Origin of the sequence: Streptomyces sp. NPDC101219 (assembly GCF_044767675.1) — a bacterium.
In the GTDB taxonomy this organism is placed as follows: domain Bacteria; phylum Actinomycetota; class Actinomycetes; order Streptomycetales; family Streptomycetaceae; genus Streptomyces.
This window is the reverse complement of record NZ_JBIWOK010000017.1, coordinates 1-55,630: the sequence shown is the minus strand read 5'-3', so window position 1 is coordinate 55,630 and position 55,630 is coordinate 1. Positions and strand designations below refer to the sequence as shown.

The following is a 55,630-nucleotide window of genomic DNA, read 5'->3' as shown; positions in this document are numbered from 1 at the left end:
CGCCTGGAACACCGGCGCCCTGGAGGACAACCGCGGTTACAAGGTCCGCTACAAGGGCGGCTACTTCCCCGTCCCGCCGGTCGACCACTTCGCCGACCTGCGCGCCGAGATCTCCCTGGAGCTGGCCAAGGCCGGACTGAAGGTCGAGCGCCAGCACCACGAGGTGGGCACCGCCGGCCAGGCCGAGATCAACTACAAGTTCAACACCCTGCTCGCCGCCGCCGACGACCTGCAGCTCTTCAAGTACATCGTGAAGAACGTCGCCTGGCGCAACGGCAAGACCGCCACCTTCATGCCCAAGCCGATCTTCGGTGACAACGGCTCCGGCATGCACGTCCACCAGTCCCTGTGGGCGGGCGGCGAGCCGCTCTTCTACGACGAGCAGGGCTACGCCGGCCTCTCCGACACCGCCCGCTACTACATCGGCGGCATCCTCCGGCACGCCCCGTCGCTGCTGGCGTTCACCAACCCGACGGTGAACTCGTACCACCGTCTGGTGCCGGGCTTCGAGGCCCCGGTCAACCTGGTGTACTCGCAGCGCAACCGCTCCGCCGCGATGCGCATCCCGATCACCGGTTCCAACCCGAAGGCCAAGCGCGTCGAGTTCCGCGCCCCGGACGCCTCCGGCAACCCGTACCTGGCGTTCTCCGCGCTGCTGCTGGCGGGCCTGGACGGCATCAAGAACAAGATCGAGCCGGCCGAGCCGATCGACAAGGACCTCTACGAGCTGGCCCCCGAGGAGCACGCCAACGTGGCGCAGGTCCCGACCTCCCTCGGCGCCGTGCTGGACCACCTCGAGGCCGACCACGAGTTCCTCCTCCAGGGCGACGTCTTCACGTCCGACCTGATCGAGACCTGGATCGACCTCAAGCGCACCAGCGAGATCGCCCCGCTCCAGCTCCGCCCGCACCCGCACGAGTTCGAGCTGTACTTCGACGTGTGATCGTTCCCTGACCTCGGTCAGGGACGAACGGCGAGGGCCGCTCCCCCATGCTGGGGAGCGGCCCTCGCCGTTGTTCCGGGGGCTGTGTCGTGCATCACATCCGACCCGTGTCACATCCGGGCCGCCTGCTCCCATCTGGTGGGCGTCAGCAAGCGAGCCGAGGAGGACGGAACGATGGACGCACAGCAGGAGACCGGCACGGCGACCGCGCACCGCGTGGTGATCCTGGGGGCGGGATACGCGGGCATGGCCGCGGCCGTCCAGCTCGCGGCCCGGGTGAAGCGGCGCGAGGACGTCCAGGTGACCCTGGTGAACGCGCAGGATCGGTTCACCGAGCGTATGCGCCTGCACATGGCGGCGACCGGGCAGCAGCTCGCCGAGCTGAGCATCCCTCAGCTGCTGGAGGGGACGGGCGCGCGGTTCGTGCGCGGCTGGGTGACGGCGGTGGACGCGGACGCTCGGACCGTGCGGATCGACGACGACCGGGTGCTGCCCTACGACACGCTGGTGTACGGGCTGGGCGGCGTCGCCGACACCTCGGCGGTCCCGGGGGCCGAGGACCACGCGTACACCCTGAGCAGCGCCCAGGACGCCGAGCTGCTGGCCGACCGGCTGGCGCGGCTCGGCAGCGGCACGGTGGTGGTCGCCGGCAGCGGACTGACCGGCGTCGAGTCGGCCGCGGAGATCGCCGAGAGGTACCCGGAGTGGAACGTGGTGCTGCTGGGCAGGCAGGAGCCCGGTGCGGCCCTGACCCCGAAGGCCAAGGCGTATCTGCACGCCGCGCTCGGCCGGCTGGGCGTCCGGGTACGCGCCGGCGTCGAGGTGGTGAAGGTGCTGCCCGACGCGGTGGAACTGGCAGGCGGGGAGAGCATCGCGGCCGACGCGGTCCTGTGGACGAGCGGCACGCGGGTGACGCCGCTGGCGGCCGCCGCCGGGCTGGCCGTCGACGGGCACGGACGCGTCATCACCGACGCCGCGCTGCGGTCGGTGTCCCACCCCGAGGTGTACGCGATCGGCGACGCGGCCGCGATCCGCCAGGGCTACGGCGTCATGCACGGCACCTGTCAGGGCGGCATGCCGACCGGGGTGCACGCCGCGCTGTCGATCGACCGGGTGCTCAGGGGCAGGCAGCCCAAGCCGTTCCGCTTCGGCTACTACCACACGCCGGTGAGCCTGGGACGCGGTGATGCCGTGGTGCAGTTCACCCGGCCCGATGACAGCCCGCGCCGGATCTGCCTGACCGGCCGCCTGGCCGTCCGGTACAAGGAGACGGTGACCGCCTCGCCCTGGCCGACCTACGGCCGTATGAAGAAGATGCCCGCCTCGGGCGCGTTCTGGCCCCGCGGGGGCCGCTTCACCCGCATCCGGGGGGCCAAGTGACCGACCTGCCCGGCCACCCCGGCCTCGACCCCGACCAGGAGGTCTTCCACGAGCACCGGCGGCTGCTGTTCTCCGTGGCCTACCGCCTCCTCGGCAGCGCGGCCGATGCCGAGGACGCGGTCCAGGACGCCTGGATCAAGTGGTCTGCCGCGGGCCGCTCGCAGGTGGCCGACCCCAAGGCGTACCTGACCCGGATCGTCTCGAACCTGGCGCTGGAACGGCTGCGCTCCACCCGGCACAAGCGGGAGACGTACGTGGGGCCGTGGCTGCCGGAGCCCGTCCTCACCGGAGGGGATGCCTCCGAGGTCGTCACGGACGCCGAGTCGGTGTCGATGGCCATGCTGGTGGTGCTGGAGACGCTGAGCCCGCTGGAGCGCGCGGTGTTCGTGCTGAAGGAGGTCTTCGACTTCACCTACGCCGAGATCGCCGAGGCGGTGGAGCGTTCCGAGGCCGCGGTGCGGCAGGCCGCGCACCGGGCCCGCGAGCACGTACGGGCCCGGCGGCCGCGCTTCGCCGCCGACCGGTCGCGGCAGCGCGAGGTCACCGAGCGGTTCTTCGCCGCCGCGACCGGCGGTGACGTCAACGCCCTGATGGAGCTGCTCTCCCCGGACGTCACCCTGTGGACCGACGGCGGCGGCAAGGTCCGGCAGGCCCTGCGCCCGGTGGTGGGCGCGGCCACGGTGGCCGCCTGGTTCGCGGCCATCGGCACCGTCACCTACCAGGGCGTCGAGCCTGCCGACATGCGCGCCGAACTCGTCGGGATCAACGGTGGGCCGGGCATCGTGTTCAGCGGGCCGGGACACGTGATCGCCACCGTCACCTTCGACTTCGACGCCGACGGCCGTATCACCGCCATCCACAACGTGACCAACCCGGACAAACTCCAGGCCGTCGCCGACGGCACCGCTCACGACCTCGGAACGCAGTGAGCGTCGTCACCGTATGCCGCCACCGGGCGCGAGCAGGCTGATGAGCGCGGCGATGGCCCCGGAGGACGGCCTGAAGAAGCGACGGACGTTCTCCGGCTTCTGCCGTCGCTGAGGGCCGGCCCGGTCGGCGGTGGCGGACGCAGCGGGCGGGAGCCGGGGGGCCTTGGTTCAGGCGGCCGCTACCCGTGCAGCGTCGCCTCGCCCGTCACGCACACGGCGGTCTCCTCGCCGGGGCCCACCGGGAGGGGGCCCGTGATGCGGACGTCGACCGGGGTGTCGAGGCCGGGGACGGCGACGGTCACCCGGGCGTCGTGTCCGTAGAAGCAGACGTCGGTGACGGTGCCGCGGACCGCGCCCTCGGTGCCGGCGTCGGTCAGGCGGAGCTGTTCGGGGCGCAGGATCACCGTGCCGGTGCGGCGGCCTTCGGGGGGCTCGGCGAGGGTCACCGTGCCGATGGGGGTGGTGGCGGTGGAGGTGCCGGTGCGGACGGTGCCGGGGAGGAGTACGGCGTCGCCGACGAAGCCGGCGACCCAGGGGTCGGCCGGGTGCCGGTAGACCTCCTGCGGGGTGTCGCACTGGGCGACGCGGCCCTGCCGGACGACGGCGACGAGGTCCGCGGTGGAGAGGGCCTCCTGCTGGTCGTGGGTGACCAGCAGGGCCGTGGCCCCGGTGGCCCGCAGTGCGGTCCGTACGTCGGCGCGGACTCCGGCGCGCAGGGCGCTGTCGAGGGCGTTGAAGGGTTCGTCGAGCAGGACGAGGGCGGGGCGGGGGGCGAGGGCCCTGGCGAGGGCGACGCGTTGCTGCTGGCCGCCGGAGAGTTCGTGCGGCATGCGGGTGCCGTAGCCGGCCAGGCCGACGAGGTCGAGCATCTCCTCCGTGCGGCGGCGGCGCTCGGTGCGGGCGGTGCCGGTCAGGCCGAAGGCGACGTTGCGGGCCACGCTGAGGTGGGGGAAGAGGGCACCCTCCTGGGGCACGATGCCGATGCGGCGGCCCTCGGGCGGGACCTGGGCGCCGGGGCCCGTCAGGGTGCGGCCGCCGACGGCGACGGTGCCCGCGTCGGCGCGCAGGAACCCGGCGACGATGCGCAGCAGGGTGGTCTTGCCGCAGCCGGAGGGGCCGAGCAGGGCGGCCAGGGCGCCGGCCGGGACCGTGAGGTCCACTCCCCGCAGGACGGGGGCCTCGGGGCCGTAGGACTTGGTGAGTCCCTCGATGCGGAGGTCGTTGGCGTGGTCGGTCATGTGCGGTGCCTGCCCAGGAGGTAGGAGGGGACGGCGGCGAGCAGGATGAGGGCCGCGGCGTAGGGGGCCGCGGCGGCGAAGGAGCCGGCGCCGGTCTCGGTCCACAGCCGGGTGGCCAGGGTGTCCATGCCGGTGGGGCGCAGCAGGAGCGTCGCGGGCAGTTCCTTCATGCAGACAACGAACGTGAGGGCGGCGCCGGCCGCGACGCCGGGTGCGGCCAGCGGCACGGTCACCTCGCGCAGCACCCGCAGCGGCGAGCGGCCCAGGGAGCGGGCGACGTCCTCCAGGACGGGCGGTGCCTGCAGGACGGCGGCGCGGGTGGCACCCACCACGAGCGGCAGGAAGAGGACGGCGTACGCGCAGAGCAGCAGCGGGAGCTGCTGGTAGAGCGGGTAGACGTAGCGCACCGCGAAGAAGACCAGGGAGAGGGCGACGGTGATGCCGGGCAGCGCGTGTCCGGCGTAGGCGGCCTGCTCCAGCAGCCGGACCCCGCGTCCCCGGTGGCGTGCGGCGAGCACCCCGACGGGCAGCGCCAGCAGAGTGGTGAGCGCGGCTCCGGCGGCGGCGACACCGAGCGTGGCCCACGCGGTGCGGGCGAGGGCGCCGGGGTCCCAGGTCGCGGAGGTGCCGACGGCCAGCCAGTAGCCGAGGGTGGCGAGCGGGAAGACGACGGCGGCGGCCGTCACCGTCGCGCACCAGGCGAGGGCGGGGGCCCGCCAGCGGCCCAGCGGGAGCCGTACGGCCGGCCGGGCGGTGCCGGCACCGGTCCTGGCGTGGCCGGCGCGGCCCCGCGTGCGGGTCTCGGCGGCGACCAGTGCCACCGTCATCACCACCAGAACGACGCTGAGTGCGGCGGCCGGGGTGCGGTCGAAGGAGGCGCTGTAGGAGGTGTGGATGGCCCGGGTGAACGTGTCGTACCGCAGCAGGGAGACCGCGCCGAAGTCGGAGAGCACGTACAGCGCGACCAGCAGCCCGCCGCCCGCCGCGGCCGGCCGGAGCTGGGGAAGCGTGACGCGCAGGAAGGTGCGCAGGGGGCCGTGGGCGAGGGAGCGGGCGGCCTCCTCCTGGGCCGGGTCGATGCCGCGCAGGGCGGCGGCGACCGGCAGGTGGACGTAGGGGAAGCAGACGAGGGTGAGGGCGAGCGCGGCGCCGGTGAAGCCCGCGATCTCCGGCACGGCGGCCAGCCAGACGAAGGCGGCGACGTAGCTGGGCACGGCGAGCGGCAGGGTGGCCAGCACCGACCAGGCGCGCGCGCCGGGCAGGTCGGTGCGCACGGTGAGCCAGGCCAGGGAGACGCCGAGCACGAGGCAGGCCGCCACCACGACGGCCGTCAGGCCGAGGCTGCGGCCGAGGAGGTGGAGGGTGCGTTCGGCGGCGACGACGTCCCAGGCGTACCCGGGTCCGCGTTCGAGGGCGCGGACGGCGAGGTAGCCGAGCGGCAGCAGGGCGAACGCGGCGGCGACGCCGGCGGGGACGAGCAGGACGAGCGGCGGTCTGCGACCGGACGGCCGGGCACCGCGAACCCCGCGGGCCCCGCCGGCGCGCTCGCGCCCGGCGGAGCCGAGGGCTCCGGCCGGGCGCGGGGTGACGTCGGGTGTGCGCACGGGGGGTCAGACCAGTCCGACGTCCTGGAGCATGGCCAGCGTCTCCTGGAGCGACTCCAGCTTGCCCAGGTCGATGTCCGGGGCCTGAAGGGAGTCCAGCGGCGGCAGGTCCTGGACCGAGCTGGTGACCCCGGCGGCCAACGGGTACTCCTTGGTGGTGTCGGCGAAGTAGGTCTGCGCCTCCTTGGACAGCAGGTGGTCGACGGCCTTGCGGGCGCTCTCCGTCTGACCGCTGTCCTGGAGCATGCCGACACCGGCCACGTTGATCAGTGCGCCGGGGTCCCCGCCGGGCAGGAAGCGGAGCTTGCTGCCCACCTTGTCCGCGCCCTTCTCGGCGACCTGCTCGTACCAGTAGTAGTGGTTGATCAGCCCGAGGGAGACGTCGCCGGACTCGACGGCGTCGAGGGTGGCCAGGTTGTTGGCGTAGGTCTTGCCGTTGGCCTTCAGGCCCTTGAGCCACTCGCGGGTGGTGTCCTCGCCCTCCAGCACGCGCATGCCGGTGACGAACGCCTGGAAGGAGGCGTTGGTGGGCGCGAAGCCGACCTTGCCCTTCCACTCCGGCTTCACCACGTCGTGGATGCTGTCCGGGACCTTGTCCTCGCCGACCTGGTCGGGGTTGTAGGCGATGACGCGCACGCGTCCGGACACTCCCACCCAGTCGCCCGCGCTGCCGCGGTGGGCCGGGTCCACCTTGTCGAGGCTGGACTGCGGCAGCTTCGCCAGCCTGCCCTCCTTGGACAGGGCGCCGAGCGCGCCCGCGTCCTGCGAGAAGAACAGCCCGGCCTTGGTGCGGTCGCCCTCCTCCAGGATCTGCGCGGCCAGTTCGGCGCTGTCGCCGTAGCGCACCTCGACCTCGGCGCCGATGGCCTTCTCCAGCTCGTCGAGGATCGGCTTGACCAGCTTCTCGTTGCGCCCGGAGTAGATGACGAGGGTGGAGTCGCCGCCCTCGGCCGAGGCGGCCTTGCTGTCGTCGGCACCGCAGGCGGCCAGGGCGGGGACGAGCAGGCCCGCCACCACGAGGGTGGTGATCCGGCCGGCGAGGGGGCGTGGCATGGGGTGCCTTCCTGCATGGCTCGCCCCGGTGCGTCGCGGGTCGCGTCGTCGTCGGCAAGCGGCGTGCATGGCTTTCGCCAGGAAAAACGTCGTTATTAGTAAGGTAAACCTTGCCTAAATTGTCAAGGCGGCAGGTCTCCTTGCGAACGCCGCCCGGCGAAAGGTTGCGCATCCGTGATCTCGCGGCCCGCGCCGCTCGTCGTCCGGAACACTTTCCTCTGGGCGGGCGACGCGGGATCATTGGGTCTGACACTGTTGTTCGAGAGAGGTCACGGGGATGTCCGAGAAGGACGAAGAGGAGCGGGAGTTCGACATCAGGTGGGCGGACGACGCCCCGCACAAGGAGCCCTCGGCCCGTGCGCGGATGCTCGCCGCCCGCTGGAAGGACAACCCTCCGGGCCCTGTCCCCTTCCGCGGCGAACCGGAGCACCGCGGCTCGGCCGGCCGGTCCTCCTGGGTGTCGACGGTCGTGGTCCTCGGCTGCGTCGTCGGGGTGATCCTGCTGCTCGGGTACCTCAACTTCCAGCCGTACTGAGACTCCGGCACTCCGGCACTCCGGCGACAGCCGGTCGCCGCCCCGGCCCCGGGGAACGGGGCGACCCCGGGGCGGGCGCGCTGCCCAGGACGATCCGGCCCCCGGGGCGGGTGCCCCGGGGGCCGGGAGGGCGGGCTCGCCGGACGCCGGGCGACGACTGGGTCAGCGGTTGTAGCGCATGAAGGCGCGGACCATGTGGCACGTGGTGTCGGACGGCGGGTGCACACCGATCAGCTCCGCGGCGCTGCGGATCGTCTCGTTGCGTGCCTGGTCGGGCAGGTAGACGCCGGAGTCGAGCAGGGCGATGGCGAGGCGCATCGCCTTCAGCCGGCGGTTGTGCGTGACGTACCAGTGGCGGGGACGGCCGGGCGGCAGCGGGCGCTTCTCCACCGGCGCGCAGGGCAGCTCCAGCAGGACGGGACGCTTCGCGGTGGACTGGGTGGGCAGGGGCTTCGGTTTCAGGGCGGCAGCGGGCACAGGCATCCTCCTGTCGCGGTCGGGGCACCCTCCGGGGTCCACGGCGACCCCGGCGATTCCCTCGAACACTGGTTCCAGTGTACTGCCCGGCACTGACATTCCGAGGCCCGGAGAGCCGGTCAAACCAGCAGGTCAGTAAGGGAATTGGCGCCCTGTCACGGCAGGTTCGCAAGGGGCGCGGGAGGCGGCCCGAATTCGAACAGAGGGGTTCGGCGGTCCGGCGGTGATCCGGGGCGGGGCGGGCGTACGGTGGGGGCATGGAGATCTGGATCAATCCGGCCTGTTCCAAGTGCCGCAGCGCCATCAGCCTGCTCGACGCCGAGGGGGCCGAGTACACGGTTCGGCGTTACCTCGAGGACGTACCGAGCGAGGACGAGATCCGCGAGGTGCTCGGGCGGCTCGGTCTGGAACCGTGGGACATCACGCGCACCCAGGAGAGTGCCGCCAAGGAGCTCGGGCTCAAGGAGTGGCCGCGGGACGCCGGTGCGCGGGACCGGTGGATCACGGCGCTCGCGGAGCACCCCAAGCTGATCCAGCGGCCCATCATCACGGCGGACGACGGCACCGCGGTGGTCGGCCGCAGCGAGGAGGCGGTGCGGGACGCGCTGTCCCGGTAGCGCGGTCCGCCCCAACGCGGGTGTGACGCAGGTTACTTCACGGACTTGGGCCGACCGCTGAGTAACTCCGTTCGGTATCTCGTACATAGCGGCGTACGCTCCCCCACCTCTCTTCAGGAGGCGCGCATGTCGCGTAGGAGAACTCTCGGTCCCAAGAAGAAGCTGGCGCTGTTGCTGAGCGCGGCGACGGTGGCGGGAGGCGGCGCCTTCGTCATGGCGACGACGTCGAACGCCGCCCAGACGCCGACCGTCAAGTCGGCCGCGGACTCGACCGTGTGTCAGGGTCTGGCCACCGCGCTCGGCAACAACCAGAAGTTCATCGAGGGCCAGCGGGCCGCCCCCGACGCCCAGTCGGAGGCCCGGATCGCCAACCGTGAGGCGGTCATCGAGGAGATCAAGCGCAAGCAGGAGGCGTCCGGGTGCGCGGTGGGGGAGTCGGCTCAGGACTCCCAGGCCGGCCAGCCCGCGGCGCCGTCCCAGCCCGCGCAGGACGAGCAGGCGGGTGGCGGCGGCGACGCCGCGCAGAACCCGGGCGGCGACGGTGCGGCGGCCGCCGGCGAGCAGGTGTGCAACGGTTCGACGGTCACCCTCTCCGGTGAGGCAGGCGCCCCGGCCGCGTCCAGCAACCAGTTCCCGGCCGGCACCAAGCTGAAGGTCACCAACCTGGACAACAACAAGTCCACGACGGTGGAGGTCACTTCGGTCTCCGGAAGCTGCGTGCTGCTCAACGACGCCGCCTTCGAGCAGGTCCGGGAGCCCGGCAAGTTCCTGATCCGCCGGGCCGTGATCGAGAAGGTGGGGTGACGCCCGGGCCGTCAGGAATTCCCCGGCGGTGGTCCTCTTCGGGGGCGAGGCGTGATTCGGCCACGCCTCGGCTCAGGACCACCGTCCCGGGGGGGGCCCCCCCCCCCCCCCCCGGGGGGGGCCCCCCCCCCCCGGGCCGGGCGCGCCGGGGCCCTCGCCCGTCACGGGGCGGACGCCGCGCCCGACGGGCCGCACCATATGCGGCGCGGGGGCGGGCACACGCGGTGCCCACGGCGCTCGGCGGTCGACGCTCGGTGATCGGCGCTCGGCGGTCGGCGCTCGGTGATCGGCGCTCGGCGGTCGACGCTCGGTGATCGGCGCTCGGCGCTCGGCGCTCGGTGATCGGCGCTCGGTGATCGGCGCTCGGTGATCGGCGCTCGGCGGTAACAGCGGTAACACGGCATTCACATGCGGGCAATGGACGGGAAATCGCTCGTTGTCAGGCTTCGGAGCATCAGCGTGGCGCCCCCGGGCGCGGCGCGGCAGCACCCGCACAAGCGCCCAGACCACCCCGAAGGATGTGGACCGTGAGCTTCAAGGCCGAGTACATCTGGATCGACGGCACCATGCCGACCGCCAAGCTGCGTTCCAAGACGAAGATCCTGGGCGACGGCGACAAGGGCGCAGACCTGCCGGTCTGGGGCTTCGACGGGTCGTCCACCAACCAGGCCGAGGGCCACGCCTCGGACCGCGTCCTGAAGCCGGTGTTCGTCTGTCCGGACCCGATCCGCGGCGGCGACGACGTCCTGGTGCTGTGCGAGGTGCTGCACACCGACATGACGCCGCACGAGTCCAACACCCGGGCCGCCCTGGCCGAGGTGGCCGAGCGGTTCGCCGCGCAGGAGCCGGTCTTCGGCATCGAGCAGGAGTACACCTTCTTCCAGGACGGCCACCCGCTCGGCTTCCCCAAGGGCGGCTTCCCCGCCCCGCAGGGCGGCTACTACTGCGGTGTCGGCTCCGACGAGATCTTCGGCCGGGACGTCGTCGAGGCGCACCTGGACAACTGCCTGAAGGCGGGGCTCGGCATCAGCGGCATCAACGCCGAGGTCATGCCCGGTCAGTGGGAGTTCCAGGTCGGCCCGCTGGCCCCGCTGGAGGTCGCCGACCAGCTCTGGGTGGCCCGCTGGCTGCTGTACCGCACCGCCGAGGACTTCGGCGTCGCCGCCACCCTGGACCCCAAGCCGGTCAAGGGCGACTGGAACGGCGCGGGCGCCCACACCAACTTCTCCACCAAGGCCATGCGCGAGGGCTACGAAGCCATCGTCACGGCCTGCGAGTCGCTGGGCGAGGGTTCCAAGCCGCTGGACCACGTCAAGAACTACGGCTCCGGCATCGACGACCGCCTCACCGGGCTGCACGAGACGGCCCCGTGGGACCAGTACTCCTACGGTGTGTCCGACCGCGGCGCCTCGGTGCGCATCCCGTGGCAGGTCGAGAAGGACGGCAAGGGCTACATCGAGGACCGCCGGCCCAACGCCAACGTCGACCCGTACGTGGTGACGCGGCTGCTGGTCGACACCTGCTGCACCGCGCTGGAGAAGGCCGGCCAGGTCTGATCCGTGCCGTCCGCCGTCCGTGAGGGGGCGTCCGCCGTACCGGCGGGCGTCCCCTCGCGGCGTCGCGGGCCGGGCGGGTGTCCGAGCTGTGGGAACGGGCTCCTGCGGGCGGGCCGGGTCTGCTTCAATGGGGGCATGGCCAGCCACCGGAAGTCCGTCGCGACGGGTCGCCACGACCTCGAGCCCTTCTGGCCCTCCCGGCAGCACCACGACTTCGACCGGGTGTGTTGTCGCGCGTCGCACGCGCCGGCCCGGTAGAGCACACACCACCCCGGTCTCCCGGCGCGAACCGCGTACGTCCTCGACGGTCCGCCGCTCATCGCGCGGCCGTCGTCCCTCCCGACGCACGTCGCACTCCTCGCGCGAAAGAGCTGATCCCTCATGGCGACCTCCCGTTCCCTGCCCTCCGTCACCGCCTCCCGCTCCGTCTCCCCCGCCACGCGCACCGCCGCGGCGCCGACCGCCCGCCCCCGGCACCGGCTGCGCGCCGTCGACCGGGACGAGGTGGTCACCGTGGCGGACCTGCTGCCGCCGGGGGCCACCTGGCTGCCCGCGCCGCAGCACACCCTGCCCGTCCTGCCCGGGCAGCCGCCGATGGTCGGCTACCTGGTGCTGGTCCCCGCCGACCAGCAGCCGCCGTTCCCGGTGCCCGTGCCGGGCGGGGCGGACCCGACGGACCGGGAGGGTGCCGACGGCGCGGACGGCGCCGTTCCCGGCGGGGGCAGCGACCTGATCCGCATCGACGCCGCCCGGCGCACCGCCTCCGTGGACGGCCGGGAACTCGACCTCACCTACCTGGAGTTCGAGCTGCTCGCCCATCTCGTCGGCCACCCCCACCGGGTGCACACCCGCGACCAGCTGGTCGGCACGGTGTGGGGCTACGGCCACGTGGGCGACGGCCGCACCGTCGACGTCCACGTCGCCCGGCTGCGCCGCAAGCTGGGGCCGGAGCACCGCGCCACCATCCGCACGGTGCGCCGCGTGGGCTACCAGTACGTGCCGCCGGCCGGACACTGACCCCGGGCACGCCGAAGGCCCCGCGAGGCGCCCGCCGTCTGCCGTCGCCGTCTGCCGTCTGCTGTCGGCAGAGTGCCGTTCGTCCCGGCCGCCCGGCCGGGCAGAGTCACCGGCATGAGACTTCTGATGCTGGGCGGTACGGAGTTCGTCGGGCGGAGCGTGGTGAAGGCAGCCCTCGGCCGCGGCTGGGAGGTGACCGTCCTCAACCGGGGGCGGCAGGAGGCGCCGCCGGGCGTGCGGTCCCTGCGAGGCGACCGCACCGCCCCGGACGGGCTCGCCGCACTGGAGGAGGCGCCCGGTGACTGGGACGTCGTCGTCGACACCTGGTCCACCGCGCCGCGGGCCGTGCGGGACACGGCACGACTGCTGCGCGACCGCGCGGCCCGGTACGTGTACGTGTCGAGCTGCTCGGTGTACGCGTGGGCGCCGCCCGCCGGGTACACCGAGCGGGCCCCGGTGGTGGACGGCGCCCGTGCCGACGCGGACCGCACCGACTACGCGCGCGACAAGCGGGGCGGGGAGCTGGCCGCCGTGGACGCCTTCGGCGCGGACCGGTCGGTGCTGGTGCGGGCCGAGCTGATTCTCGGGCCGTACGAGAACGTGGGGCGGCTGCCGTGGTGGCTGACCCGCATGGCGCGCGGCGGCCCGGTCCTCGCCCCGGGCCCGCGGGAGTTGCCGTTGCAGTACGTCGACGCCCGCGATCTGGCCGCCTGGATCCTCGGGGCCGCCGAGCAAGGGCTGAGCGGGCCGTACAACCTGTCGTCCCCGCAGGGCCACGCGACGACGGAGCAGCTGCTGCGGGCCTGTGCCGGGGTGACCGGCGGGGCGGCCGAACTGCGCTGGACCGACCCGGAGGTGATCCTCGCGGCGGGCATCGAGCCGTGGACCGGGCTGCCGGTGTGGGTGCCGCCGCGCAGCGAGGGGTACGACGCCCTCCACGGGGCGGACGTGTCCCGGGCCGTCGCCGACACCTGGCGGTGGCTGCGGGGCCTCGGCGGCACGGTCCCCCGGCACCCGGAGCGGACCTACGCCTGGCTGGACCCGGAGGTGGAGGCGAAGGTGCTCGCACGGACCGGCCGGGCGTAGGCGCCCGGCCGCACGCCGGGAGGCACATCCTCCGCGAACCGGGACGGGTCTCCCGGACAGCGACAACCGGCGTGCGGGGGCCGTTGTCCCGTTATTCACCCGTGGGGTCCGCCATCACCGGCCGTGGACGGTGATGCCGGCCCCTGTCCCCCACTCCGGGTGGATGATTCACAACTCCCGGTATTACAGGGGCCGTTGAAACCCCTGGTCCGTACGAAGTTGTCGACGATTTCCGGGACGGGTGAACACCCCCGAGGCGGCTCCCGTATTCAAGGGCGCCGCTTCACTCCTGTCGGGCGCCTCGATGCCCCGCAATGGGATGCCCCGCAAGGAAGTCAGAGGAGTTCCATGGGACGCAACACAAGAAAACGCCGTACGCCGCTGGCCACCAAGGCCATAGCCGCATCGGCGGCCCTAGCGCTCGGTGGGGGCGGGCTGATCTGGGCGAACTTCTACGCTTCGGCGCACGAGAAGGCGCCGGACAACCGGACGAAACGGAACGTGTCGCAGGTCGTCACGATCTACTGTCCGGACGTGGGCCAGCAGCTGCGCAACGTGCCGGACCGGGCGCGTGGCGAGGTCGACGGCGAACTGGCCTCGATGGACCAGCAGATCACCGACGCCTACCAGCGCCTGGTCACCACGCGCCGCGCGCAGGCCGGGGACGCGAACTTCGTCCAGAACTCCATTCTGGGTCCGCTCAAGGACCGGCGGAAGGTGCTGCTCGACCGCATCAAGCTGCAGATCAACCGGGCCGGCGGCAAGGCTCCCGGCGACCTGGACCGGCTGGCCGGGTGCACCGGCCGCCCGGCCGGCGGCCAGAACGGCGGAGACCAGAACGGCGGAGGCCAGAACGACGGCCAGAACGGCGGCGGTCAGAACGACGGCGGCCAGAACGGCGGTCAGCCGGACGACAACGGCAACGGTGTCGCCGGGCCGGTCGCGGACGACTTCATCAAGATCGAGGACGTCCAGCCCAACTCCCGCAACCTGCCGAACGGGCTGCCCGCCAACGGCGACAGCGGCTCCACCGGCACGTTCACCACGGACTGCGGGACCAACGAGAACAACCTGTTCAACAGCGACAACCTGATCGCGGCCCCGGGTGTCGACAACGGCGCGCACCACGTGCACGACTACGTCGGCAACCAGGACAACGACGCCTTCTCCAGCGACCAGGACCTCGCCAACGCGGACACCTCCTGCCAGAACCAGGGCGACAAGTCGACCTACTACTGGCCGGTGCTGCGTCTCCAGGACGGCACCGAGGAGTTCGACGCCAACGACCAGGGCGGCGGCGCCGAGGGCAACATCGGCAAGATCCTCAAGCCGGCTCAGGCGGAGCTGAAGTTCGTCGGCAACAAGCAGGGCGACGTCGTCGCGATGCCGAAGTTCCTGCGCATCATCACCGGTGACGCCAAGTCCTTCGTCAACGGCACCGCGAACGCCAACACCTCCTGGAGCTGCACCGGCTTCGAGGACCGGCAGTCGACGGACAAGTACCCGCTGTGCCCCGAGGGCAGCCAGGTGGTCCGGACGTCCAACTTCCAGAGCTGCTGGGACGGCCAGAACATCGACAGCGCCAACCACCGGGACCACATGGCCTTCGTCCAGGCCGACGGCAGCTGCCCGAACGGCTTCCAGGCCATTCCGCAGCTCCAGGTCAAGCTGGTGTACGACATCCCCACCCCGACCATCGAGAACGGTCAGGTGCAGAACCCGTACGCCGTGGACAGCTTCCCGGAGCAGCTGCACAAGCCCATCACCGACCACAACGACTTCATCAACGTCATGGACGAGCAGCTGATGAACGAGGTGGTGGAGTGCATCAACACCGGTAGGGACTGCACGTAGCACGCGGTTCCCACCGCCTCGCCGCACAGGCGGGAGGGCCGGTGGCGGGATCTCCCGCCACCGGCCCTCCGGTGTTCTCCCCCGCCGCGTGCGGCGAACGGCTCAGCCGCCGTGCCCGGCATGGCCGGAGGCGTGCTTGCCGTGCCCGCCCTTCTGGTCGCCGCCGTCACCGCCGCCGTGGTCCATGTTGCTGTGATCGATGCCCTCCTCGACGTCACCGCCGAGCCGGCCCTGCAGGTCCTCCAACACCTTCTCGTGGCCCACGACGACCCACTTGCGGCCGACGAGGTAGAGACCGCCGTAGTCCTTGGCCGTGTCGATCCACTCGCGCTGACCGCGGTCGGTGGCGAAGGTGGCGAGGATGTACTTCTCCTTGCCCTTCTTGCAGATCGCCTGGCGGATCGTGTCCGCGTCGGTCTGCATGTCCGGGTCGCACTTCGCCTCGGCGGCCAGGTGCTCCAGGCTGCCGGTGGCGGTGGGCGGAAGGTCCCACTCCCCGTCGTCGCCGGCCCCGCAGCCCGCCAGCGCCAGTGCCGCCACCACGCCGGTCAGCGCGAGCATCGGTCGGGTCAGCCTCATGATGTTCCTCCGGTCCTTCCGGCGACATGCCGCACGGAGCCCCGGCGAGGGGCTCTCCGCCTCCGATACGGCTGAAACGGCCCGAGCACTCAATCCCGGGTGCCGCGGACGCCCGGTCCGTGCGAGGGTTGCCCCGATGGACACCGACTGGGAAGACCGTGTGGCGGCACACGATCGGGTGACCATCGACGGGTTCGCTCGTTCTGCGATACGTGCAGTCACAGGATGTCGCCCAGCGCCCCGCAGCCTCCGCGTCCGCCGGTCCGGTCGTCGACGTCGAGCAGGCCGAGGCCGCCCTCGTCGAGCACTACCCGCGGCTGGTCCGGCTCGCCCACCTGGTGCTGCCGCCCGGGTGGGGCCGGAGCAGGAGGGTGCTGGCGGCGCACGCCCTGACCCAGCGCGCGCTGCCCCGCAGCCGCACGGCCGCGCCCGTCATCCCCGCCCAGTCCACCGGCCGTGACGGCGACCCCGGGTACGCGCTGGTCCGGCTGAAGGTGCTGCGCACCGCCCTGGAGGCCGGCCGCCCGCTGCGGCTGCGGTCCTGGCCGAAGCGCGCCCAGTTGCCCGCGCTGCTGCCCCAGGTGTGGGGGCTGCGGCTGTTCCCGCGGCCGGGCGGTGCCGACGAACTCGCCCTGGACCAGCGCCTCGGCGAGCTGTCCGGGGCGGCACGCGCCGCGTACGTGCTGCGCGGCCTGGAGCGGCTCCCGGACTCCGAGGTGCGCTCGGTGCTCACCGCGGCGGGCGTCGCCGACGCGGACGCCGCACTGCGCGAGGCCGACCGGGTGCCCGCGGAGTACCGGCTGCTCGGCTCCCCCGAGTTCGACCCGTGCCGGCTCCAGGCGCGGCCGACGGATCTGCTGCGCCGCCGCCAGCACCTGAAGGCGGCGCTGGTCGCCGGGGCGGCGCTGGTGGTGTGCGGTGCGCTGCTCGGGCTGCCCGGTGACGGCTGGGGCCCCGACGGTGCCGCGGCGCCGCCGTACGCGCAGAACCCGGCCGCCGAGGCCGCCCTCGACCCCGGCAGGCTCGCCCGGGTCTCCCCCACCGCGTGGAAGACGTCCCCGCGTACCGACTTCTCGGTGTGGCCGGCCCGCGGCGGCCTCACCGACGACGAGGCGCTGCTGCGCCGCGCCCTGGCGGTGTGGGCCCGGCCCGGCGAGCGGGTCCAGGTGTCGGCGACCCCCGGCACCCCCTCCGGAGGGCCGGCCGGACCGCCGCAGCTGCTGTACGCGGGCGAGGTGGACAACGCGCGCGTGGTGATCCTCCACGACGGTCTGCGCATCGCCCGCTACGCCGAGCCCAAGGAGGGGGCCGAGGGTGCCGCGCTGGACTTCGCCCGGGTCGACGGTGCCGGGCGGGCGGAGGCGAGCGCGGTGGTGCTGGGCCGGGCCGACGGCAACGTGCGCTATCTGACGGCGCCGTGGGTACGGTCGGCGGGCGAGCGGGACCTGCGCGATCCGGACGCCGGCGCGATGGACCTCACCCTGACCGACGGGGTGACCTCACCGCTGGCCAGCCCGGCCCTGCGGCCGGGGGCGTGCACGTCGTGGAACGTGCTCCAGCTGACCGACGGCACGGGCACCCGGCTGGTGACCGACCTCGGCGAGGTGGTCCCGGCGCACCTGACCGCCGGGCGGCCCGGAGCGCCCCGCGAGGCGTCCGGGGCCGAGGCGTTGCGCACCTGGGCCCCGTACGCCTGCTCGCTCACCGCGATGCGGTCGGCGGGGGTGCGCAGCGTCAACGCGTGGGCGTTCGCGGAGCAGCCGCTGCCGGGGGCGCCCGGGGTGAGCGCGCCGGGCGGCGGGGCCGCCGTCGTCCCGGAAGGTGCGGAGGGCGCGGCGGGGACGGCGGCGTGGGTGTGCACCCGGGCCGAGACCTGGCGGGGCGAGGGGGCGAGGGTGCTGGCGCAGTTCCGCACCCCGGGCGGACCGTTCGGTGCCGTCGCGGCGAAGGCCGAGGACGTGCCGGCGTGCGGGGCGCGCGCGCCGCACGTGCTGGCCGGGGTGCTGTGGAAGTCGGAGGCGGGCACCTGGTACCTCCTGGCCGCCGGCAGCCGTGACGTCACCTCGCTGGAGGCGACGGGCGGGGTCCGCGGTTCCGCGCAGGGCAACCTGCTGACCGTGGAGGCCGAACAGGGGGCCCGCGCCGACCTGAAGGGCGTGCTGAAGGGCGGGAAGCCGGTCAAGGGACTCGGCTGACCGGCCCCTGAACACCGGCGCTCGGTCCGGACCGTTCGCGGCTGGAATCGATCGGTATGGTGTTCGCATGACAACCGGGGTACGCCGCAGAATGGGAGTCGAGGAGCGGCGGCAGCAGTTGATCGGCGTCGCCCTCGAACTGTTCAGCCGCCGCTCGCCCGACGAGGTCTCCATCGACGAGATAGCGTCGGCCGCGGGCATCTCGCGCCCACTGGTGTACCACTACTTCCCCGGCAAACTCAGCCTGTACGAGGCCGCGTTGCAGCGGGCCGCGGACGACCTCGCGTCCCGGTTCGTGGAGCCGCACGAGGGTCCGCTGGGGGCGCGCCTGCGGCGCGTGATGGGCCGCTACTTCGACTTCGTCGACGAGCACGGCCCGGGTTTCTCCGCCCTGATGCGCGGCGGCCCGACGGTCGGTTCCTCGGCCACCAACGCGCTGATCGACGCCGTCCGGCAGGCGGCCTATGACCAGATGCTGTCGCACCTGGGCGTGGTGGGTCCGGCCCCGGCGCGTCTGGAACTGGTGGTCCGGTCCTGGATCTCGCTCGCCGAGTCCACCGCGCTGATCTGGCTGGACGGGCGGAAGATACCCCGCGCCGAGCTGGAGACGCAGCTGGTGCACGACTTCGCGGCGCTGGCCGCGGTGGCGGCCGCCGCCGACGAGGAACTGGCCACGCTGCTGCGGGGACTGCTGAAGCACGAGCCGGGCGACGGCCCGTTCACCGATCTGGCCACCCGGCTGATCCACCTGGCCTCCGGGTGAGCGGGGCGACCGTATGGGGCCTGGTCGTGGAGACGACCGTGGGCACCGGGCAGCGCAAGCACACCGAGGCGCAGGTGGTGGCCCATGTCACCGGCTCCCGGGCGGAGGCGCTGGAGGAGCTGGAGCGGCGGGCCCATGCCTACCAGCCGTGGCACCCGACGAGCCCGAAGCGCCGCCGGCTGCTGCGGGTGGACGACGGCTTCCTGCTCGTCGTCGACGGGGCGTACCAGTCGTTCGGCACCCGGTTCACGGTGGCGGAGCTGCTGGCGGACTCGGACGCGCCCGCCGCCCCGGACCGCGGCCCCGAGGGGACCCGGGAACCCGCGCCTGCCGCCCCCGCGCCCGATCCCGCCCCGGCACCGCAGGACCCGCCGGCCGCGCACCGGCCCTCCCCGGACGAGCCGTCCCCGGGCGGTCCGGACGCCGTCGGCGAGCTGGACGAGGACGGCGTCCCCGTCCGCCCGTCGTGGCTGGGCCGACCGGACCTCTGAGGGCACGGGCCCGCCGGGGACGCCCGGTTACTCGCTCTCGTACTTCCGGTACGACGGGTCCAGTTCGCGCACCTCGGCGGAGGCGTGCAGGGCCACTCCCCCGCCGGGCTTCACGAACTGCCGCAGCAGGTCAAGCACGGCCTCGGTGAGCCGTGCCTTGGTCTCCTCGGTGCGGCCCGCGAGCAGCCCGAGGGTGACGTGGACGACGGCGTGGCCCGCGGTGTCGGGCCCGACGACGGTGTCCTCGGTCCGGCGGAACTGGGTCTTGCACGCCGGGGGCCTGGCGGCGGCGATCTCGACCACGGCGGTGTGCAGGGCCCGCGCGAAGCCGGGCCGGTCGAAGCCGTCCGCCAGGCTGTCGGAGTAGTCGACGGTGATCTGCGGCATGAGCCCTCCTGCGATGGTTCCAGGAGGGCTCAGCCTACGTCGTGTCCGTGATGCCCGGCGGGTCAGCCCGCCGCGGTGAACACGGCGACCGTGCGGGCCGGGACGGTGAACGTGCCGGTGCTGCGCTCGTAGGACGCCGTCCTGACCACCGGGTCCCCGCCCTTCGCCTGCACGGGGTGCAGCCGGTGGCCGGTCCCGGCGAGGGCGGTGACGCGCTGGTCCTGCGCCTCGGGCGTGGCGTTGAAGACCACGACCAGGTCACCGAGGCGCATGGTGATCACCCCGGGGGTCTCGTCCTTCCCGGACAGCGGGAAGGAGAGCCGGGACTGCACCCGGTCCGCGGTGCCGAGGGAGAAGACCTTCTCCGTCGTGCGGATCCTCAGCAGGTCCCGGTAGGCGGCCGAGGCGCCCTCGATCTGCGGGCAGCCGACCTTCACCGTGCCCAGCAGGGGCTTGGCGTAGGGCCACTTGTCCTCGTTGTCGGCGGCCGGCGGCAGCCCGCGGCCGAAGCCGTTGCCCGCCGCGCAGTTCCAGTGGATGGCGTTGAACCAGTCGCCGCTGTCGTAGGAGTTGCGGTCCAGGGACTTGGAGCGCAGCAGGTCGGTGCCCGCCTGGGAGAGGGCCGGGCCCTGCGAGAGGGTGGCCGTCGCCATGGCGAGGACCTGCATGCGGGCCCGGTCGCCGGCCGGGGTGTCCTTCGGCAGCTTGAAGGCGAGCGCGTCGAACAGGGACTCGTTGTCGTGGGCGTCCGCGTAGGCGAGGGCGTCGCCGGGGACGGCCGCGTATCCGGCGGGTGAGCCGTTGTAGTCGACCTGGGAGCCCTTGACCTCCTTGCCGCTGGTGTCGGTGAAGGTGTAGTCGGCGAGGTTGCCGCTCAGGCCCACCTTGATGAGGTCCTGGTAGTGCAGCAGGCGGGCCTTCTGCTCGGCCTCGGTGCCGTTGGCCGTCGAGGTGTTGGGGTCGGTGTAGAGGCCGGAGGCGAAGCCCTGCACGCCGGGGTCCTCGTCGAAGGGGCCGCCGCCGCGCACGGCGTCCCGGGCCCGGTCGGAGAAGGTGGCGATGCCGGTGCCGGCCATGTTGGCCTGGGTGGCCTGCTCGAAGCGGGCGTCGTCGGCGATCTCACCGAAGTTCCAGCCCTCGCCGTACAGGATGATCTTCTTGCCGTCGACGCCGTCCTTCTTGAGGGTGAGGGCGTCGAGGGCCTTGCGGACGGCGAGCATGTTCGCCTTCGGGTGGTGGCCCATGAGGTCGAAGCGGAAGCCGTCGACCTTGTACTCCTTGGCCCAGGTGACGACGGAGTCGACGACCAGCTTGCCCATCATGGCGTTCTCGGGCGCCGTGTTGGAGCAGCAGGTGCTGTCGGCGACGGAGCCGTCGGCGAGCAGCCGCTGGTAGTAGCCGGGCACGATCCGGTCCAGGACGGAGGTCTTCGCCTGGCCGTGGGCGGCGGTGTGGTTGTAGACCACGTCGAGGACGACGCCGAGGCCCTCCTCGTTGAGCGCCTTCACCATCCGGCGGAACTCGACGGTGCGGGCGGTGCCCTCCGGGTCGGTGGCGTAGGAGCCCTCGGGGACCGTGTAGTGGTACGGGTCGTAGCCCCAGTTGTAGGCGTCCTTGGCGGCGGTCTTCGCCACGCACTCCTGCTGCTTCGGGGAGTCGGCCGGGTAGGCGGCGAGGTCGCAGTCGACCCTCGCCCGGTCGGACTTCTTCTCGGGGATGGTGGCGATGTCGAAGGCGGGCAGCAGGTGCACGTGGGAGGTGCCGGACCGCGCCAGCTTCCGCAGGTGCCGGCTGCCGTCGCTGTCCTTGTCGGTGAACGCGAGATAGGTGCCCGGGTGCTTCGCCGTGCGGTCCTCCACGGAGAAGTCGCGGATGTGCAGTTCCTGGATCTGGGCGTCCTTGAGCGGCACCGCCTTCGGCTTGGTCAGCCCCGACCAGCCCTTGGGGGCGAGACTCCGGTCGCCGAGGTCGACGACGAGGCTGCGCTCGGAGTCGGTGGTGAGGGCGACGGAGTAGGGGTCGGTGACCTTGTTGGTGACGATCTTCCGGGTGCTGGGCGCCCACACCGTGACGGCGTACCGGTACGGCTTGCCCTTCCAGGAGGCGGGGCCGGTGGCGGACCAGACGCCGGTGGCGTCGTCGCGGTGCATGCGGACCGTGCGGCCGTCGATCTCCAGGGCGACGTCGCGCGCGGTGGGCGCCCACACGGACAGCGTCGGGCGGCCGTTGCGGAACACCGGTCCCAGGTCCGCCTTGGTGGCGCGGGCGGCGTAGAGGTCGTCCAGGACCCCGGCGAGCTGTACGCCGGTGGCGGCGAGCACGGCGCCGTTGGCCGCGTGCTGGGTGGCGACGACCTGGCCGCGCAGGGCAGCGCGCACCCGGTCCCGGTCGCGCGGGTCGACGGACCAGGCCGTGCCGTCCTTCAGGTGCGGGAAGCGGGCCTTCTGGGCGTCGGTGAGGGTGGTCCGCGCCAGGCGCAGCCAGCGGGCGTCGCCGGTGCGGAGCGTGCCGTCCTCGACCGTGACGCCGCCGGTGGGCGAGGCGAGGAGCTGGGTGGAGGCGGCGGCGTCGGAGCCGTCCCAGACCAGGGTGTTCCGGTCGATCCAGACCGCCTTGGAGGTGGACAGGTCGAGGGCTGCCGCGGACCCGGCGGGCTGCGGCAGCAGATACCTCTCCTGGCCGCTCAACAGCCACACCTCGTGGCCGTTGGCCCTGAGGTCGAGCGACTGGTCGGACGGGAGGTCCTTCTCGTCGCCCTTGTGGACGATGTAGCTGAGGCTGGTGGCACCCTCGGCGAGCGGCACCTCGAAGACCGCGCCATAGGCATCAGTCTTCACCGGTTCCAGGGGCTTCGACCAGTCGGTGGGCTCGGCGGCACCGGTCCAGGTGTGCAGGCCCCAGCCGTCGTAGTCGCCGTCGGCGCGGTGGTAGTGCAGGACGGCCTTGGTGGTGTCCTGGGCGGGGTACTCGGGCCGTTCGGTGGTGACGGTCTCCTTGCCCTGCTCGATCCAGACCTCGCCGGTGCGGGTGAGGTCGATGGTGCGGTCGGTGTCGACGTCCTTGGTGCCGTCCTTGTCGACGACCAGGAAGCCGAGGTCGGAGGCGCCCGGCTTCAGCTTGACGTACGCGAAGGCGCCGTAGGCGTCGCGGCCGGTGAAGGGGTGGCTGTCGGGCCATTCGGTGGCCTCGCCCTCGGCGAGGTCGCCCCAGGCGTACAGGCCCCAGTCGTCGTAGTCGCCGTCGGCCCGCTTGTAGTGCACGATCGCGTAGTCGCGGGAGGCGGCGGACGGCGGGGTCTCCACGGGCGGGGTGCCGGTGGTGGAGGTGGCGAGGGCGCTCGCGGTGCGGCCGGCGGAGTCGATGACGACGGCCTTGTAGCGCAGGGCGGTGCCGGCGGGGACGTCCTCGCCGATGGTGTGGGTGACCTTGTGCGGGGCGTGGTCGGAGGAGCCGAGGACGCGCCACGTTTCGTTGCCGGTCTGGGCGGCGAAGACGACCCGGTTGAGCTGTCCGCCCTCGACGTCGGCGGTGAGTTCGACGGTGCCGGTGGCGCCGGCCTCGGGGGCCTTCAGGGAGATCGTGGGCTTGGCGTCCGGCTTCGCGAGCGGGCGGGCGGCCTTGAGGACGATCGCCGAGTTCGCCGGGACGGTGACGGTGATGTTCCGGTCGGCGCCGCTGGTGACGGTGGCGTCGGTGCCGTGGATGCCCTTGAACGGCATGCGGGCGGAGCCGGTGGCGAAGGTGGCCTTCTTCGCCTCGTCGGCGTTGTTGAAGGCGACGACGTACTCGGTGGTGTCCTTGCCGGTGGCGGTGCGGGAGACGGCGTAGACGCCGGGGCCGTCGGCGGCGTGGCGCTCCTGCTGGATGCCGTCGGTGAGGGCGGGGTGTGCCCTGCGGAGCTCGGCGAGGGCGCTGATCTGCCGGTAGAACGGCGAGCGGGTGTCGTAGGTGTCCTCGGCGTGGGTGCGGTCGGTGCCGATCAGGTCGTCGTCGAGGTAGTCGGCGGTGCGGGACGCGAAGAGGGTCTGACGGGCGTCCTTGTCGCCGCCGGCGCCGGTGAAGCCCTGCTCGTCGCCGTAGTAGACGACCGGGTTGCCCCGGTTGAGGAACATCAGTTCGTTGGCGAGCCGGCCCTTCTTCAGCAGTTCCGCGTCGGACGCCTTCGGGTTGTCCTGCTTCAGGAAGGTCCCGATGCGGCCCATGTCGTGGTTGCCGAGGAAGGTGACCTGTTCGTAGGCGTTGGCCTTGTCGGTCGTGTACTTGTGGTCGGCGCCGAAGACGGCGGCGAGCTTCTTCGCGCTGCCGCCCTGGGAGGCGTACTGGCGTGCCGCCTCCTGGAAGGGGAAGTCCAGGGTGGCGTCGAGCCGGCCCTCGGTGACGTAGGGGGCGGTGACGTCCGGGTCGGCGGAGTAGACCTCGCCGAACATGAAGAAGTCCTTGCGGCCCTGCTTCGCCGCGTAGGCGTCCAGGGCGGTGGCCCACTGGGTCCAGAACTCCATGTTGACGTGCTTCACGGTGTCGATCCGGAAGCCGTCGATGTCGAAGTCCTTGACCCAGCGCTGATAGACCTTCTCCATGCCGCGGACGACCTCGGGACGCTCGGTCCACAGGTCGTCGAGGCCGGAGAAGTCGCCGTACTCGCTGGACTCCCCGGCGAAGGTGGAGTCGCCCCGGTTGTGGTACATCGCCGGGTCGTTGAGCCAGGACGGCACCTTCAGCCGCTTCTTGTCGGCGGGGACGACGGGGGTGCGGGGGAAGGAGCCGGCGTCGACGCGCGGGAAACGGCGCGTGCCGTCGGCGTAGTCGGAGTCGTCGAAGGGACGGCCGTCCTTCGTCAGGTACGGGAAGGCGCCCTTGGAGAGGTACTCGTAGGACTTCTCCTCGTAGTCGATGACGTCGGCGGTGTGGTTGGTGATGACGTCGAAGAAGACCTTCATGCCCTTGGCGTGGGCCTTGTCGATGAGTCTCTCGAGGTCCTTGTTGGTGCCGAAGTGCGGGTCGACCTGGGTGAAGTCGGTGATCCAGTAACCGTGGTAGCCGGCCGAGGCGTCCTTGCCGGTGCCCTGGACGGGCTGGTTCTTGAAGATCGGGGCCATCCAGATGGCGGTGGTGCCCAGGCCCTTGATGTAGTCCAGCTTCTGCGTCAGGCCCTTGAGGTCGCCGCCCTGGTAGAACCCCTTGTCGGTGGGGTCGTACCCGTGGGTGAGGCGGGAGCCGGTCAGTCCGCCGCGGTCGTTCGTGCGGTCGCCGTTGGCGAAGCGGTCCGGCAGGACGAAGTAGAACTGCTCGCGGGTCAGGTCGTGCCGGGCCGGGGCCTTGGCGAGGGCCGCGTCCGAGGGCGGCGCCGGCGGGGCGTCCGCGCGGGCGGCGAGCGGCTGCACGAGGGCCGCGGCGAGCGCGGCCACGGTGACGGCGGCGACGCGCCGCCCCCGTGCGGTGCGGCGCCCCCGGGGCGCGGGCCATCTGGGTATCAAGGCGTGAACTCCTTGCGGTTACGGCTCATTGGGTCCGACCCCACGCCGCGGCGACGGCCTGTTCCGGCCACCTCGCCGGGGCACCGGCCGTGACCGTACCGCCGTTGAAAGGTTTACAGCAAGGGTTCTGAAAGGACCGGTAAGGAATTACATGCCGGACGCCGGACGCCCCGCCGCCGTGAACGGCGGTGCGCCCGGCGCGGGTTCAGCAGTTCGGCTTGCCCGCGTGGACCGCGAGCGCCGTGTGGGCGCCCAGGGTGGCGGTGAGCTGTCCCGAACCGTTCACCGTCACCGGGGTGTTGTTCTGCACGTCGCAGTACGTGCCCGCGGGGAGGGACGTCTGGTAGGTGCGGGTCAGGGGGCCGGACTCGTGGTTGATGGCCACGAAGCCCTTGCTGCCCCGGCCGAAGGCGATGGCGTCGCCGCCGTTGTCCCACCAGTCGGTGACCGCCTGGCCGCGGGTGGCGTTGCGGAAGCCCACCATGGCCTTGATCTCCGGCCAGTTGTGCTGGCACTTCCAGCCGTTCTGCCAGCAGGCGTTCACCTGGCCGCCGTTGGGCGGTCCGGCGTCGTGGTCGGAGAACTCGTAGCCGGAGTTGATGTCCGGGGCGCCGTAGGGCCAAGCCAGCATGAAGACGTTGGCCAGGGTGTAGGTGGCGTTGTCCTTGTAGGACAGGGTGCTGCCGTTGCGCTCGGTGTCGTGGTTGTCGACGAAGACGCCGGCGGAGGAGCTCTTGAGGTAGCCCCAGCCCTCGCCGTAGTTCTTCAGGTAGGCGAGGTTCTCGTTGTTGAAGACCCGCTTGAGGTCGTAGGCGTAGCGGAACTCCTGGACGTCGCCGGTGCCGGTGTACTCGCCGGGCTGGACGGCTTCGCCCGCACCGTAGATGACCTCCTGCTTCCAGTAGGCGGAGGGGTTGGTGAGCCGGGACTTGATGTTGGCCAGGTCGGCGGCGGGCATGTGCTTGGCGGCGTCGATGCGGAAGCCGTCGACCCCGAGGGAGAGCAGGTCGTTCATGTACCCGGCGATGGTCCTGCGGACGTACTCCTCGCCGGTGTCGAGGTCGGCGAGGCCGACCAGCTCGCAGTTCTGGACGTTGTAGCGGTCGCGGTAGTCCGTGATCTCCTCTCTGCAGGTGTCGAAGTCGTACGAGGAGTACAGGCCGGGGTAGTCGTACTTGGTGTACGGCGAACCGCCGGTGCCGGTGCCGTTGCCCGCGGACATGTGGTTGATGACGGTGTCCACGACGACCTTCACACCGGCCGCGTGGCAGGTGTTCACCATGTTCCGGAAGGCGGTGCGGTCGCCGAGCCGCCCGGCGATCTTGTAGCTGACCGGCTGGTAGGACGTCCACCACTGCGAGCCCTGTATGTGCTCGGCGGGCGGGGAGACCTGGACGTATCCGTACCCGGCGGGGCCGAGAGTGTTCGTACACTCGCGGGCGACCGAGTTGAAGTTCCACTCGAACAGGACGGCGGTGACGTCCTTGCTTCCGGGCGGCGCGGCCTGCGCGACAGTCGGGGTCATGACAACCGAGGCGACCGCGAGCGCGGCGACCCCGGCGAGGGTTCTGCGTGCCATGTGGGGTGTCCTTCTTCATCGAAGGGTGTGGGGAGCGCGAAGGCTCTGAAGCTTCTTGCTGAAACCTTCAGAAACCTTGCGGTGACGCAGATGTTAAAGCTTCACCCTCCGAAAGGGCAGCACCCCGAACGAAGTTGAGGCAAGAAGTTGCGCGCTCGCGGCGCACCGGGACGTCGTCGCCCCCACACCGGGCATCGGGGCGAAGGGAAGAAGACACCGTGTCGATTCCCTTGATGGGCATGCTGACGTTCATCAGCCTGGCCACGCGGCGGCGGGCATCGTGACCGTGGCCCTGATGCTGAACAATCCGCCTCTGTCTCCGTCCGGACTCCGCGCGGTTCTCGTTCTGGTCTTCGGTTCTTCGGCGGCAGCCGTGTACTGCTGCGGCTGGTTCCCCGTCACTCTGGGAGGGCCGTTTCCCGAGCTGTGCGAAAACCGGAACGTCTCCGGTGCCGAGTTGGCGAGCATCGAACAGGAGCACTGGCCTCTTCGCAGCGCCTGCGTCTGCTCCGACGGCGCCACGGTGGAGTGCCGGACGACAGCGGGATGTCAGTGGTCGGCGACATGAAGTGTCAGTAGGGATTGACGTCGTCCGCGCCCTTCCGGACCTTGCCACGACGCTGCTGCGCTACCGGCGCCACCCTCCCCAGTGACGACGAACACCTCGGAGATCCTTTCAGGCAGTGCCCGGAGCGGCCGCTTGCCGGAAGCCACTCAAGATTTTTCACCTGCTGAGGAATCAGCTGCTCGGCTGGCGGCTCACCTCTACGAGTCCAACAACCCGAGTACGAGTTATCTGAATGTGCGTCCTACCCAGGTGTCATAAATAGCCATCACACCTAGCGCTCTTAGGTGCACTACAGCACGTCAAGTCAGCGCAGCTGACCAGGGGTTGATGGCGTGCACAAGACGGCGCAAGTGTGTCATCCTCTCCGTATGACCACCACAGGGAGCGAGACAAACCAGGCAGCCGAGATGGCCGGGATCGTCACGGACGAGGTCGGCGAGAGCCTGGGCTATATGACACAGGAGCGCACGATCAAGCTCCTCCTCGACCGCTCGAAGCGGGCGAACCGTACGGTGCCGATCAGGAGGGACTTCCTTCAGACGGGCAAGACCCCCAACACCCAGCCCGGCGTCATGCGCTCCCTCGTCGCCAACAAGCAGGAGCGTGCTCTCGACCTCTACCTGGTGATGGCCGCAGTCACCGGCGCCGGCGACTACTCGGCGACCGACTGGTCATCGACGTGGGCCAGGACTGTGGGCATCTTCGACGAGAAATCCGGGGCGTCTGCAGTCTCCCGTGCCTGGAAGGCGCTGAGGGAACTCAACGTCATCTCGACCGCCAGGGGCGCGGGCCGTCGGACCACGGTCACCAAACTCCTCGAGGACGGCTCCGGCCGCCCCTACCACCCGCCGGTCGCCAACGAGGCGTACTTCCAGCTGCCCTTTGAGTACTGGGAGGAGAACCTGCACACAATCCTGTCCCTCCCGGGCAAGGCCGTGTACCTGATCTCCCTGGCGCAGCGGAAGCCGAAGTTCCCACTGGCCCAGGCCAAGATCGGTGAGTGGTACGGCCTTGCCGAGCGGACCGTTGCGAACGGGATCAAGGACTTGATCCACCACGAGGTCCTGGAACGGGCTGGGTCGCAGGTGTACGAGACCCTCGCCGTTCCCTCGGGGCGGGCCTCTCGACCCCTCTACTCCCTTAAGGACCCATTCGGCCACCGCGGGCTGCCCGCACCTGCGCCCCGGGACTCCTCCAAGGAGGAAAGCCCGGAGGACTGAGACCCCGTAAATGACGTCGGGGCCGCGTTGCAGCGCGGCCCCGACCCATGTCCCCGAAATCCGATCCAGGCAGATCACGACCAAGGAAGACAGAACCCATCATGAGCCAGCAGTTCACGTCCCACACCACCGGCCTGACGTCCGTACCCGACGAGTCGGTCCCGCCCGACCCCGCTGCTCTCCAGGACCAGACGCTGACCGATCTCGTTCCCGCGCCCCCCGCCAGCGGCGGAAAGCCCACCTCCATGTCGCTCATCCAGTGCGTGGCCTCTACCGGCAGGGGCGTAGCCATCGCCCTTCCGCCGGCCACGCTCCTCGGTTGGATCGACCTCCACCCGACCTTCGCGTACGGATACTCGATCGCGTGGGGAATGAGCGAAGCCCTGCTTCCGTGGATCATCTGGGTGCGAACCCGCTACGCGGTCGTACGCCGTCCCTCCTGACGTCTCAACGTTTCACCTCGCGCAGGGCCCGCCCACGCTGGCCGGGCCCTGCCCTACTCTCACAACTGTCGCTGACCACTGACATTCCCATGCCGCCCGACACGTTCACCGCCGACTACCTCGCCGAGGCCCTGCAATGGAGACCGACCGCACCATCGAGGCCCTCGACCACGCCTGGGCCGACCCCGGCCTCGGCGGCCCGTACGCCCTGCGACGAGTCGCCCCCGCCCACTTCGCCCTCGCCCCACGCATGGACGTCCTCACCGACGAGCAGATGAACGCGATCCACCCCGGCAGCCACAGCGCGATCTGGCACAACCCCAACGGCACGCACCGCCGGCCCCTCCAGCGCGACGTCCTCAGCGACCTCGACGCCACCGCCTCTACCGGGCCTGGCACGACAGCTCCGTGTCCGCCGATGAGGACGGGCCATGGGCCCACGCCGTCGCCGGACTCACAGACGCCGGACTCCTCACCGTCACCACCGACGGTGACGCCGTCCTGGCCGACGACGTCCAGTACAGCCTCCGGGCCATCGACACCGACGACGTCAATCTCTACTGACACCCGTCATGTCGCCGACCACTGACATCCGTCTGTCGTCCGACACTCACGCCGTTCCCTGCTCGAAGGACCCGCTCGGGACCAAAGGGGAACCTCTGGCCGCACCAGGTCACGGCCATCCGAGACATTCTCGCGGGGCTTCAGGGGGTGGTGAGGCTGGGCGGCATGGAGCCGGGCGAGGAATCGATGTTCTTCATCGACGTTCCCGTCGGTTCGCCCCTGCCTGCCCAATCGAACCGGACCCCCCTTGAGAACCACGCAGCCCTGCGGGCACTGCAGTGACCCACATCAGCGTGCGCCGGTTCGTATGCCGTCGATGAAGGCGGCCCAGGCGGCCGGGGCGACGAACAGGACCGGTCCGGTGGGGTTCTTGCTGTCGCGGACGGGGACGGTGCCGGGGATGTCGTTGGCGAGTTCCAGGCAGTCGCCGCCCTGCCCGTTGCTGTACGTGCTCTTGCGCCATCTGGCGTTGTTCAGGTCGAACCGCGTGAGCCACATGTATGGAACTCCTCCAACGCTGAACGGACAAAGGACAGGGACTTGCCAGGAGGCAGGGCCTGGGCCTGGAGCAGATCGTAGGCCAAGGCGTAGGCCGCCACCGCGTCCGGTACTTCCACCAGTTCCCCGGAGTGGGAGCTCTCGATATAGGCCACGTCGGGCCCTCGCTCGAAGCCCAGGAGGGTCAAGGAGCCGCCCATGACGGGGTGTTCACCCTGGTCGAAGGGCAGAACCTGCACCACCACGTCCGGTGTTTCCGCCAAGGCCAGCACATGGGCAAGTTGCTCGCGCATCACCGCACGACATCCCACCGGCCGCCGGATCACGGCCTCGTCCAGGATGCACCACAGCAAGGGCGGTGCGCTGCGCCGCAGAATGGCCTGCCGCTCGAGCCGGGCCGCCACGAGTGCCTCGACTTCGGCCTCGGTGTCACGCGGTCGACTGATGCGCAGCAGCGCGCGGGCGTAGGACTCCGTCTGCAGAAGGCCGGGCACGGCGTGCGCCATGTACTTGAGCATCTTGTTCGCCCTGGCCTCGTACGCCACGAACTTCCGTGCCCAGTCCGGGATCGGCGTCCGCTTGATGTGGGTCCACAGGTCGACCAGGTCGCCGTCGGCCTCCAGGATCTCGTCCAGCCTGGTGTTGACGTCCTCGGGCGGTGTCTCCTTGCCCAGTTCGAACTGGGCGATACGGCTGTGGGCGACGGGGATCAGGTCGCCGAGCCCGCGCTGGGTGAACCCGGCGCGGACGCGGAGCTTGCGCAACTTCACGCCGTAGAGCGCCGGCAGGGACGCGGAGGGGTCGAGCTCCTTCGGTGCGGGCATCGTCTGTCCCCCGTTTTCGATCCGGCGCAACGAAAACCGTCACCCCTGGTGAGCGTAGCGTCACGTACCGATGATCGTGGGGAGAGTCGGGATCATCACGGAGGAAGGGCATCGCAACCATGGCACCACAGGAACGTACGAGGCGCGCGGCCGCGATCCGGGACGCCGACGAGGCCAGGAACGAACTCTCCCTGGCACTGGACGACGCCGGTGTGCTCCTGCCCTCGTTGGGGCTCGACACCGTCTCGCTGGCCAGTGGCTATTTGCCACCGCTGGTGGATCTCGGACGCTGCAATCCGGGCACGGCACGCAAGCTGGCGGAAGCGCTGCGGGAAGGGCGTCGCACCGCCGAGCTGAGCGCCAGGGTGCGCGAGGTGAACCGGCGGAGCGAGCAGCGGACTTGAGGGTGTCCGTCATGTGTGGCGAGGGCCCGCCGCTTCCCCGGAGGGAGCGGCGGGCCCTGGGGCGGACGAGTCGTCAGGCTCGTGTCCACCACACCGTCGTGTCCGCGGGCACCTTGGCCTCGGACGCCGTCTCGGCGACCTCGGCGTTGCTGATGAGCACCCGGCCGTAGGAGGGCACGGTCACCGACTCCCCGGTCGTGTTCGCGACACACACGACGTCACCGCGCCGGAAGGCCAGGACCCCCTCGGGAGCCCGCAGCCACTCCACCGAGTCGCCCGCGCCCAGGTCGGCCTGCTGCCGGCGCACGGCCAGCGCGGACCGGTACATCTCCAGGGTCGAGCCGGGCACCCCGGTCTGCGCCTCCACGCTGAGCTCGCCCCAGCTCGCCGGCTGGGGCAGCCAGCTGCCGCCGTCGCCGAAGCCGTACGACGAGCCCTCGCGGGTCCACGGGATCGGCACCCGGCAGCCGTCGCGGAAGCCGTCCTGGCCGGCGCCGCGGAAGTACGCCGGGTCCTGGCGCACCTCGTCCGGCAGGTCGACGACGTCCGGCAGACCGAGCTCCTCGCCCTGGTAGATGTACGCCGAACCGGGCAGCGCCAGCATCAGCAGGGTCGCCGCGCGGGCCCGGCGCAGGCCCAGCTCCCGGTCGCCGGGCAGGCGGATCTGGGTGCCGAGGCCGGGCGGGTTGCCGAAGCGGGTGGCGTGCCGGGTGACGTCGTGGTTGGAGAGCACCCAGGTGGCGGGGGCGCCGACCGGGCGCATGGAGTCCAGCGTGCGGTCGATGACCTCGCGCAGTTCCGCGGCGTCCCAGTGGGTGGTGAGGTACTGGAAGTTGAACGCCTGGTGCAGCTCGTCGGGGCGCACGTAGTTCGCGGTGCGCTCCACGGTCGGGGTCCACGCCTCGGCGACGAAGATGCGGTCACCCGCGTACTCGTCGAGCACCACGCGCCACTCGCGGTAGATGTCGTGCACGCCGTCCTGGTCGAAGAACGGCATGACATCGTTGCCCAGCAGCTTCAGCTGCTCGTGGGATCCCAGGTCCGGCAGGCCTTCCGCCTTCACCATGCCGTGGGCGACGTCGATACGGAAGCCGTCCACGCCCATGTCGAGCCAGAACCGCAGGATGGAGCGGAACTCGTCGCCGACCGCCGGGTGCTCCCAGTTGAAGTCGGGCTGCTCCGGTGCGAACAGGTGCAGGTACCACTCGCCGGGCGTGCCGTCGGGTTCGGTGATGCGCGTCCAGGCCGGGCCGCCGAAGATCGACTCCCAGTCGTTGGGCGGCAGCTCCCCGTTCTCGCCCTTGCCCGGGCGGAAGTAGTACCGCTCCCGCAGCGGCGAGCCGGGGCCCTCGGCGATCGCACGCTTGAACCATTCGTGCTGGTCGGAGGAGTGGTTGGGCACGAGGTCGACGATGATCCTGAGGCCCAGGGCGTGGGCGTCGCGGATCAGGGCGTCGGCGTCGAGCAGGTTGCCGAACATGGGGTCGACGGCACGGTAGTCGGCGACGTCGTAGCCCGCGTCGGCCTGCGGGGAGGCGTAGAACGGGCTCAGCCACACCGCGTCCACACCGAGGTCGTGCAGGTACGGCAGTCGGGAGCGGATGCCTTCCAGGTCTCCCATGCCGTCGCCGTTGCTGTCGGCGAAGCTGCGCGGGTACACCTGGTAGATCACCGCGTCCCGCCACCAGTCACGGCGCCCGTCGACGGTGGCGACGGCCGAGTCGGTCGAGGGGTCCGGGGTGGAGTGCTGCTGGCTCATGTCGTCCTTGTACTCAAGAGGCTTGTGGGGAAGGCGGTGGGGACGTGACGGCCGCGGTGCCTGCGGGGTCGGAATCGACACCGCGGCCGCCACCCCGCGCGTCGGGCGCGCGGGAGTCGTCCTCGAAGGAGGTCAGCCCTTCGTTCCGCCGGCCGTGAGGCCGGTCACCAGGTTCTTCTGCACGAGGTAGAAGAACGCGGAGACGGGTATCGCGATCAGGACCGCGGTGGCGGCCATCAGGTTGCGCTGGGCGTCGTGCTCGCTGATGAAGCTCTGCAGACCGACGGCGAGCGTGTACTTCTCGTCGTCCAGCATGAACGTCGTGGCGAACGCGACCTCTCCGAACGCCGTGATGAAGCTGTAGAAGGCGGCGACCGCCAGACCCGGCTTGGCGAGCGGCAGGATCAGCCGCACGAACGTGCCGAAGGGGTTCAGCCCGTCGACGCGTCCGGCCTCGTCGATCTCGAACGGGATGGTGTCGAAGTAGCCCTTCATGAGCCAGGCGCAGTACGGCACCGCCGTCGAGCAGTAGACGAGGATGAGTCCAAGGTAGCTGTCGATGAGCTGGAACTCCGACAGAATCTGGTACATCGGGACCATCAGGACCGCTACCGGGAACATCTGGGTCACAAGGAGTACCCACATGAACTTCTTGTATCCCGGGAAACGCATCCGGGACACCGCGTAGCCGGTGGTGGCGGCCACCAGGACACCGAGGACGGTGGTGCCCAGGGAGACGATCAGTGAGCTCTTCAGCCAGTGGAAGAAGTTCGTCTCCTGGAGCACGAAGACGTAGTTGTCGAGCGTCATCTTGCCCCAGATGCCGCCGGGGCGCAGGTAGTCGTCCTTGTCCGGGCCGAGGGACAGGTAGACCAGCCAGACGACCGGGAACAGCGCGATGAGGCTCGCCACGATCAGGATGCCGTGCGAGGTGAGCCTGCCGAGCGGGCCTGTCTCCCCCCGCCGGCGCGTCTTCCCGGTGCGGGCCGGCGCTGCGGCGGGCCGGTCCGCCGGGGCGGCCTTGGTGACGGTGGTGGTGGTCATGGGGGCTCCTGCCTCAGATCGCGAGCTGCTGGTCATTGCGGTTCAGCCAGCGGCGGTAGAAGGAGGTGAAGACGACGAGGACGGCCAGCAGCAGCATGCCGTAGGCGGCGGACTCGGCGAACTCGCGCGGCTGCTGCCCGAAGCCCAGCTGGTAGGCCCAGGTCACGAGGATCTGGGCGTCCGGGGCGGTGTTGCCGAACAGCAGGAAGATGATCGCGAACTGGTTGAAGGTCCAGATGATGCCGAGCAGCACCACGGTGGAGCTGACCGAGCGCAGGCCGGGCAGGGTGACGTGGCGGAAGCGCTGCCAGGCGTTCGCGCCGTCCATCTCGGCCGCCTCGTACAGGCTGGCGTCGATGGACTGCAGGCCGCCGAGCAGGGAGACCATCATGAACGGCACACCGCACCAGGTGTTGACCATGATGGCGGCGAACCGCTGCCAGAAGGTGTCCTCCAGCCACAGCGGGGTCGGCAGGCCGAGGAAGTCGAGGCCGGAGTTGATGATGCCGGCGTCGGCGAGCATGAAGCGCCAGCCGAAGACGGTGACGAAGGTCGGCACGGCCCAGGGCAGGATGAGGATCAGCCGGTAGAGGGTGCGGCCCCGCAGCTTCTGGTTCAACAGCAGGGCGAGGCCCAGGCCGATGCCGTAGTGCAGCGCCACACAGGCCGCGGTCCAGAAGATCGTCCAGCCGAACTTGGACCAGAAGCGGTCGTAGGCGGTCTCGCCCCACAGGATCTCGGCGTAGTTGTCGAGGCCGATGAACTTGTAGGTGGCCTCGATCTTGTTCACGCCGATGGTGCGGGCCGAGTTGAGGCTGTCCGCGTCGGTGAGGGTGAGGTAGAGGCCGTACGCCAGGGGATACAGCACGATGACGCCGAGCACGACGACCACCGGCAGGATCATGGCGTAGGCGTACCAGTGCTTCTGGTAGGCGTGCTTCAGCCTGCGGACCGGTCCGGGGCGGGGCGCGCGGTCACCGCGGCGCTTGCCGGTCGCGCGGTCGATGGCGACTGTCATGGTTCGGCACCTTCTGGGTGGTCAAGGGGTAGGCACACAGGCCGGTGGCCGCCGGACCCGTCGTGCGGGGAGGGGGTCCGGCGGCCACGCGGGCATTACTTGCTGAAGTCCGGCACCAGCTTCGCGATCGCGATCTCCGCGTCGCTCAGCCCCTTGTCCAGGGACTTCTTGCCGCCGGCGATCTGCGGCAGCTCGTCGTCCAGCGGGCCCCAGAGGGAGCTGTACTCGGGCAGGGCCGGGCGCGGCTGGGCGGCCTCGAGGACCGTCTGGTAGCCGGCGATGCCCGGGTCGGCCTTGACCTCGTCGGTGTAGGCGTCGTCCCGCGTGGGCAGCGTGGAGTTCTTCAGCGCGATGGTCTCCTGCGCCTTGGCCGAGGTCATGAAGTTGACGAGCTTCAGCGCGGCCTTCTGCTTGGCCTCGGTGGACCCGGCGTAGACGGACAGGTTGTGGCCGCCGGTCGGGGCGCCCGCCTTGCCGGTGGAACCGGCCGGGACGGTGGCGATGCCGAGGTTGTTCTTGTCCTTGAACGCGGTGCCCTTGTAGAAGTTGGTGATCTCCCACGGGCCCTGGATGATCGAGGCGACCTTGCCGTTGACGAACGCGTCCTGGATGTGGGCGTAGGCGTCGGCGGTGGTGTCGGCCTTGTGCAGGCCCTTGCCCTTGAACAGGCTCAGCCAGGTGCCGTAGGCCTTCACGGCCTCGGGCGACTTGACGGTGATCTTCTTGGCGTCGGCGTCGACCGTGTCGGTGCCCTCGCCGTAGAGGAACGACTGGGCGTAGTAGGACTGGGTGGAGCCCCAGTAGCCGTCGACGCCGGTCTTGTCCTTGATGGTGGCGGCGGCCTTCTTCAGGTCCTCCCAGGTCTTGGGAGCCTCGACGCCGGCCTTCTCGAAGAGTTCCTTGTTGTAGACGAGGGCCAGGGTGTCCGTGGTGAAGGGGACGCCGTAGGTCTTGCCCTCGTACTTGGCCTGCTCGATCAGGTTCGGCTTGAACTTGTCCTGGTCGGCGAGGGCCTCGGTGCCGTCCAGCGGCAGGAAGTAGCCCTTCTTGGCGAAGGCGGGGGTCCAGCCGACCTCGGAGCGCAGCACGTCGGGGGCGCCCTTGGAACCGGCGGCGGTGTCGAACTTGTTCTGCGCCTGGTCGAAGGGGACGTTGACGAAGTTGACCTTGATGTCCTTGTTGGCGGCCTCGAACTCCTTGACCAGGGCCTTGTACGTCGGCGCCTCGTTGGTCGCGTTGGAGGTGTCCCACCAGGTGATGGTGACCGGGCCGTCGGCCTTGTCGCCGCTGTCGCTGTCTCCGCCGCAGGCCGTCGCCGCGAGGGCGAGGGACGCCACCAGCGCGGTGGCCGCTATGCCACGCCGCATGAGTTCTCCTTGAGGGTGAAAGCCGTGCACAGGGTGCGGCCCCGTCTGCCGCCCTGCCGGCTTGCCGGCTTGCCACCGCGGCTCCGCGTCCATCGGATCTGGCCGGGAATCGCGGTTCCGCCGGGCGACTGGAAAGTAACAGCGATGCAAGCGTTGCAAAAGCCCTTGCTGAAAAATTTTGCAAGAAGCGCCGAAGGTTACGCCGCCGTGACCTCTCCTAGACCCCCGCGCAATCGCCGTTCCCGCCCGTACGACAGGGGATCGGACAGTTGTGCAAGACTCTGCAAGCACTTGCCATCCGTTGCCGCCGCGGGAATCATCCGTTGCGAGGACGCCGACCACGAGGTGAGGGACCGCGATGACCCAGCAGCCCGCAGCGGGCCGTTCCACGGCACGCGCCAGGCGTCCGATCGGTGGGCAGGGGGACGTACGGCCGATACAGTCCGGTGCTGTGACCACACGTCTTGCCGACATCGCTGCCCAGGCGGGGGTGAGCGAGGCGACCGTCAGCCGCGTACTCAACGGCAAGCCTGGGGTCGCCGCCACCACGCGCCAGTCCGTGCTCGCCGCCCTCGACGTGCTCGGCTACGAGCGGCCGGTGCGGCTGCGGCAGCGCAGCGAGGGCCTGGTCGGCCTGATCACCCCGGAGCTGGAGAACCCCATATTCCCGGCCCTGGCGCAGGTCATCGGCCAGGCTCTGACCCGGCAGGGCTACACGCCCGTGCTCGCCACCCAGACCCCCGGCGGGTCGACGGAGGACGAGCTCACCGAGATGCTCGTGGACCGCGGCGTGGCCGGCATCATCTACGTCTCCGGCCTGCACGCGGACACCACCGCCGACACCCAGCGCTACGACCGACTGCGCGCCCAGGGCGTGCCGTTCGTGCTGGTGGACGGTTTCTCGCCGAAGGTGCAGGCGCCGTTCATCTCCCCCGACGACCGCGCCGCGATGGCGCTCGCCGTCACCCACCTCGTCTCCCTCGGCCACACGCGGATCGGCCTGGCGCTCGGCCCGGAGCGGTTCGTGCCGGTGCAGCGCAAGATCGAGGGGTTCGTGCACATCATGCAGGACCAACTCGGCCTCGCCGCCGAGACCGTGCGGACGGAACTGATCCAGCACTCGCTGTACACGCTGGAGGGCGGGCAGGCCGCCGCCGCGGCGCTCATGGACCGTGACTGCACGGCCGTGGTGTGTGCCAGCGACATGATGGCGCTGGGCGCCATACGGGCGGCCCGGCAGCGCGGTCTGGACGTGCCGAAGGACATCTCGGTGGTCGGCTTCGACGACTCCCCGCTGATCGCCTTCACCGACCCGCCGCTGACCACCGTCCGCAAGCCGGTCCCGGCCATGGGCCAGGCCGCGGTGCGCACGCTGCTGGAGGAGGTCGGCGGAACCCCGGCCCCGCACAGCGAGTTCGTGTTCATGCCGGAACTGGTGGTGCGCGGCTCGACCGCGTCGGCCCCCGGGGACCGCAACCGGCCGAACGAGAGGCCCTGACGGGCCCGCCCCACCGTGCGCCGCTGCCCGCGCGGGCGCCGGTACCCGGGCATAGCCTGGGGATGTACCTCGGCATGCGTCGACCGGAAGAGGGTGGCTGCGATGCGCGTGATGCTCAAAGCGACGCTGGACACGGAGAAGGCGAACGAGGTCTTCCGCAGCGGGAGGATGCCCGAGCTGGTGAAGGAGACCATGGAGCGGCTGCAGCCCGAGGCCGCGTACTTCGGGCCGCTCGGTGGCCGGCGGACCTGTCTGTTCGTGCTCGACCTGGAGGACAGCTCGCAGATCCCGGCCGCCGGTGACCCGTTCTTCACCGAGTTCGGCGCCGAGGTCGAGATGACCCCGGTGATGAACGCGGAGGACCTGCAGAAGGGGCTCTCCCAGCTGTAGCCCCTGGCTGGTGACGATCATCAACTCCTGGGGCGTACGGCGAGACTGTGCAGCGCCGTCGACCGGACGGGCCGTCAGGAGAAGTTGACGCTCCTGGGCCGCGGCAGAACATGCGGGCCGTGCCGTACCGGGGGATGATCTGTGGGCGAGGCCTTTTCTGGCAGACTCTGTGCCTATGGGTGACACGACCGTGACTGTGCCGAACGGCCGGACATCGGCCGCTCCCCGTCCCGCCGGTGACCGGACGGGGCGGGCGCTCCTGCACCGCGTTCGTGCTCCCCGCCGGCCCCGGCTCTGGTTCGAGATCCTGCTCATCGCGGTGAGTTACTGGACGTACTCCCTCGTGCGCAACGCCGTCCCCGAGCAGAAGGCGCAGGCCCTGCGGAACGCCGACTGGATCTGGGAGGTCCAGCAGCAACTGGGCATCGCCGTCGAGGAATCCGTCAACCACGCCGTGAACTCGGTGACATGGCTGGTCGTCGGCATGAACTACTACTACGCCACCCTGCACTTCGTGGTGACGCTGGGTGTCCTGGTGTGGCTCTACCGCAGTCACCCGGGCCGGTACGCGGCCACCAGACTGGTGCTGTTCGCGACCACGGGCGTGGCCCTCGTCGGTTACTACCTGTTCCCGCTCGCCCCGCCCCGTCTGATGAACGGCGGCAGCTTCATCGACACCGTGATGGTGCACCAGACCTGGGGCTCGATGGCCTCCGGGAACCTGAAGAACATGTCCAACCAGTACGCCGCCATGCCGTCGATGCACATCGGCTGGTCGGTGTGGTGCGGCCTGACCGTCTTCGCCCTGGCGTCCGTGCCGTGGGTGCGGGTCCTGGGGCTGCTGTACCCGGCGCTCACCCTGGTGGTCATCGTCGCCACGGCCAACCACTTCTGGCTGGACGCGGTCGGCGGCGTGCTCTGCCTGTCCTTCGGCTACGCGGTGGCCCGCCTCTGGTACGGCAGCGGCCCGTACGCGCTGCCCCGGCGGGTGCCGGTACGGAGGAAGGGCGGGCGGAGGGCCGCCGGCGGTGAGGACGCGGTGACGGTCGGGGGCGAGGGCGCCGCGGGTGGCGGTGCCGCTTCCGGTTCTCTCGGCGAGACGGACGGGAAGGCGGACGTGGGCGGCGGTGCCCGGACCGGGGCCGCGGACGGAGGCGCCGGGGCCGGGGCGGATGCTCTGTCCGGCACGGGGCGGCCCGCGCCGTAGCGCGGGGGTGCCGCGTGCCGCGCCTGTCCGGGCGGCACCTCCGTGCGGCGTCCGGGCCGGCCCCTCGGTGACGGTGACCGCCGTCCGGGCGGAACCCCTCAGTCACCGTCGTAGAACAGCTGCTCCATGACGCTCCGTGCCCTGCGGGCCGTGCGCCGGTACGCGTCGAGCATGTCGCCCGCGTGTCCGGGTCCGTGGCCGAGGTAGCGGCCGACCGCCGCCAGTTCCCGGGGGACGGTCGGGAAGGTGTCCCCGGCCCGCCCCCGGACCAGCATGACCGCGTTGCGCACCCGGGTGGCCAGCACCCACGCCTCGTCCAGGGTGGCGGCGTCGTCGGCGGAGATCAGCCCGGCCTCCCGGGCCGCCGCCAGCGCCTGCCGGGTCCGTGTGGTGCGCAGGCCGGGTTCGCGCGCCGCGTGCCGCAACTGCATCAGCTGCACGGTCCACTCCACGTCGGAGAGCCCGCCCGGGCCCAGCTTGGCGTGCAGCTTGGGGTCGGCGCCGCGCGGCAGCCGTTCGGACTCCATCCGGGCCTTCAGCCGGCGGATCTCACGGACCGCGTCCTCGTCCAGCCCGCCGGACGGGTAGCGCAGCGGGTCGATCAGCTCGATGAAGCGGCGGCCGAGGTCCTCGTCCCCGGCGACCGGCTCGGCGCGCAGCAGCGCGTGCCGCTCCCACACCAGTGACCAGCGGCGGTAGTAGGCCTCGTACGAGGTGAGGGTGCGCACCAGCGGCCCGGACTTACCCTCCGGGCGGAGATCCGCGTCGATCAGCAGGGGCGGGTCGGAGCTGGGCAGCTGGAGCAGGCGGCGCATCTCCGCGACGACCTTGGCGGCGGCCTTGGCGGCCTCGTGCTCGTCCACGCCCTCGCGCGGCTCGTGCACGAACAGCACGTCCGCGTCGGACCCGTAGCCCAGCTCGTGGCCGCCGAAGCGGCCCATGCCGATGATCGCGAACCGGGTGGGCAGCGCGTCCCCCCAGCCCTCCCGGACGACGGCGCGGAGGGTGCCCGCCAGGGTGGCGGCCGTCAGGTCGGACACGGCGGCGCCGACCAGGTCGACGAGGGCCCCCTGGTCGGCCTCGGCGGGCTGGGACTCGGTGCCGTAGGAGCCGACGATGTCGGCGGCGGCCGTGCGGAACAGCTCCCTGCGGCGGACGCCGCGGGCGGCCGTGACGCCCTGGGCGGCGTTGTCGGCGCGGCGGACCGCGGCGAAGATCTCCTGCTCCAGATGGGCTCGGGAACGCGGCCGGAGCCCCGCCCCGTCGCCGAGCAGCGCCACCGCCTCGGGGGCGCGCATCAGCAGGTCGGGGGCGAGCCGCCCGGCGGACAGCACCCGGGCCAGGTTCTCGGCCGCCGCGCCCTCGTCGCGCAGCAGCCGCAGATACCAGGGCGTCTTGCCGAGCGCGTCGGAGACGTTGCGGAAGTTGAGCAGTCCGGCGTCCGGGTCGGCCGAGTCGGCGAACCAGCCGAGGAGGACGGGCAGCAGGGTGCGCTGGATGGCCGCCTTGCGGGTGACACCGCTGGCGAGCGCCTCCAGGTGCCGCAGGGCGGCGGCCGGGTCGGCGTAGCCGAGGGCGACCAGGCGTTCGCGGGCCGCCTCCGCGCTGAGCCGGGCCTCGCCGGGAGCGAGCTGGGCGACCGCGTCGAGCAGGGGCCGGTAGAACAGCTTCTCGTGCAGCCGCCGCACCACGGAGGCGTGCCGCTTCCACTCCCGGGTCAGGCTCGCGACCGGGTCGGTGCGCAGGCCGAGGGAGCGGCCCAAGCGGCGCAGGTCGGTCTCGTCGTCGGGGACCAGGTGGGTGCGGCGCAGCCGGTGCAGCTGGATGCGGTGTTCCATGGAGCGCAGGAAGCGGTACGCGTCGTCGAGCTGGGAGGCGTCCGCGCGGCCCACGTACCCCCCGGCGGCGAGTGCCTTGAGCGCGTCGAGGGTGGTGCCGCTGCGCAGGGAGGCGTCGGTGCGGCCGTGCACCAGCTGGAGCAGCTGCACGGCGAACTCGACGTCCCGCAGGCCGCCGGGCCCCAGTTTGAGCTGGCGGTCGACCTCGGCGACGGGGATGTTCTCCACCACCCGGCGGCGCATCTTCTGCACGTCGGCGACGAAGTTCTCCCGCTCGGCCGCCTGCCACACCAGGGGCTGCAGAGCGGTCACGTACTCCTCGCCCAGGCCGAGGTCGCCGGCCACCGGGCGGGCCTTGAGCAGCGCCTGGAACTCCCAGGTCTTGGCCCAGCGCTGGTAGTAGGCGAGGTGGGAGGCGAGGGTGCGCACCAGCGGGCCGTTGCGGCCCTCGGGCCGCAGGTTGGCGTCGACGGGCCAGATGGTGCCCTCGACGGTGCTCTCCGAGCAGATCCGCATCATGTGCGAGGCGAGCCGGGTCGCGGCCCGCAGCGCCTTGTCCTCGTCGGCGCCCTCGACGGCCTCGCCGACGAAGACGACGTCGACGTCCGAGACGTAGTTCAGCTCGTGTCCCCCGCACTTGCCGAGCGCGATCACCGCGAGCCGGCACAGGGCGGCGTCCTCGGGTGCGGCGTCCCGGGCCAGCCGGAGGGCGGCGCGCAGGGTGGCGGTGGCGAGGTCGGCGAGCTCGGCGGCGGTCTCGGCGACGTCGATGGTCCCGCAGACGTCGCGCGCGGCGATGGAGAGCAGGCAGCGCCGGTAGGCGACCCGCAGGGACACCGTGTCGGTGACGTCGGCGAGACCGCTCTCGAACTCCTCGACTCCCGGGTGCAGGTCCCGGGGCTCGTAGGTGACCAGGGCCTGCCAGTCGCTGGGGTGCCGGGCCAGGTGGTCGGCGAGGGCGCCGGAGGCACCGAGCACCCCGAGCAGCCGGTCCCGCAGCGGCTTCGCCGCGATCACCGTGTCGAGGAGTTCCCGGCGGGCGGTGGGGTCCGGCTGCGCCTCCAGCAGGCGCACCAGGCCGAGCAGCGCGAGGTCGGGGTCGGCGGTGGCGCCGAGCGCGTCGAGCAGGACCGGGTCGTCGCGCAGGGCGGTCAGTTCGGGGCCGTCCAGCAGGCGCTCGGCGGCGGAGGGATCCGTGAAGCCGTGCCGCAGCAGCCGCGTGAAGATACTGCTCCTGCGCCCCGGCGCCGACGTCATCCCCGGCCTCCCTCGTGCCTCGGAAACGTGTCGTACGGCCACGAGCCTATCCGCAGGAGGGGCCCGTGGCCCGGGGCGGCGTCCCGCTCCCGCGGACCGCCGACGGCGGACTGCGGACCGCGGACGCGGTACGGCGTTTCGGTGGCGGTGGGCCCCGATTTCCGATTCGGTGAGGAGGAAACGTCCGTCCCACGCCGTTCTCCACGAAGGAGCCACGTTTCCATGGACTTCACCCTCGAAGTGATCCCGCTGCCGGTGAGCGACATCGACCGGGCCAGGGACTTCTACCGGGACAAGGTCGGCTTCCACGTCGACATCGACCAGGAGGTCATGCCCGGCATGCGCATCGTCCAGCTGACACCACCCGGCTCCGGGTGCTCGATCGCCCTGGGCGACACGCTTTGGGAGTCGACGCCCGGCCCCACCCCGGCCCCCGGTTCCTACCAGGGTCTGCAGCTCTGCGTCGCCGACATCAAGGCGGCCCACGCCGAACTGACCGCGCGGGGGCTGGAGGTCAGCGAGCCCCAGGAGTACGCCCCGGACGACGGCGCGACGTTCATGTACTTCAAGGACCCGGACGGCAACGGCTGGGCGGTCCAGGAGTACCGGCGCCGGGCGACGGAGCCGCTGCACAAGCTGCTGACGCAGCAGGCACAGGGGTAGCTCGGCCGGCCGGGCCCCCGACCCGCCCCAACCCGCCACGGTCTGCGACGGTGCGCTACGGCCGTCGGCGCACGCTGACGGACTGCCGGCGGGGCGGCTGGCGCACCGCCGCCGGGCGCTGGACGGGGTCTCCGCCGCGTACGTGACCTACTACCCGGACCTGGCGTTCCCCGGGGCGTAGGAGGCCGTCGGCCGGTTCGCGGCCTTCGCCGTCGCCCGGGGGGGGTGCGCCGGCTGGTGCTGCTCTCCGGCCGGGGCGAGGAGGGCGCCGTCGCCGCCGAGGACGCCCTCAAGGCGTCCGGCTGCGACTGGACCGTCGGGCGGACTGGTTCGCCCAGAACTTCAGCGAGGGCCGCCGGCAGGCCGATGCTGCGTCCGCGTCCGGCGTCCGGCGGACCGTGACGCGCGGCTGGAGACGACGGCGACACCACCGGCGCCACCCCTCCCGACTCCGTTCCGGCTCCGTTCCGACTCCCTCCCGACTCTCTCCGGGCGCTCACCCGGCATTTCCCTCTCGACATTTCCTGCCAACGGGTGTCAATCCACCCCAACCGGCCACCCGTCCTGGGACGGACGGTCACGTGGGATGCCCGGGACACGACTTCCGGCACAGCGCCGGGGCGTCCGGGACACGGGACCTCACGCAGGACATCCGATGAGGGGAATGCGCCGATGAGTGAGTCCGTAGACACCGGGACCGGGACAGGTACCAGGGACACCCGGGAGAAGGTCAGGGCGGAGGCCTCCGCGACGGCCGGTCAGGCCAAGCAGGCCGCCGGCCAGGTCGCGGGCACCGCGGCGGAACAGGCGCGGACCGTTGCCGGTGAAGCGCGCCGGCAGGCCGGTTCCGCCGTGCGCGACCTGCGCGGCCGGGCCGTGGAGGAGGCGGACGGGCAGGCCCGGCGGGCCGCCGGCACGCTGCGCCAGTGGGCGGGCGACCTGTCCGACCTGGCCGACCACGCCCGCCACGATTCCGCCGCCCGCGGCTTCGCCGCCGAGGCGGCCGACCGCAGCCACCGCGCCGCCGACTACCTGGAGCGGCAGGGCGTCGAGGGACTCGTCGCCGACCTCCAGGGCTTCGCGCGGCGGCGCCCCGGCGCGTTCCTCGGCGGCGCGCTGCTCGCCGGGCTCGCCGTCGGGCGGCTGGCCAAGGCGTCCGGCAGCGCGTCCCGCGCCTCCGCGCAGTCCGGGCCGGAGCCCGGCCCGGTCGGTACGGGCGCGTCCGACCCGCCCGCCCTGTCGGCGGGTCCCCCGCCGGCCGTGCCGCCGAGCGCCGGTTCCCTGCCGGCCGACGCGCCGCCCAACAGCGCGCCGATCCCTCCGCACCCGGGGGTGTGACATGACGTCAACCTCCCGCACCTACGCGCCGACCTCCGCCTCCGGGGCGACCCGGGCGCAGGTGCCGGTGGAAGCGGAGCGGCTGGAGCAGCGGGACCCGTCCGTGGGCCAGCTGCTGTCGGCCGTGACCTCGGACCTCCAGACGCTCTTCCGCAAGGAGGTCGAGCTGGCCAAGGCCGAGGTCAAGCAGGAGGCGAGCACCGCGGGCAAGGCCGCCGGGATGTACGGCGGGGCCGGATTCGCCGGGTACATGGTGCTGCTGTTCCTGTCCCTGGCAGCCGTTCTGGGGCTGTCCAACGTCATGGACGGGGGCTGGGCCGCCCTGATCGTCACCGCGGTGTGGGCCGTCGTGGCGGGCGTGCTCTTCCTGATGGGGCGGGCGCGGATGCGCACCGTCTCCCCCACGCCCGAGCAGACCGTCGAGACCATGAAGGAGAACGCGGCATGGGCACGTCACCCGACCAGGTGAGGGCCGAGATCGAGGCCACTCGCCACCAGTTGTCCACGGACGTGGACCGGCTCGCCGACCGCACGAGCCCCAAGCGCGTGGCGCGGCGCCGCAAGGCACGCGTGCGCGGCGCGATGGGCGGCCTCCGGGACCGTGTCATGGGCACCGCCTCGGACACCGCCCACGGCGTCACCGACACCGCGCACGGGGTGGCCGACTCCGCCCGGTCGGCGGCGGGTTCGGTGCAGGAGGGCACCGGCCGCGCGGCCGAGTCGGCCCGGGAGACGGCAGGCCAGGCCGGGCAGGCCGTGCAACAGGCCCCCGGCCTGGCCCGCGAGCAGACCCGCGGCAACCCCCTGGCCGCCGGCCTCGTCGCGTTCGGCGTCGGCCTGCTGGCGTCCTCGCTGGTGCCCGCCTCGACGGCCGAGCGGGAGAAGGCCGCCGAGCTGATGGAACGCGGCGGTGAGGCGCTGGAGCCGGTGAAGCAGGCCGCCGCCGAGTCCGCGCAGCACCTCAAGGAGGACGCCCGGGAGGTGACGCAGAGCGCCGCCGCCGAGGTCAAGGACACCGCGGCCCAGGCCGCCCGGACCACTCAGGACGAGGCCCGCGACCGGACCGGCGAAGTCCAGGACCAGGCACGGGAGTCGAGCGGCCACCTCAAGGACGAGGCCCGCAACCGCTCCGGCCCGTCCTGAGGAACCCCTCGGCGAGCCGGAGACACCAAGCGAGCCCTGCTCCGCGACCGTGTGCGGACCGGAGCAGGGCTCACCGGATGCGGTAGGGCCGCGATTGGCACTGGGCCACGTTCCCGGCGGCCTCACCGCCCTCCGCTCGTCGACCGTCCGGCCGTCAGCCTCCCGCCGCCCGGTGAGCGGCCCAGTGCCCCGACAGCGCGGGCCACCAGGTCGGATGTTCGTTCACGGTGGCGACCAGCGCCGGGCAGGAGTCCCTCAACGTCAGCGCGAAACCCCGCCACCCGTTGTAGCCCTTCAGCTCGGGGTTCAGCGTGTTGATCATCAGCCCGTAGTTCACCGTGTCGGCCAGCATGCGGGCCAGCACGAGGACCTGGGTCCGCACCTCTTCCTCGGCCGGGGGCTCGCCCCCTTCGAAGAAGTAGGCATGTAGCTCCGGCCGGGCCGCGATCTGCCCCTCGATGTGGTGCAGCCGCTCCATACCGTTGTAGATCGCGGTGGCCCCCGCGACGCCGTTGTTGATGACCGTCTGGCGTGTGAGCTCTCGTGTCTGCCACGCAGAGACGAGAAGAGAGGCCACGACACCGACGGACGCGATCAAGCCGAACAAGTGCACCACGTCACTTTCCCCCCAGATCGAAATCAACCGGGCACTACCCGGGCTCCGTGATCCAGTAACCCCCCTGCCAACGCCCCGGGTTGGCGCCCGATCGGCTCGTGGTGCCGGTCGGAGCGGGCGGAGTGAGGGACGAGGTGAGTGTGGTTCCTTCCGTGCTGCCGGGGGCCGAACCGCTCGCCTCCGACCAGCGAGCGCGTCCCCGCCCCCTGACCGCCCACAGAAGACTCAGGGCCATGGAGACGCCACGGGGCCGACGGTCCGCGACCGTCGGCCCCATGTGCTGAATCGTCGGGAGAACGCGCTCCCCGCCCCCTACAGCACCGGCAGGTTCTTCCGCAGCTCGAACGCCGTGACCTCGCTGCGGTACTCCTCCCACTCCTGCTTCTTGTTCCGGAGGAAGAAGTCGAAGACGTGTTCGCCGAGCGTTTCGGCGACCAGGTCGCTGCGTTCCATCAGGGTGAGGGACTCGCCGAGGTTCTGCGGGAGGGGTTCGATGCCCAGGGCGCGGCGTTCGGCGTCGGAGAGGGCCCAGACGTCGTCCTCGGCGCCGGGCGGGAGTTCGTAGCCCTCCTCGATGCCCTTGAGGCCGGCTGCGAGGAGGACGGCGTAGGCGAGGTAGGGGTTGGCGCCGGAGTCGATGGAGCGGACCTCGACGCGGGCGGAGCCGGTCTTGCCGGGCTTGTACATCGGGACGCGGACCAGGGCGGAGCGGTTGTTGTGGCCCCAGCAGATGTAGGACGGGGCCTCGCCGCCGGCGCCGGCGGTGCGTTCCGAGCCGCCCCAGATGCGCTTGTAGGAGTTGACCCACTGGTTGGTGACCGCGGAGATCTCCGCCGCGTGCCGCAGCAGGCCCGCGATGAAGGAGCGGCCGACCTTGGAGAGCTGGTACTCCGCGCCGGACTCGTAGAAGGCGTTGCGGTCGCCCTCGAAGAGGGAGAGGTGGGTGTGCATGCCCGAGCCCGGGTGTTCGGAGAACGGCTTGGGCATGAAGGTCGCCTGGACGCCCTGTTCCAGCGCCACCTGCTTCATGATCAGGCGGAACGTCATGATGTTGTCGGCGGTGGAGAGCGCGTCGGCGTAGCGCAGGTCGATCTCCTGCTGGCCCGGAGCGCCCTCGTGGTGCGAGAACTCCACCGAGATGCCCATCGACTCCAGCATGGTGATCGCCTGGCGGCGGAAGTCCATGCCGACGTTCTGCGGGGTGTGGTCGAAGTAGCCGGAGTTGTCGGCGGGGGTGGGGCGGCTGCCGTCGACGGGCTTGTCCTTCAGCAGGAAGAACTCGATCTCCGGGTGGGTGTAGAAGGTGAAGCCCAGGTCGGAGGTGTGGGCGAGGGCGCGCTTGAGGACGTAGCGCGGGTCGGCGAACGACGGGGAGCCGTCCGGCATGAGGATGTCGCAGAACATGCGCGCGGTGCCGGGGGCCTCGGCGCGCCAGGGCAGGACCTGGAAGGTCGACGGGTCCGGCTTGGCGATCATGTCCGATTCGTACACCCGGGCGAAGCCCTCGATGGCGGAGCCGTCGAAGCCGATGCCTTCGTCGAAGGCCTGCTCGAGCTCGGCCGGGGCCACGGCGACGGACTTCAGGAAGCCCAGCACGTCCGTGAACCACAGGCGTACGAAACGGATGTCCCGCTCCTCGAGGGTCCGGAGCACGAACTCCTGCTGCTTGTCCATCTTCCGCTTCCCCATCCTTGCCGGTCGGGCCGCCCGCTTCGGCTCCGTGCGCGGGAGACAGGCGGGTAACCCGAGCATCACACCACATCAGCGTTTCACGCACGTTGCCGACCTGGATCACCCGGTGGGCCCCGGGCGGAACGGCGTGCCCGCCGGGCGTACCCCTGTGGACCCATCCTGCCCCGTAGCACCGGTGTCCGTAACGGCCGCGCGCGCCGGCATCGCGCCCGCGCCCGGGGCGGTGCCGGGCACGGGCCCCGGTCGGCGGGCGACCCCTCTCTCCTCTCGCGAACCCCCGGTAGCACCCCCCAGTTAAATTGGTATTCCCGATGCAAGTTTAATGAGGGTGCAGACAGTCGAGCAGAGGAGACCCGATGCTGTCCGTGCAGTCCGCTGCCACCCTTCGCGCCACGCTTCCCGCCGTGGGCGCCGCCCTCGACGAGATCACCGAGCGGTTCTACGCCGGGATGTTCGCCGCCCGTCCCGAGCTGCTGCGGGATCTCTTCAACCGCGGCAACCAGGCCGCCGGCACCCAGCGCCAGGCCCTCGCCGGGTCCATCGCCGCCTTCGCCACGCACCTGCTGGAGCACCCCGACGAGCGTCCGGACGCCATGCTCCAGCGCATCGCGCACAAGCACGCCTCCCTCGGGATCACCCCGGACCAGTACGCCATCGTCCACGAGCACCTGTTCGCCGCCATCGCCGACGTGCTGGGCGAGGCCGTCACGCCCGAGGTCGCGGCCGCCTGGGACGAGGTCTACTGGCTGATGGCGAACGCCCTCGTCGCCATCGAGAAGCGGCTGTACGAGGAGCGCGGCGGGGCCGGCTGGCGGCCCTGGGAGGTCGTCGCGCGGGTCGCGGAGACCGCCGACGTCGTCACCTTCCGGCTGCGGCCGGCCGACGGCGGGCCGGTCCGGGACTTCCGCCCCGGACAGTACGTGTCCGTCCGGGTCGCGCTTCCCGACGGCGCGCGCCAGATACGCCAGTACAGCCTGTCAGGGGCGCCCGCCCCGGACGAGCGGCAGTTCACCGTGAAGCGGGTGCGTGACGAGGCGGCGCCCGAGGGCGAGGTCTCGGGCCACCTGTACGCGCGTGTGCGGGCCGGGGACGTCGTGGAGCTGTCCGAGCCGTACGGGGACCTGGTCCTGGACGCCGCGACGGACACGCCCCTGCTGCTGGCCTCCGCCGGGATCGGGGTGACGCCGATGACGGCGATGCTGGCCCACCTGGCCGAGACCGGGCACCGCGCCCCGGTGACCGTCGTGCACGGCGACCGCTCCCCCGCCGACCACGCCCTGCGCACCGACCACGAGGCGTACGCGGCGAAGCTGCCGGACGCGGCGGTGCACTTCTGGTACGAGCAGGACGCCCCGGCCGGGGCCGGCACCGGCTACGTCGACCTCACGCGCGTGCCGGTCGCGTCGGGCACGCGCGCGTACCTGTGCGGGCCGCTGCCGTTCATGCGGATGGTGCGCCGGCAGCTGATCGGCAAGGGGGTCGCCCCGGCGGACATCCACTACGAGGTGTTCGGGCCGGACTTGTGGCTGGCCGGGGCCGCCGCGTAGGTCCGGCGGCCCGAGCTCAGCCGGGGCTCAGGTGAACGGTCGGCCGGTCAGACGGGTTCCCGGCGGGGGTTGGGTGAGATGCCCAGCAGCAGGGGGCCCGTCGGGCCGGTGACGAGGTCGGCGACGGTGAGCGGGTCCAGGGTGGCGAAGAACGCTTCCTGGGCCCGGCGCAGCGCGCCGCGCAGTCCGCAGCCGGAGCTCAGCGGGCAGGGCGCTCCGGTCGCGACGCCCTCGCAGTCGACGACCTCGCCCTCGCCCTCGAAGGCGCGCACCAGGGCGCCGACGGAGGCCGTGCGGCCCCGTTCGGTGACGCTCAGACCGCCGCCCCGGCCCCGGCGGGCGGTGAGCAGGCCCATGTGCTGGAGTTCGGCGACGACCTTCGCGGCGTGCGTGTAGGGCACGTCCATGGCCGCCGCGACCTCGCGCGTCGTGGGGGTGGCGGAACCGGCCACGGCGAGGCGCATGAGGACCCGCAGGGCCAGGTCGGTGGAGCGCAGCAGCCGCATGCCGTCGACCCTAGATAATGTGCATCCGGCATTCAACTATTCGGACAGGGCCGGATCCCGACCGGGTCCCGACCGGGATTCGACCGGGATCCATTTGGGATCCGACCGAGATCCGTTCGGGTCCCGAACGGATCCGGGCAGCCTGCCCCCTGCAGCGGGCCGGACCCGGGGCCACGACCCCTACGCCTCGCCCTCCCGCACCATTACGATCTGCTCACCCGTTTGTCCCACAGACCCCGAAGGGCACCCCCATGGGCTCCGCCAGGAAGAGCAGCGCGGCACGCACGGCACGCATAGAGGAGATGCGCCGCGCGGAGCAGGCCCGCGCGCGTCGCGGCCGCATTCTCGTCGTCGCGGCCAGTGCGGTGGTCGTCGCCGGCCTCGTCGTCGGGGGTGTGTTCGTCGTCCGGTCGCAGTCCGACGACGGCGGCGACCCCGCGAAGGCGGACGGCAAGAACTCCGGCCGGTTCGTCACCGGCGAGGACGGCGTGCGGACCTGGGAGGGGACCCTGGACCGCAACCACGTCACCGAGGCCGTGGACTACCCGGTGCGGCCCCCGGTGGGCGGCGACCACAACCCGGTCTGGATGAACTGCAACGGCGACGTGTACGACAAGGAGATCCGGGAGACCAACGCGGTCCACTCGCTGGAGCACGGCGCGGTCTGGGTCACCTACAGCTCCGCGGCCGACGACGCCGAGGTGAAGGCGCTGGCGGCGAAGGTGAGGAAGACCCCGTACACGCTGATGAGCCCGGTCGACGACCAGAAGGACCCGATCATGCTGTCGGCGTGGGGTCACCAGCGCACCGTGACCGGGGCGGACGACCCGGATGTCGACGCCTTCTTCGAGAAGTTCGTGCAGGGCGCGCAGACGCCCGAGCCGGGTGCGGCCTGCACGGGAGGGATCGGGCAGTGAGGAAGGCCGGCCCCATCGCCGCGGCGGCGGCGCTGGCGCTCGTCGGCGCGGGCGCGCTCACCTACGCGGTCGCCGGGGACGAGGGCGCGGACGGGGTGCCGTCCGCCGGGTCCGCGGACGCCGGGTTCGCCCGCGACATGGCGGTGCACCACCAGCAGGCCGTCGAGATGTCGTACGTCGTGCGGGACCGGACGCGGGACGAGGAGGTCCGCCGGCTCGCCTACGACATCGCCCAGACCCAGGCCAACCAGCGCGGCATGATGCTGGGCTGGCTCGACCTGTGGGAGCTGCCGAAGGTGTCCGCCGACCCGCCGATGACCTGGATGGGCATGGGCGACCGGGCCGCCGACGGCGAGGACGGGGCGCTGATGCCGGGGATGGCGACCCGCGCGGAGATGGAGCGGCTCGGGAAGCTGAACGGGAAGCAGGCGGAGATCTTCTTCCTCCAGCTGATGACGGACCATCACAAGGGCGGCGTGCACATGGCTCAGGGCTGTGTCGACATGTGCGAGGTCGGCGTGGAGAAACGGCTGGCCCGGGGGATGGTGGAGGCCCAGCGCTCGGAGATCGAGCTGATGGCCGGCATGCTGCGGGAGCGGGGCGCGGCACCTCGCTGACCGGGCCGGCGGGGGAGGCGCGCGGTGGTGTGCGACGGCGCCCGTCCACCGCCGCCACTCCCACATCGCGTCGCTTTGACGATTACACTGGGGGGCGTGCCTCAACTACGCCTCGCCCTGAATCAGATCGACTCGCGTGTCGGAGACCTCACCGGCAACGCCGACACGGTGCTCCGCTGGACCCGGCACTCCGCCGAGCAGGGGGCGCACCTGGTGGCGTTCCCCGAGATGGCGCTGACCGGGTATCCCGTCGAGGATCTCGCCCTCCGGTCGTCCTTCGTCGAGGCCTCCCGCGCGGCCCTGCGTTCCCTCGCCGCGCGCCTCGCCCAGGAGGGCTTCGGCGACCTCCCGGTGATCGTCGGCTACCTCGACCGCAGCGCCGTCGCGCAGCCGAAGTACGGGCAGCCCGCCGGTGCTCCGCAGAACGCCGCCGCGGTGCTGTACCGCGGGGAGGTCGCGCTCACCTTCGCCAAGCACCACCTGCCGAACTACGGCGTCTTCGACGAGTTCCGCTACTTCGTGCCGGGCGACACCCTGCCGGTGCTGCGGCTGCACGGCGTGGACATCGCCCTCGCCATCTGCGAGGACCTGTGGCAGGACGGGGGCCGCGTGCCGGCCGCCCGCTCGGCGCGGGCCGGGCTGCTGCTCTCCGTCAACGCCTCGCCGTACGAGCGGAACAAGGACGACACCCGGCTGGAACTGGTCCGCAAGCGGGCCCAGGAGGCCGGGTGCACGACCGCCTACCTCGCGATGACGGGCGGCCAGGACGACCTCGTCTTCGACGGCGACTCGATCGTCGTGGACCGTGACGGCGAGGTGCTGGCCCGTGCGCCGCAGTTCACCGAGGGCTGTGTGGTGATCGACCTCGACCTGCCCGCGGCGGACGCGGACGCGCCGGCCGGCGTCGTCGACGACGGGCTGCGGATCGACCGGGTCGTGCTGTCCGAGGAGCCGCTGCCCGCGTACGAGCCGGTGCACACCGGGTCGCAGGCGGACCGTCTGGACGACGACGAGGAGGTGTACTCCGCGCTGGTCGTGGGCCTGCGGGCCTACGTCAGGAAGAACGGCTTCGAGTCCGTGGTGATCGGGCTGTCCGGCGGCATCGACTCGGCGCTGGTCGCGGCGATCGCCTGCGACGCGGTGGGCGCGGAGAACGTGTACGGCCTGTCGATGCCGTCGAAGTACTCCTCCGGGCACTCCCGCGACGACGCCGCGGAGCTGGCGCGGCGGACCGGGCTCAGCTACCGCACCGTGGCGATCGAGCCGATGTTCGACGCGTACATGGGGTCGCTGGAGCTGACCGGGCTGGCCGAGGAGAACCTCCAGTCGCGGCTGCGCGGGGTGGTGCTGATGGCGGTCTCCAACCAGGAGGGGCACATCGTGCTCGCGCCCGGCAACAAGTCGGAGCTGGCGGTGGGCTATTCGACGCTGTACGGCGACTCGGTGGGGGCCTACGGCCCCATCAAGGATGTGTACAAGACGTCGGTGTTCCGGCTGGCGGAGTGGCGCAACCGGGCGGCCCTGGAGCGCGGTCAGACCCCGCCGATCCCGGAGAACTCAATCTCCAAGCCGCCGAGCGCGGAACTGCGGCCCGGGCAGGTCGACACCGACTCCCTGCCGGACTACCCGGTGCTGGACGCGATCCTGGAGCTGTACGTGGACCGCGACCGGGGCGCCGACGAGATCGTCGCCGCCGGGTTCGACGCGGAGCTGGTGGCGAAGACGCTGCGCATGGTGGACCGCGCGGAGTACAAGCGCCGCCAGTACCCGCCGGGCACGAAGATCTCCCCCAAGGGCTTCGGCAAGGACCGCCGCCTGCCCCTCACCAACGGCTGGCAGGAGCAGGCGCCTCCGGCGGGCTGACCGGACCCGCCCGCTCCCCCTCCGTACGGGCCGTCGGGCCCCGGCTTGACGCGCCGGGGGCCGACGGCCCGTTCCGTTGCCGCGTCGGAGCCGGGACCGGGCGGCGGGCCGGGCGGTCGGGCGGGCGGTCGGTCGGGCGGTCGGTCGGTCGGTCGCTGAACCGGTGCGCGGTCCGCGGTCCGCACCGGCCCGCCCCCGCCGTCAGGCGACCGGCACGGTCGCCTCGGAGGAGGCCGGCGCGTCCGGTCGCGGCCCGCCGGCGGACGGGGTGGCCCGGAGCAGGACGGCGCCGACGACCAGGGCGGCCAGTGCGCACCCGGCAGCGGCCAGGAAGGCCACGTGGTAGCCGCCGGTCAGGGCTTCCGCCTCGGTCCTCCCCGCGGCGGTGAGGCCGTTCGTCCGGGCGCCGGCCAGGGCGCTCAGCAGGGTCAGGCCCATCGCTCCCCCTATCTGCTGCGTGGTGTTGAACAGCCCGGAGGCGATGCCGGACTCGGCCGGCGGAACGGCGGACATGCCGAGCCCCATGACGGCCGGCGCGGCCAGTCCGAAGCCCAGGCCCATGAGCAGACCGGCCGGGAGGAAGTCCACCGCGTAGACGCCGTCGACGCGGGCGAACGACAGCATGACGAACGCCCCGACGACGAGGGAGAGCCCCAGCAGGAGCATCGTGCGCGGGCCGAACCGGGTGATGAGCCGGGTCGACAGGCCGAGGGACACCGCCGCGATCACCAGGGCGACGGGCACGAAGCCCGAACCTGCCTGCAGCGAGCCGTACTTCAGCACCCGCTGCAGATAGAGGGTGCCGAAGAACAGCATGCCGAACATCCCGGCGATCAGCAGGAACTGGACGATGTTGGCCGCGGTCAGGCTCCGCGAGCGGAACAGCCGCAGCGGCAGCAGCGGCTGGACGGCCGTGGCCTGGCGGGCGACGAACCCGGCCAGCAGCAGGAGCGACAGCGAACCGAGCAGCAGGGTCCGGGGCGCTCCCCAGCCGGCCCGTCCGGCGTCCACGACGGTGTACACCAGGAGCATCATGCCGGTCATGACCAGCAGGGCGCCCAGGAAGTCGGTGCCCCTGCGCAGCCCCTCGCCGCGGTCGCGGGGGAGGACGCGCGCGCCGACCAGCACGAGGAGGGCGCCGATCGGTGCGTTGATGAAGAAGATCCAGTGCCAGCCGAGCAGTTCGGTGAGCACACCCCCGAGCAGCGGCCCGGCCGCTCCGCCGCCCGCGGAGGCGAAGCTGTAGGCCGCGATGGCCTGGGCCCGCCGGCGACGCTCGGTGAACGTGGTCGCGACCATGCCGAGGATGCAGGCCGAGGCGACCGCCCCGCCGATCCCCTGGAGGAAGCGCGCGGCGATCAGCTCCGTCTCGCCGGCCGCGAGACCGCACAGCACCGATGCCGCGCTGAACAGCAGGATCCCGGTGAGGAAGACGGTCTTCCGCCCGATGAGGTCACCGAGCCGTCCGGCGAGCAGGAGCAGCCCGCCGAACGGGACGACGTAGGCGTTGACCACCCAGACGAGGTTCTCGGAGGAGAACCCGAGGCCCTTCTGCACGGCGGGCAGCGCCACGTTCACGATGTTCTGGTCCAGGACGATCATCATCTGTCCGACGCAGAGCAGGATGACGGTCGGCCACGGCGATGCCTTCGCCCGCGTGGTGGACAGGGGCATGATCGAACCTCCTATGGGGCACTTTTTGTTACAGCCGCCATCTTCTGTAACCATCAGGCGCCGGGGAAGGAGGCACTTTTATGTCACGCAGTCACACGGATGTGTCCCAGGAGGTCACGGCGCAGGCGTGTCCGCTGGTCGAGGTGCTCGATCATGTGGCGGGCAAGTGGAGCATCAGCATCCTGGTGGCCGCCGCGCCCGGCCCCATCAGGTTCACCGAGCTCGAACGCTCCGTCGAAGGCATCAGCCGGCGGATGCTCACGCTGAACCTGCGCAGGCTCGAACGCGACGGGCTGCTGAAGCGGACCGTCCATCCCACCGTGCCGCCGAAGGTCGAGTACGCCCTCACGCCCATGGCGCGGGAGCTGCACGCGTACCTCACCGGGCTGGTGGACTGGGCGGAGCGGCACCGTGGTGCCATCGCCCGGGCCCGGGCCGCCTACGACTCCGCGGCCGTGGCCGGGCAGGCCGGTCCGCCCGACGCCCGGCCGTAGGTACTCGAGAGGCCCTGGGCCGGGCGGAGCTTCGACGGAGCTGCTCAGCCGCCGGAGGCGGGGGCCAGCTTCACCCGGGCGGCGATGGGCAGGTGGTCGC

At 71.7% G+C, this 55,630-nt stretch carries 48 protein-coding genes and 1 pseudogene (1 of these 49 cut by a window edge); 30 read left to right on the top strand and 19 right to left on the bottom strand.

The features are described 5' to 3' along the window. The 3 genes from glnA (ACIRPP_RS27435) to ACIRPP_RS27425 all read left to right on the top strand — a co-directional run. Positions 1-943, top strand: the 3' portion of a protein-coding gene (gene glnA, locus ACIRPP_RS27435; RefSeq protein ID WP_164334883.1) for a type I glutamate--ammonia ligase. It extends 467 nt beyond the left edge of the window; only the last 943 of its 1,410 coding nucleotides appear in the window; its start codon lies off the left edge, out of view; it ends in the stop codon at positions 941-943. Positions 944-1,117: 174 nt separating this feature from the next. Further along, positions 1,118-2,323 (top strand): NAD(P)/FAD-dependent oxidoreductase, encoded by a 1,206-nt coding sequence (locus tag ACIRPP_RS27430; protein WP_403648068.1) that lies wholly within the window; start codon positions 1,118-1,120, stop codon positions 2,321-2,323. Continuing rightward, positions 2,320-3,252, top strand: coding sequence for an RNA polymerase sigma-70 factor (locus tag ACIRPP_RS27425; RefSeq protein ID WP_403648065.1), 933 nt, complete (start codon positions 2,320-2,322; stop codon positions 3,250-3,252). Before ACIRPP_RS27430 ends, ACIRPP_RS27425 begins: the two co-directional genes overlap by 4 nt. A 179-nt stretch (positions 3,253-3,431) precedes the next feature. Here ACIRPP_RS27425 and ACIRPP_RS27420 read toward each other — a convergent pair whose 3' ends face one another. From ACIRPP_RS27420 to ACIRPP_RS27410, 3 genes are read right to left on the bottom strand one after another with little or no spacing between them, the layout of a single operon-like run. Continuing rightward, entirely contained in the window at positions 3,432-4,490 is a 1,059-nt protein-coding gene (locus tag ACIRPP_RS27420) for an ABC transporter ATP-binding protein (RefSeq protein WP_403648062.1), read from the bottom strand. Continuing rightward, entirely contained in the window at positions 4,487-6,094 is a 1,608-nt protein-coding gene (locus ACIRPP_RS27415) for an ABC transporter permease (RefSeq protein ID WP_403648059.1), read from the bottom strand. Before ACIRPP_RS27415 ends, ACIRPP_RS27420 begins: the two co-directional genes overlap by 4 nt. Positions 6,095-6,100: 6 nt before the next feature. Then, complete coding sequence (locus tag ACIRPP_RS27410) at positions 6,101-7,147, bottom strand: iron ABC transporter substrate-binding protein (RefSeq protein ID WP_403648056.1); 1,047 nt, start codon at positions 7,145-7,147, stop codon at positions 6,101-6,103. 277 nt (positions 7,148-7,424) lie between these two features. Between ACIRPP_RS27410 and ACIRPP_RS27405 the strand changes: the two genes are divergently transcribed. Then, the gene (locus tag ACIRPP_RS27405; protein ID WP_164342531.1) at positions 7,425-7,682 is read left to right on the top strand and encodes a hypothetical protein; all 258 of its coding nucleotides are present in this window, start codon (positions 7,425-7,427) and stop codon (positions 7,680-7,682) included. Positions 7,683-7,844: 162 nt separating this feature from the next. Here the strand turns inward: ACIRPP_RS27405 and ACIRPP_RS27400 are convergent, their stop codons facing one another. Continuing rightward, positions 7,845-8,159: a hypothetical protein gene (locus ACIRPP_RS27400; protein WP_164338161.1), complete on the bottom strand. Its 315-nt coding sequence runs from the start codon at positions 8,157-8,159 to the stop codon at positions 7,845-7,847. 257 nt (positions 8,160-8,416) lie between these two features. Between ACIRPP_RS27400 and ACIRPP_RS27395 the strand changes: the two genes are divergently transcribed. From ACIRPP_RS27395 to ACIRPP_RS27370, 6 genes are all read left to right on the top strand, one after another. After that, positions 8,417-8,776: an arsenate reductase family protein gene (locus ACIRPP_RS27395; protein ID WP_403648052.1), complete on the top strand. Its 360-nt coding sequence runs from the start codon at positions 8,417-8,419 to the stop codon at positions 8,774-8,776. Positions 8,777-8,902: 126 nt separating this feature from the next. Further along, positions 8,903-9,580, top strand: coding sequence for a hypothetical protein (locus ACIRPP_RS27390; RefSeq protein WP_164342535.1), 678 nt, complete (start codon positions 8,903-8,905; stop codon positions 9,578-9,580). Between the two features lie 527 nt (positions 9,581-10,107). Further along, positions 10,108-11,136 carry a glutamine synthetase gene (glnII, locus tag ACIRPP_RS27385; protein ID WP_403648049.1) on the top strand — a complete coding sequence of 343 codons (1,029 nt, stop codon included), beginning with the start codon at positions 10,108-10,110 and terminating at the stop codon, positions 11,134-11,136. Between the two features lie 381 nt (positions 11,137-11,517). Continuing rightward, complete coding sequence (locus tag ACIRPP_RS27380) at positions 11,518-12,153, top strand: winged helix-turn-helix domain-containing protein (protein ID WP_403648046.1); 636 nt, start codon at positions 11,518-11,520, stop codon at positions 12,151-12,153. A 114-nt stretch (positions 12,154-12,267) separates the two neighbouring features. Beyond that, on the top strand, positions 12,268-13,239 hold the full coding sequence (locus tag ACIRPP_RS27375; RefSeq protein ID WP_403648043.1) for an NAD-dependent epimerase/dehydratase family protein: 972 nt from the start codon (positions 12,268-12,270) through the stop codon (positions 13,237-13,239). A gap of 348 nt (positions 13,240-13,587) precedes the next feature. Then, positions 13,588-15,093 (top strand): DUF1996 domain-containing protein, encoded by a 1,506-nt coding sequence (locus ACIRPP_RS27370; protein WP_403648040.1) that lies wholly within the window; start codon positions 13,588-13,590, stop codon positions 15,091-15,093. A 102-nt stretch (positions 15,094-15,195) separates the two neighbouring features. Here the strand turns inward: ACIRPP_RS27370 and ACIRPP_RS27365 are convergent, their stop codons facing one another. Next, positions 15,196-15,672 (bottom strand): hypothetical protein, encoded by a 477-nt coding sequence (locus ACIRPP_RS27365; RefSeq protein WP_403648038.1) that lies wholly within the window; start codon positions 15,670-15,672, stop codon positions 15,196-15,198. A 212-nt stretch (positions 15,673-15,884) separates the two neighbouring features. On the opposite strand from ACIRPP_RS27365, the gene ACIRPP_RS27360 reads away from it, so the two are divergent. The 3 genes from ACIRPP_RS27360 to ACIRPP_RS27350 all read left to right on the top strand — a co-directional run bounded on the left by ACIRPP_RS27360 (position 15,885) and on the right by ACIRPP_RS27350 (position 19,121). Further along, positions 15,885-17,867 (top strand): hypothetical protein, encoded by a 1,983-nt coding sequence (locus tag ACIRPP_RS27360; protein WP_403648035.1) that lies wholly within the window; start codon positions 15,885-15,887, stop codon positions 17,865-17,867. Positions 17,868-17,934: 67 nt separating this feature from the next. Next, a complete protein-coding gene (locus ACIRPP_RS27355; protein WP_403648032.1) occupies positions 17,935-18,630 on the top strand; it encodes a TetR/AcrR family transcriptional regulator in 696 nt (231 codons plus the stop codon). Continuing rightward, positions 18,627-19,121 carry a hypothetical protein gene (locus tag ACIRPP_RS27350; RefSeq protein WP_403648029.1) on the top strand — a complete coding sequence of 165 codons (495 nt, stop codon included), beginning with the start codon at positions 18,627-18,629 and terminating at the stop codon, positions 19,119-19,121. Before ACIRPP_RS27355 ends, ACIRPP_RS27350 begins: the two co-directional genes overlap by 4 nt. Before the next feature lie 27 nt (positions 19,122-19,148). On the opposite strand, the gene ACIRPP_RS27345 is transcribed toward ACIRPP_RS27350, so the two are convergent. The 3 genes from ACIRPP_RS27345 to ACIRPP_RS27335 all read right to left on the bottom strand — a co-directional run bounded on the left by ACIRPP_RS27345 (position 19,149) and on the right by ACIRPP_RS27335 (position 26,561). Beyond that, positions 19,149-19,508: a 5-carboxymethyl-2-hydroxymuconate Delta-isomerase gene (locus tag ACIRPP_RS27345; RefSeq protein ID WP_403648027.1), complete on the bottom strand. Its 360-nt coding sequence runs from the start codon at positions 19,506-19,508 to the stop codon at positions 19,149-19,151. A 62-nt stretch (positions 19,509-19,570) separates the two neighbouring features. Next, positions 19,571-24,982, bottom strand: a complete 5,412-nt coding sequence (pulA, locus tag ACIRPP_RS27340) for a pullulanase-type alpha-1,6-glucosidase (protein WP_403648024.1) — start codon at positions 24,980-24,982, stop codon at positions 19,571-19,573. Positions 24,983-25,187: 205 nt separating this feature from the next. Then, a complete protein-coding gene (locus ACIRPP_RS27335) occupies positions 25,188-26,561 on the bottom strand; it encodes an alpha-amylase family protein (protein WP_403648021.1) in 1,374 nt (457 codons plus the stop codon). A gap of 936 nt (positions 26,562-27,497) precedes the next feature. On the opposite strand from ACIRPP_RS27335, the gene ACIRPP_RS27330 reads away from it, so the two are divergent. The 3 genes from ACIRPP_RS27330 to ACIRPP_RS27320 all read left to right on the top strand — a co-directional run bounded on the left by ACIRPP_RS27330 (position 27,498) and on the right by ACIRPP_RS27320 (position 29,356). Then, positions 27,498-28,349: a hypothetical protein gene (locus ACIRPP_RS27330; protein ID WP_403648019.1), complete on the top strand. Its 852-nt coding sequence runs from the start codon at positions 27,498-27,500 to the stop codon at positions 28,347-28,349. A 101-nt stretch (positions 28,350-28,450) separates the two neighbouring features. Next, the gene (locus ACIRPP_RS27325; RefSeq protein ID WP_164442578.1) at positions 28,451-28,792 is read left to right on the top strand and encodes a hypothetical protein; all 342 of its coding nucleotides are present in this window, start codon (positions 28,451-28,453) and stop codon (positions 28,790-28,792) included. A 408-nt stretch (positions 28,793-29,200) separates the two neighbouring features. Continuing rightward, entirely contained in the window at positions 29,201-29,356 is a 156-nt protein-coding gene (locus ACIRPP_RS27320; protein ID WP_403648016.1) for a hypothetical protein, read from the top strand. Between the two features lie 288 nt (positions 29,357-29,644). Here ACIRPP_RS27320 and ACIRPP_RS27315 read toward each other — a convergent pair whose 3' ends face one another. Both ACIRPP_RS27315 and ACIRPP_RS27310 read right to left on the bottom strand, forming a co-directional pair. Continuing rightward, positions 29,645-29,854 (bottom strand): DUF397 domain-containing protein, encoded by a 210-nt coding sequence (locus tag ACIRPP_RS27315; RefSeq protein WP_205077327.1) that lies wholly within the window; start codon positions 29,852-29,854, stop codon positions 29,645-29,647. Further along, positions 29,830-30,678 carry a Scr1 family TA system antitoxin-like transcriptional regulator gene (locus tag ACIRPP_RS27310; RefSeq protein ID WP_403648012.1) on the bottom strand — a complete coding sequence of 283 codons (849 nt, stop codon included), beginning with the start codon at positions 30,676-30,678 and terminating at the stop codon, positions 29,830-29,832. Before ACIRPP_RS27310 ends, ACIRPP_RS27315 begins: the two co-directional genes overlap by 25 nt. 119 nt (positions 30,679-30,797) lie before the next feature. Between ACIRPP_RS27310 and ACIRPP_RS27305 the strand changes: the two genes are divergently transcribed. Further along, on the top strand, positions 30,798-31,082 hold the full coding sequence (locus ACIRPP_RS27305) for a hypothetical protein (protein WP_239473765.1): 285 nt from the start codon (positions 30,798-30,800) through the stop codon (positions 31,080-31,082). Positions 31,083-31,155: 73 nt separating this feature from the next. Here the strand turns inward: ACIRPP_RS27305 and ACIRPP_RS27300 are convergent, their stop codons facing one another. The 4 genes from ACIRPP_RS27300 to ACIRPP_RS27285 form a co-directional block, all read right to left on the bottom strand. Next, entirely contained in the window at positions 31,156-32,841 is a 1,686-nt protein-coding gene (locus ACIRPP_RS27300) for an alpha-amylase family glycosyl hydrolase (RefSeq protein ID WP_403648009.1), read from the bottom strand. Between the two features lie 132 nt (positions 32,842-32,973). Further along, on the bottom strand, positions 32,974-33,885 hold the full coding sequence (locus ACIRPP_RS27295; RefSeq protein ID WP_403648007.1) for a sugar ABC transporter permease: 912 nt from the start codon (positions 33,883-33,885) through the stop codon (positions 32,974-32,976). Between the two features lie 13 nt (positions 33,886-33,898). Next, positions 33,899-34,903, bottom strand: coding sequence for a carbohydrate ABC transporter permease (locus tag ACIRPP_RS27290; protein WP_403648004.1), 1,005 nt, complete (start codon positions 34,901-34,903; stop codon positions 33,899-33,901). A gap of 95 nt (positions 34,904-34,998) precedes the next feature. Next, the gene (locus ACIRPP_RS27285; RefSeq protein ID WP_403648001.1) at positions 34,999-36,270 is read right to left on the bottom strand and encodes an extracellular solute-binding protein; all 1,272 of its coding nucleotides are present in this window, start codon (positions 36,268-36,270) and stop codon (positions 34,999-35,001) included. A gap of 451 nt (positions 36,271-36,721) precedes the next feature. On the opposite strand from ACIRPP_RS27285, the gene ACIRPP_RS27280 reads away from it, so the two are divergent. The 3 genes from ACIRPP_RS27280 to ACIRPP_RS27270 all read left to right on the top strand — a co-directional run bounded on the left by ACIRPP_RS27280 (position 36,722) and on the right by ACIRPP_RS27270 (position 39,365). Further along, complete coding sequence (locus ACIRPP_RS27280; RefSeq protein WP_403647998.1) at positions 36,722-37,768, top strand: LacI family DNA-binding transcriptional regulator; 1,047 nt, start codon at positions 36,722-36,724, stop codon at positions 37,766-37,768. A gap of 102 nt (positions 37,769-37,870) precedes the next feature. Then, positions 37,871-38,158, top strand: a complete 288-nt coding sequence (locus tag ACIRPP_RS27275; RefSeq protein WP_403647995.1) for a hypothetical protein — start codon at positions 37,871-37,873, stop codon at positions 38,156-38,158. 175 nt (positions 38,159-38,333) lie between these two features. After that, the gene (locus ACIRPP_RS27270; RefSeq protein ID WP_403647992.1) at positions 38,334-39,365 is read left to right on the top strand and encodes a phosphatase PAP2 family protein; all 1,032 of its coding nucleotides are present in this window, start codon (positions 38,334-38,336) and stop codon (positions 39,363-39,365) included. A gap of 98 nt (positions 39,366-39,463) precedes the next feature. On the opposite strand, the gene ACIRPP_RS27265 is transcribed toward ACIRPP_RS27270, so the two are convergent. After that, the gene (locus ACIRPP_RS27265; protein ID WP_403647989.1) at positions 39,464-42,460 is read right to left on the bottom strand and encodes a bifunctional [glutamine synthetase] adenylyltransferase/[glutamine synthetase]-adenylyl-L-tyrosine phosphorylase; all 2,997 of its coding nucleotides are present in this window, start codon (positions 42,458-42,460) and stop codon (positions 39,464-39,466) included. A gap of 222 nt (positions 42,461-42,682) precedes the next feature. On the opposite strand from ACIRPP_RS27265, the gene ACIRPP_RS27260 reads away from it, so the two are divergent. The 5 genes and pseudogenes from ACIRPP_RS27260 to ACIRPP_RS27240 all read left to right on the top strand — a co-directional run bounded on the left by ACIRPP_RS27260 (position 42,683) and on the right by ACIRPP_RS27240 (position 45,604). Continuing rightward, the gene (locus tag ACIRPP_RS27260; protein WP_403647986.1) at positions 42,683-43,123 is read left to right on the top strand and encodes a VOC family protein; all 441 of its coding nucleotides are present in this window, start codon (positions 42,683-42,685) and stop codon (positions 43,121-43,123) included. Between the two features lie 115 nt (positions 43,124-43,238). Beyond that, positions 43,239-43,473: pseudogene (locus ACIRPP_RS27255) on the top strand (NmrA family transcriptional regulator); the annotation flags it as partial. A 322-nt stretch (positions 43,474-43,795) separates the two neighbouring features. Then, positions 43,796-44,461: a hypothetical protein gene (locus ACIRPP_RS27250; RefSeq protein WP_403647983.1), complete on the top strand. Its 666-nt coding sequence runs from the start codon at positions 43,796-43,798 to the stop codon at positions 44,459-44,461. Position 44,462: 1 nt separating this feature from the next. Continuing rightward, on the top strand, positions 44,463-44,930 hold the full coding sequence (locus ACIRPP_RS27245) for a phage holin family protein (RefSeq protein WP_403647980.1): 468 nt from the start codon (positions 44,463-44,465) through the stop codon (positions 44,928-44,930). Further along, positions 44,906-45,604 carry a DUF3618 domain-containing protein gene (locus tag ACIRPP_RS27240; RefSeq protein WP_403647978.1) on the top strand — a complete coding sequence of 233 codons (699 nt, stop codon included), beginning with the start codon at positions 44,906-44,908 and terminating at the stop codon, positions 45,602-45,604. Before ACIRPP_RS27245 ends, ACIRPP_RS27240 begins: the two co-directional genes overlap by 25 nt. Positions 45,605-45,758: 154 nt before the next feature. Here ACIRPP_RS27240 and ACIRPP_RS27235 read toward each other — a convergent pair whose 3' ends face one another. Both ACIRPP_RS27235 and glnA (ACIRPP_RS27230) read right to left on the bottom strand, forming a co-directional pair. Continuing rightward, on the bottom strand, positions 45,759-46,202 hold the full coding sequence (locus ACIRPP_RS27235; protein WP_403647975.1) for a hypothetical protein: 444 nt from the start codon (positions 46,200-46,202) through the stop codon (positions 45,759-45,761). Positions 46,203-46,532: 330 nt separating this feature from the next. Continuing rightward, positions 46,533-47,894, bottom strand: coding sequence for a type I glutamate--ammonia ligase (gene glnA, locus ACIRPP_RS27230; RefSeq protein ID WP_164336999.1), 1,362 nt, complete (start codon positions 47,892-47,894; stop codon positions 46,533-46,535). A gap of 374 nt (positions 47,895-48,268) precedes the next feature. Between glnA (ACIRPP_RS27230) and ACIRPP_RS27225 the strand changes: the two genes are divergently transcribed. Next, on the top strand, positions 48,269-49,459 hold the full coding sequence (locus ACIRPP_RS27225) for a globin domain-containing protein (protein WP_403647972.1): 1,191 nt from the start codon (positions 48,269-48,271) through the stop codon (positions 49,457-49,459). Positions 49,460-49,506: 47 nt separating this feature from the next. On the opposite strand, the gene ACIRPP_RS27220 is transcribed toward ACIRPP_RS27225, so the two are convergent. Further along, positions 49,507-49,965, bottom strand: coding sequence for an RrF2 family transcriptional regulator (locus ACIRPP_RS27220; protein ID WP_403647969.1), 459 nt, complete (start codon positions 49,963-49,965; stop codon positions 49,507-49,509). 251 nt (positions 49,966-50,216) lie between these two features. Between ACIRPP_RS27220 and ACIRPP_RS27215 the strand changes: the two genes are divergently transcribed. From ACIRPP_RS27215 to ACIRPP_RS27205, 3 genes are all read left to right on the top strand, one after another. Then, positions 50,217-50,882, top strand: coding sequence for a DUF3105 domain-containing protein (locus ACIRPP_RS27215; protein WP_403647966.1), 666 nt, complete (start codon positions 50,217-50,219; stop codon positions 50,880-50,882). Beyond that, positions 50,879-51,499: a DUF305 domain-containing protein gene (locus tag ACIRPP_RS27210; protein WP_403647963.1), complete on the top strand. Its 621-nt coding sequence runs from the start codon at positions 50,879-50,881 to the stop codon at positions 51,497-51,499. The genes ACIRPP_RS27215 and ACIRPP_RS27210 overlap by 4 nt, the downstream gene beginning before the upstream one ends. A gap of 96 nt (positions 51,500-51,595) precedes the next feature. Continuing rightward, on the top strand, positions 51,596-53,362 hold the full coding sequence (locus ACIRPP_RS27205) for an NAD+ synthase (protein ID WP_403647960.1): 1,767 nt from the start codon (positions 51,596-51,598) through the stop codon (positions 53,360-53,362). 201 nt (positions 53,363-53,563) lie between these two features. On the opposite strand, the gene ACIRPP_RS27200 is transcribed toward ACIRPP_RS27205, so the two are convergent. After that, the gene (locus ACIRPP_RS27200; RefSeq protein ID WP_403647958.1) at positions 53,564-55,036 is read right to left on the bottom strand and encodes a DHA2 family efflux MFS transporter permease subunit; all 1,473 of its coding nucleotides are present in this window, start codon (positions 55,034-55,036) and stop codon (positions 53,564-53,566) included. An 80-nt stretch (positions 55,037-55,116) separates the two neighbouring features. On the opposite strand from ACIRPP_RS27200, the gene ACIRPP_RS27195 reads away from it, so the two are divergent. Further along, the gene (locus ACIRPP_RS27195; RefSeq protein ID WP_403647955.1) at positions 55,117-55,530 is read left to right on the top strand and encodes a winged helix-turn-helix transcriptional regulator; all 414 of its coding nucleotides are present in this window, start codon (positions 55,117-55,119) and stop codon (positions 55,528-55,530) included. Positions 55,531-55,630: the final 100 nt, after the last annotated feature.

What these genes read in the sequence shown, in the direction of transcription:
- ACIRPP_RS27430 (WP_403648068.1), top strand. Translation starts at nt 1,118, where the DNA reads ATGGACGCACAGCAGGAGACCGGCACGGCGACCGCGCACCGCGTGGTG.
- ACIRPP_RS27420 (WP_403648062.1), bottom strand. Translation starts at nt 4,490, where the DNA reads ATGACCGACCACGCCAACGACCTCCGCATCGAGGGACTCACCAAGTCC.
- ACIRPP_RS27410 (WP_403648056.1), bottom strand. Translation starts at nt 7,147, where the DNA reads ATGCCACGCCCCCTCGCCGGCCGGATCACCACCCTCGTGGTGGCGGGC.
- ACIRPP_RS27405 (WP_164342531.1), top strand. Translation starts at nt 7,425, where the DNA reads ATGTCCGAGAAGGACGAAGAGGAGCGGGAGTTCGACATCAGGTGGGCG.
- ACIRPP_RS27395 (WP_403648052.1), top strand. Translation starts at nt 8,417, where the DNA reads ATGGAGATCTGGATCAATCCGGCCTGTTCCAAGTGCCGCAGCGCCATC.
- ACIRPP_RS27390 (WP_164342535.1), top strand. Translation starts at nt 8,903, where the DNA reads ATGTCGCGTAGGAGAACTCTCGGTCCCAAGAAGAAGCTGGCGCTGTTG.
- ACIRPP_RS27380 (WP_403648046.1), top strand. Translation starts at nt 11,518, where the DNA reads ATGGCGACCTCCCGTTCCCTGCCCTCCGTCACCGCCTCCCGCTCCGTC.
- ACIRPP_RS27375 (WP_403648043.1), top strand. Translation starts at nt 12,268, where the DNA reads ATGAGACTTCTGATGCTGGGCGGTACGGAGTTCGTCGGGCGGAGCGTG.
- ACIRPP_RS27370 (WP_403648040.1), top strand. Translation starts at nt 13,588, where the DNA reads ATGGGACGCAACACAAGAAAACGCCGTACGCCGCTGGCCACCAAGGCC.
- ACIRPP_RS27365 (WP_403648038.1), bottom strand. Translation starts at nt 15,672, where the DNA reads ATGAGGCTGACCCGACCGATGCTCGCGCTGACCGGCGTGGTGGCGGCA.
- ACIRPP_RS27355 (WP_403648032.1), top strand. Translation starts at nt 17,935, where the DNA reads ATGACAACCGGGGTACGCCGCAGAATGGGAGTCGAGGAGCGGCGGCAG.
- ACIRPP_RS27345 (WP_403648027.1), bottom strand. Translation starts at nt 19,508, where the DNA reads ATGCCGCAGATCACCGTCGACTACTCCGACAGCCTGGCGGACGGCTTC.
- ACIRPP_RS27335 (WP_403648021.1), bottom strand. Translation starts at nt 26,561, where the DNA reads ATGGCACGCAGAACCCTCGCCGGGGTCGCCGCGCTCGCGGTCGCCTCG.
- ACIRPP_RS27330 (WP_403648019.1), top strand. Translation starts at nt 27,498, where the DNA reads ATGACCACCACAGGGAGCGAGACAAACCAGGCAGCCGAGATGGCCGGG.
- ACIRPP_RS27325 (WP_164442578.1), top strand. Translation starts at nt 28,451, where the DNA reads ATGAGCCAGCAGTTCACGTCCCACACCACCGGCCTGACGTCCGTACCC.
- ACIRPP_RS27315 (WP_205077327.1), bottom strand. Translation starts at nt 29,854, where the DNA reads ATGTGGCTCACGCGGTTCGACCTGAACAACGCCAGATGGCGCAAGAGC.
- ACIRPP_RS27310 (WP_403648012.1), bottom strand. Translation starts at nt 30,678, where the DNA reads ATGCCCGCACCGAAGGAGCTCGACCCCTCCGCGTCCCTGCCGGCGCTC.
- ACIRPP_RS27305 (WP_239473765.1), top strand. Translation starts at nt 30,798, where the DNA reads ATGGCACCACAGGAACGTACGAGGCGCGCGGCCGCGATCCGGGACGCC.
- ACIRPP_RS27300 (WP_403648009.1), bottom strand. Translation starts at nt 32,841, where the DNA reads ATGAGCCAGCAGCACTCCACCCCGGACCCCTCGACCGACTCGGCCGTC.
- ACIRPP_RS27295 (WP_403648007.1), bottom strand. Translation starts at nt 33,885, where the DNA reads ATGACCACCACCACCGTCACCAAGGCCGCCCCGGCGGACCGGCCCGCC.
- ACIRPP_RS27290 (WP_403648004.1), bottom strand. Translation starts at nt 34,903, where the DNA reads ATGACAGTCGCCATCGACCGCGCGACCGGCAAGCGCCGCGGTGACCGC.
- ACIRPP_RS27285 (WP_403648001.1), bottom strand. Translation starts at nt 36,270, where the DNA reads ATGCGGCGTGGCATAGCGGCCACCGCGCTGGTGGCGTCCCTCGCCCTC.
- ACIRPP_RS27275 (WP_403647995.1), top strand. Translation starts at nt 37,871, where the DNA reads ATGCGCGTGATGCTCAAAGCGACGCTGGACACGGAGAAGGCGAACGAG.
- ACIRPP_RS27270 (WP_403647992.1), top strand. Translation starts at nt 38,334, where the DNA reads ATGGGTGACACGACCGTGACTGTGCCGAACGGCCGGACATCGGCCGCT.
- ACIRPP_RS27265 (WP_403647989.1), bottom strand. Translation starts at nt 42,460, where the DNA reads ATGACGTCGGCGCCGGGGCGCAGGAGCAGTATCTTCACGCGGCTGCTG.
- ACIRPP_RS27260 (WP_403647986.1), top strand. Translation starts at nt 42,683, where the DNA reads ATGGACTTCACCCTCGAAGTGATCCCGCTGCCGGTGAGCGACATCGAC.
- ACIRPP_RS27250 (WP_403647983.1), top strand. Translation starts at nt 43,796, where the DNA reads ATGAGTGAGTCCGTAGACACCGGGACCGGGACAGGTACCAGGGACACC.
- ACIRPP_RS27245 (WP_403647980.1), top strand. Translation starts at nt 44,463, where the DNA reads ATGACGTCAACCTCCCGCACCTACGCGCCGACCTCCGCCTCCGGGGCG.
- ACIRPP_RS27240 (WP_403647978.1), top strand. Translation starts at nt 44,906, where the DNA reads ATGGGCACGTCACCCGACCAGGTGAGGGCCGAGATCGAGGCCACTCGC.
- glnA (WP_164336999.1), bottom strand. Translation starts at nt 47,894, where the DNA reads ATGGACAAGCAGCAGGAGTTCGTGCTCCGGACCCTCGAGGAGCGGGAC.
- ACIRPP_RS27225 (WP_403647972.1), top strand. Translation starts at nt 48,269, where the DNA reads ATGCTGTCCGTGCAGTCCGCTGCCACCCTTCGCGCCACGCTTCCCGCC.
- ACIRPP_RS27220 (WP_403647969.1), bottom strand. Translation starts at nt 49,965, where the DNA reads ATGCGGCTGCTGCGCTCCACCGACCTGGCCCTGCGGGTCCTCATGCGC.
- ACIRPP_RS27215 (WP_403647966.1), top strand. Translation starts at nt 50,217, where the DNA reads ATGGGCTCCGCCAGGAAGAGCAGCGCGGCACGCACGGCACGCATAGAG.
- ACIRPP_RS27200 (WP_403647958.1), bottom strand. Translation starts at nt 55,036, where the DNA reads ATGCCCCTGTCCACCACGCGGGCGAAGGCATCGCCGTGGCCGACCGTC.
- ACIRPP_RS27195 (WP_403647955.1), top strand. Translation starts at nt 55,117, where the DNA reads ATGTCACGCAGTCACACGGATGTGTCCCAGGAGGTCACGGCGCAGGCG.